The sequence below is a fragment of the Nocardia sp. NPDC058633 genome (genome assembly GCF_042717045.1).
GTDB lineage: Bacteria > Actinomycetota > Actinomycetes > Mycobacteriales > Mycobacteriaceae > Nocardia.
This window is the reverse complement of the sequence record NZ_JBHXRA010000010.1, coordinates 113,129-167,828: the sequence shown is the minus strand read 5'-3', so window position 1 is coordinate 167,828 and position 54,700 is coordinate 113,129. Positions and strand designations below refer to the sequence as shown.

57 protein-coding genes and 1 tRNA gene (2 of these 58 cut by a window edge) are annotated in these 54,700 nt (G+C 67.5%); 27 read left to right on the top strand and 31 right to left on the bottom strand.

Annotated elements, in window-relative coordinates; all coding sequences use genetic code 11:
• The 3 genes in view from ACFWUR_RS15525 to ACFWUR_RS15515 are tightly spaced (each overlapping or abutting the next) and all read left to right on the top strand, a layout consistent with a single transcriptional unit that may run on beyond the window.
• Positions 1–150: the 3' portion of a hypothetical protein gene (locus tag ACFWUR_RS15525; protein WP_378907485.1), read on the top strand. Its footprint begins 33 nt before the window's first position; 150 of the gene's 183 nt are visible here — the last part of the coding sequence; the start codon falls outside the window, past its left edge; the stop codon is at positions 148–150.
• Entirely contained in the window at positions 147–536 is a 390-nt protein-coding gene (locus ACFWUR_RS15520) for a hypothetical protein (protein ID WP_378907221.1), read from the top strand. The genes ACFWUR_RS15525 and ACFWUR_RS15520 overlap by 4 nt, the downstream gene beginning before the upstream one ends.
• Positions 533–1,861: a hypothetical protein gene (locus ACFWUR_RS15515; protein WP_378907218.1), complete on the top strand. Its 1,329-nt coding sequence runs from the start codon at positions 533–535 to the stop codon at positions 1,859–1,861. The genes ACFWUR_RS15520 and ACFWUR_RS15515 overlap by 4 nt, the downstream gene beginning before the upstream one ends.
• Positions 1,862–1,868: 7 nt before the next feature.
• Here the strand turns inward: ACFWUR_RS15515 and ACFWUR_RS15510 are convergent, their stop codons facing one another.
• Together ACFWUR_RS15510 and ACFWUR_RS15505 are read right to left on the bottom strand one after the other, a co-directional pair.
• Complete coding sequence (locus tag ACFWUR_RS15510) at positions 1,869–2,147, bottom strand: hypothetical protein (RefSeq protein WP_378907215.1); 279 nt, start codon at positions 2,145–2,147, stop codon at positions 1,869–1,871.
• Complete coding sequence (locus ACFWUR_RS15505) at positions 2,137–2,703, bottom strand: RNA polymerase sigma factor (protein ID WP_378907213.1); 567 nt, start codon at positions 2,701–2,703, stop codon at positions 2,137–2,139. The genes ACFWUR_RS15510 and ACFWUR_RS15505 overlap by 11 nt, the downstream gene beginning before the upstream one ends.
• A gap of 267 nt (positions 2,704–2,970) precedes the next feature.
• On the opposite strand from ACFWUR_RS15505, the gene ACFWUR_RS15500 reads away from it, so the two are divergent.
• Positions 2,971–3,567 carry an ATP-binding cassette domain-containing protein gene (locus ACFWUR_RS15500; RefSeq protein ID WP_378907210.1) on the top strand — a complete coding sequence of 199 codons (597 nt, stop codon included), beginning with the start codon at positions 2,971–2,973 and terminating at the stop codon, positions 3,565–3,567.
• A gap of 33 nt (positions 3,568–3,600) precedes the next feature.
• On the opposite strand, the gene ACFWUR_RS15495 is transcribed toward ACFWUR_RS15500, so the two are convergent.
• Positions 3,601–4,362 carry a class I SAM-dependent methyltransferase gene (locus tag ACFWUR_RS15495; protein WP_378907208.1) on the bottom strand — a complete coding sequence of 254 codons (762 nt, stop codon included), beginning with the start codon at positions 4,360–4,362 and terminating at the stop codon, positions 3,601–3,603.
• Between the two features lie 121 nt (positions 4,363–4,483).
• Between ACFWUR_RS15495 and ACFWUR_RS15490 the strand changes: the two genes are divergently transcribed.
• Complete coding sequence (locus ACFWUR_RS15490) at positions 4,484–5,374, top strand: ribonuclease Z (protein ID WP_378907206.1); 891 nt, start codon at positions 4,484–4,486, stop codon at positions 5,372–5,374.
• 30 nt (positions 5,375–5,404) lie between these two features.
• Here ACFWUR_RS15490 and ACFWUR_RS15485 read toward each other — a convergent pair whose 3' ends face one another.
• Together ACFWUR_RS15485 and ACFWUR_RS15480 are read right to left on the bottom strand one after the other, a co-directional pair.
• Positions 5,405–5,821 carry a hypothetical protein gene (locus tag ACFWUR_RS15485; protein ID WP_378907204.1) on the bottom strand — a complete coding sequence of 139 codons (417 nt, stop codon included), beginning with the start codon at positions 5,819–5,821 and terminating at the stop codon, positions 5,405–5,407.
• 75 nt (positions 5,822–5,896) lie between these two features.
• Positions 5,897–6,550: a TetR/AcrR family transcriptional regulator gene (locus ACFWUR_RS15480; protein WP_378907202.1), complete on the bottom strand. Its 654-nt coding sequence runs from the start codon at positions 6,548–6,550 to the stop codon at positions 5,897–5,899.
• A gap of 93 nt (positions 6,551–6,643) precedes the next feature.
• Here ACFWUR_RS15480 and ACFWUR_RS15475 point away from each other — a divergent pair, with 93 nt between their 5' ends.
• A complete protein-coding gene (locus ACFWUR_RS15475) occupies positions 6,644–7,015 on the top strand; it encodes a nitroreductase family deazaflavin-dependent oxidoreductase (RefSeq protein WP_378907199.1) in 372 nt (123 codons plus the stop codon).
• Positions 7,016–7,036: 21 nt separating this feature from the next.
• Here the strand turns inward: ACFWUR_RS15475 and ACFWUR_RS15470 are convergent, their stop codons facing one another.
• Both ACFWUR_RS15470 and ACFWUR_RS15465 read right to left on the bottom strand, forming a co-directional pair.
• A complete protein-coding gene (locus ACFWUR_RS15470; protein ID WP_378907197.1) occupies positions 7,037–7,573 on the bottom strand; it encodes a DUF3145 domain-containing protein in 537 nt (178 codons plus the stop codon).
• A gap of 103 nt (positions 7,574–7,676) precedes the next feature.
• Positions 7,677–8,492 carry a serine hydrolase domain-containing protein gene (locus ACFWUR_RS15465; protein ID WP_378907195.1) on the bottom strand — a complete coding sequence of 272 codons (816 nt, stop codon included), beginning with the start codon at positions 8,490–8,492 and terminating at the stop codon, positions 7,677–7,679.
• A gap of 39 nt (positions 8,493–8,531) precedes the next feature.
• On the opposite strand from ACFWUR_RS15465, the gene ACFWUR_RS15460 reads away from it, so the two are divergent.
• Positions 8,532–9,731, top strand: coding sequence for a serine hydrolase domain-containing protein (locus ACFWUR_RS15460; protein ID WP_378907192.1), 1,200 nt, complete (start codon positions 8,532–8,534; stop codon positions 9,729–9,731).
• A 55-nt stretch (positions 9,732–9,786) separates the two neighbouring features.
• On the opposite strand, the gene aztD is transcribed toward ACFWUR_RS15460, so the two are convergent.
• The 3 genes from aztD to aztB all read right to left on the bottom strand — a co-directional run bounded on the left by aztD (position 9,787) and on the right by aztB (position 14,153).
• A complete protein-coding gene (gene aztD / locus ACFWUR_RS15455) occupies positions 9,787–10,947 on the bottom strand; it encodes a zinc metallochaperone AztD (protein ID WP_378907189.1) in 1,161 nt (386 codons plus the stop codon).
• A 27-nt stretch (positions 10,948–10,974) separates the two neighbouring features.
• Positions 10,975–11,877, bottom strand: a complete 903-nt coding sequence (aztC, locus tag ACFWUR_RS15450) for a zinc ABC transporter substrate-binding protein AztC (RefSeq protein WP_378907482.1) — start codon at positions 11,875–11,877, stop codon at positions 10,975–10,977.
• 212 nt (positions 11,878–12,089) lie between these two features.
• Complete coding sequence (aztB, locus tag ACFWUR_RS15445; RefSeq protein WP_378907187.1) at positions 12,090–14,153, bottom strand: zinc ABC transporter permease AztB; 2,064 nt, start codon at positions 14,151–14,153, stop codon at positions 12,090–12,092.
• A gap of 48 nt (positions 14,154–14,201) precedes the next feature.
• Between aztB and aztA the strand changes: the two genes are divergently transcribed.
• Both aztA and ACFWUR_RS15435 read left to right on the top strand, forming a co-directional pair.
• A complete protein-coding gene (gene aztA / locus ACFWUR_RS15440) occupies positions 14,202–14,879 on the top strand; it encodes a zinc ABC transporter ATP-binding protein AztA (protein ID WP_378907184.1) in 678 nt (225 codons plus the stop codon).
• A 10-nt stretch (positions 14,880–14,889) separates the two neighbouring features.
• Positions 14,890–15,246, top strand: coding sequence for an iron chaperone (locus tag ACFWUR_RS15435; RefSeq protein ID WP_378907181.1), 357 nt, complete (start codon positions 14,890–14,892; stop codon positions 15,244–15,246).
• Here the strand turns inward: ACFWUR_RS15435 and ACFWUR_RS15430 are convergent, their stop codons facing one another.
• The 3 genes from ACFWUR_RS15430 to ACFWUR_RS15420 form a co-directional block, all read right to left on the bottom strand.
• On the bottom strand, positions 15,247–16,377 hold the full coding sequence (locus ACFWUR_RS15430; protein ID WP_378907178.1) for an NDMA-dependent alcohol dehydrogenase: 1,131 nt from the start codon (positions 16,375–16,377) through the stop codon (positions 15,247–15,249).
• Positions 16,378–16,481: 104 nt separating this feature from the next.
• Positions 16,482–17,006 (bottom strand): DinB family protein, encoded by a 525-nt coding sequence (locus ACFWUR_RS15425; RefSeq protein WP_378907175.1) that lies wholly within the window; start codon positions 17,004–17,006, stop codon positions 16,482–16,484.
• A 70-nt stretch (positions 17,007–17,076) separates the two neighbouring features.
• Complete coding sequence (locus ACFWUR_RS15420; RefSeq protein ID WP_378907173.1) at positions 17,077–18,132, bottom strand: phosphotransferase family protein; 1,056 nt, start codon at positions 18,130–18,132, stop codon at positions 17,077–17,079.
• Between the two features lie 78 nt (positions 18,133–18,210).
• Here ACFWUR_RS15420 and pabB point away from each other — a divergent pair, with 78 nt between their 5' ends.
• On the top strand, positions 18,211–20,262 hold the full coding sequence (pabB, locus tag ACFWUR_RS15415; protein WP_378907170.1) for an aminodeoxychorismate synthase component I: 2,052 nt from the start codon (positions 18,211–18,213) through the stop codon (positions 20,260–20,262).
• A 3-nt stretch (positions 20,263–20,265) separates the two neighbouring features.
• On the opposite strand, the gene ACFWUR_RS15410 is transcribed toward pabB, so the two are convergent.
• Positions 20,266–20,760 (bottom strand): hypothetical protein, encoded by a 495-nt coding sequence (locus tag ACFWUR_RS15410; protein ID WP_378907167.1) that lies wholly within the window; start codon positions 20,758–20,760, stop codon positions 20,266–20,268.
• Positions 20,761–20,959: 199 nt separating this feature from the next.
• Here ACFWUR_RS15410 and ACFWUR_RS15405 point away from each other — a divergent pair, with 199 nt between their 5' ends.
• Positions 20,960–22,783 carry a TerD family protein gene (locus tag ACFWUR_RS15405; protein ID WP_378907164.1) on the top strand — a complete coding sequence of 608 codons (1,824 nt, stop codon included), beginning with the start codon at positions 20,960–20,962 and terminating at the stop codon, positions 22,781–22,783.
• On the opposite strand, the gene ACFWUR_RS15400 is transcribed toward ACFWUR_RS15405, so the two are convergent.
• Positions 22,780–23,070, bottom strand: a complete 291-nt coding sequence (locus ACFWUR_RS15400; protein WP_378907161.1) for a hypothetical protein — start codon at positions 23,068–23,070, stop codon at positions 22,780–22,782. The two genes, ACFWUR_RS15405 and ACFWUR_RS15400, sit on opposite strands and share 4 nt — an antisense overlap.
• Before the next feature lie 206 nt (positions 23,071–23,276).
• On the opposite strand from ACFWUR_RS15400, the gene ACFWUR_RS15395 reads away from it, so the two are divergent.
• Positions 23,277–23,549 (top strand): hypothetical protein, encoded by a 273-nt coding sequence (locus tag ACFWUR_RS15395; RefSeq protein ID WP_194828569.1) that lies wholly within the window; start codon positions 23,277–23,279, stop codon positions 23,547–23,549.
• A 161-nt stretch (positions 23,550–23,710) separates the two neighbouring features.
• On the opposite strand, the gene ACFWUR_RS15390 is transcribed toward ACFWUR_RS15395, so the two are convergent.
• From ACFWUR_RS15390 to ACFWUR_RS15365, 6 genes are all read right to left on the bottom strand, one after another.
• Positions 23,711–24,199, bottom strand: a complete 489-nt coding sequence (locus tag ACFWUR_RS15390) for an FBP domain-containing protein (RefSeq protein WP_378907156.1) — start codon at positions 24,197–24,199, stop codon at positions 23,711–23,713.
• A gap of 192 nt (positions 24,200–24,391) precedes the next feature.
• On the bottom strand, positions 24,392–25,609 hold the full coding sequence (locus tag ACFWUR_RS15385) for a VWA domain-containing protein (protein ID WP_378907479.1): 1,218 nt from the start codon (positions 25,607–25,609) through the stop codon (positions 24,392–24,394).
• A 77-nt stretch (positions 25,610–25,686) separates the two neighbouring features.
• Positions 25,687–26,307 (bottom strand): response regulator, encoded by a 621-nt coding sequence (locus ACFWUR_RS15380; protein ID WP_378907154.1) that lies wholly within the window; start codon positions 26,305–26,307, stop codon positions 25,687–25,689.
• Positions 26,304–27,443, bottom strand: coding sequence for a sensor histidine kinase (locus ACFWUR_RS15375; RefSeq protein ID WP_378907151.1), 1,140 nt, complete (start codon positions 27,441–27,443; stop codon positions 26,304–26,306). Before ACFWUR_RS15375 ends, ACFWUR_RS15380 begins: the two co-directional genes overlap by 4 nt.
• The gene (locus tag ACFWUR_RS15370; RefSeq protein WP_378907149.1) at positions 27,443–28,255 is read right to left on the bottom strand and encodes an ABC transporter permease; all 813 of its coding nucleotides are present in this window, start codon (positions 28,253–28,255) and stop codon (positions 27,443–27,445) included. The genes ACFWUR_RS15375 and ACFWUR_RS15370 overlap by 1 nt, the downstream gene beginning before the upstream one ends.
• On the bottom strand, positions 28,252–29,178 hold the full coding sequence (locus ACFWUR_RS15365) for an ABC transporter ATP-binding protein (protein ID WP_378907146.1): 927 nt from the start codon (positions 29,176–29,178) through the stop codon (positions 28,252–28,254). The genes ACFWUR_RS15370 and ACFWUR_RS15365 overlap by 4 nt, the downstream gene beginning before the upstream one ends.
• A 187-nt stretch (positions 29,179–29,365) precedes the next feature.
• On the opposite strand from ACFWUR_RS15365, the gene ACFWUR_RS15360 reads away from it, so the two are divergent.
• Positions 29,366–29,893: a nitroreductase family deazaflavin-dependent oxidoreductase gene (locus ACFWUR_RS15360; RefSeq protein WP_378907143.1), complete on the top strand. Its 528-nt coding sequence runs from the start codon at positions 29,366–29,368 to the stop codon at positions 29,891–29,893.
• 60 nt (positions 29,894–29,953) lie between these two features.
• On the opposite strand, the gene ACFWUR_RS15355 is transcribed toward ACFWUR_RS15360, so the two are convergent.
• Positions 29,954–30,973, bottom strand: a complete 1,020-nt coding sequence (locus tag ACFWUR_RS15355) for an aldo/keto reductase (RefSeq protein ID WP_378907140.1) — start codon at positions 30,971–30,973, stop codon at positions 29,954–29,956.
• Positions 30,974–31,099: 126 nt separating this feature from the next.
• Here ACFWUR_RS15355 and ACFWUR_RS15350 point away from each other — a divergent pair, with 126 nt between their 5' ends.
• Both ACFWUR_RS15350 and ACFWUR_RS15345 read left to right on the top strand, forming a co-directional pair.
• A complete protein-coding gene (locus ACFWUR_RS15350) occupies positions 31,100–31,672 on the top strand; it encodes a TetR/AcrR family transcriptional regulator (RefSeq protein ID WP_378907138.1) in 573 nt (190 codons plus the stop codon).
• 155 nt (positions 31,673–31,827) lie between these two features.
• On the top strand, positions 31,828–32,304 hold the full coding sequence (locus tag ACFWUR_RS15345) for a DUF1772 domain-containing protein (RefSeq protein ID WP_378907136.1): 477 nt from the start codon (positions 31,828–31,830) through the stop codon (positions 32,302–32,304).
• Between the two features lie 139 nt (positions 32,305–32,443).
• On the opposite strand, the gene ACFWUR_RS15340 is transcribed toward ACFWUR_RS15345, so the two are convergent.
• Together ACFWUR_RS15340 and ACFWUR_RS15335 are read right to left on the bottom strand one after the other, a co-directional pair.
• Positions 32,444–32,517: transfer RNA gene (locus tag ACFWUR_RS15340), tRNA-Ile, on the bottom strand.
• Between the two features lie 396 nt (positions 32,518–32,913).
• Positions 32,914–33,918, bottom strand: a complete 1,005-nt coding sequence (locus ACFWUR_RS15335) for a zinc-binding dehydrogenase (protein WP_378907134.1) — start codon at positions 33,916–33,918, stop codon at positions 32,914–32,916.
• A 480-nt stretch (positions 33,919–34,398) separates the two neighbouring features.
• On the opposite strand from ACFWUR_RS15335, the gene ACFWUR_RS15330 reads away from it, so the two are divergent.
• Positions 34,399–34,911, top strand: coding sequence for a hypothetical protein (locus ACFWUR_RS15330; RefSeq protein WP_378907132.1), 513 nt, complete (start codon positions 34,399–34,401; stop codon positions 34,909–34,911).
• Here ACFWUR_RS15330 and ACFWUR_RS15325 read toward each other — a convergent pair.
• The 5 genes from ACFWUR_RS15325 to ACFWUR_RS15305 all read right to left on the bottom strand — a co-directional run bounded on the left by ACFWUR_RS15325 (position 34,908) and on the right by ACFWUR_RS15305 (position 40,813).
• The gene (locus ACFWUR_RS15325) at positions 34,908–36,680 is read right to left on the bottom strand and encodes an SDR family oxidoreductase (RefSeq protein ID WP_378907130.1); all 1,773 of its coding nucleotides are present in this window, start codon (positions 36,678–36,680) and stop codon (positions 34,908–34,910) included. The genes ACFWUR_RS15330 and ACFWUR_RS15325 overlap by 4 nt on opposite strands.
• A 31-nt stretch (positions 36,681–36,711) precedes the next feature.
• Complete coding sequence (locus tag ACFWUR_RS15320; protein WP_378907477.1) at positions 36,712–37,749, bottom strand: PDR/VanB family oxidoreductase; 1,038 nt, start codon at positions 37,747–37,749, stop codon at positions 36,712–36,714.
• Positions 37,750–37,802: 53 nt separating this feature from the next.
• The gene (locus tag ACFWUR_RS15315) at positions 37,803–38,705 is read right to left on the bottom strand and encodes a metal-dependent hydrolase (protein WP_378907128.1); all 903 of its coding nucleotides are present in this window, start codon (positions 38,703–38,705) and stop codon (positions 37,803–37,805) included.
• A 115-nt stretch (positions 38,706–38,820) separates the two neighbouring features.
• Entirely contained in the window at positions 38,821–39,825 is a 1,005-nt protein-coding gene (locus ACFWUR_RS15310; protein WP_378907126.1) for a YdcF family protein, read from the bottom strand.
• Between the two features lie 292 nt (positions 39,826–40,117).
• Positions 40,118–40,813: a rhomboid-like protein gene (locus ACFWUR_RS15305; RefSeq protein ID WP_378907124.1), complete on the bottom strand. Its 696-nt coding sequence runs from the start codon at positions 40,811–40,813 to the stop codon at positions 40,118–40,120.
• 117 nt (positions 40,814–40,930) lie between these two features.
• Between ACFWUR_RS15305 and ACFWUR_RS15300 the strand changes: the two genes are divergently transcribed.
• The 3 genes from ACFWUR_RS15300 to ACFWUR_RS15290 are packed head-to-tail and all read left to right on the top strand — an operon-like array spanning position 40,931 to position 43,035.
• Entirely contained in the window at positions 40,931–41,254 is a 324-nt protein-coding gene (locus ACFWUR_RS15300; RefSeq protein WP_378907122.1) for a plasmid stabilization protein, read from the top strand.
• A gap of 21 nt (positions 41,255–41,275) precedes the next feature.
• Entirely contained in the window at positions 41,276–42,235 is a 960-nt protein-coding gene (locus tag ACFWUR_RS15295) for a TIGR03557 family F420-dependent LLM class oxidoreductase (protein ID WP_378907120.1), read from the top strand.
• A 26-nt stretch (positions 42,236–42,261) separates the two neighbouring features.
• Positions 42,262–43,035 carry a DUF72 domain-containing protein gene (locus tag ACFWUR_RS15290; protein ID WP_378907118.1) on the top strand — a complete coding sequence of 258 codons (774 nt, stop codon included), beginning with the start codon at positions 42,262–42,264 and terminating at the stop codon, positions 43,033–43,035.
• Positions 43,036–43,137: 102 nt separating this feature from the next.
• Here the strand turns inward: ACFWUR_RS15290 and ACFWUR_RS15285 are convergent, their stop codons facing one another.
• The gene (locus ACFWUR_RS15285) at positions 43,138–45,171 is read right to left on the bottom strand and encodes a CocE/NonD family hydrolase (RefSeq protein ID WP_378907117.1); all 2,034 of its coding nucleotides are present in this window, start codon (positions 45,169–45,171) and stop codon (positions 43,138–43,140) included.
• A 155-nt stretch (positions 45,172–45,326) separates the two neighbouring features.
• Here ACFWUR_RS15285 and ACFWUR_RS15280 point away from each other — a divergent pair, with 155 nt between their 5' ends.
• The gene (locus tag ACFWUR_RS15280) at positions 45,327–45,977 is read left to right on the top strand and encodes a TetR/AcrR family transcriptional regulator (protein ID WP_378907115.1); all 651 of its coding nucleotides are present in this window, start codon (positions 45,327–45,329) and stop codon (positions 45,975–45,977) included.
• A 93-nt stretch (positions 45,978–46,070) separates the two neighbouring features.
• Here ACFWUR_RS15280 and ACFWUR_RS15275 read toward each other — a convergent pair whose 3' ends face one another.
• Positions 46,071–46,988: an alpha/beta fold hydrolase gene (locus ACFWUR_RS15275; RefSeq protein ID WP_378907113.1), complete on the bottom strand. Its 918-nt coding sequence runs from the start codon at positions 46,986–46,988 to the stop codon at positions 46,071–46,073.
• A 97-nt stretch (positions 46,989–47,085) separates the two neighbouring features.
• On the opposite strand from ACFWUR_RS15275, the gene ACFWUR_RS15270 reads away from it, so the two are divergent.
• From ACFWUR_RS15270 to ACFWUR_RS15240, 7 genes are all read left to right on the top strand, one after another.
• Positions 47,086–47,304 (top strand): three-helix bundle dimerization domain-containing protein, encoded by a 219-nt coding sequence (locus tag ACFWUR_RS15270; protein WP_378907112.1) that lies wholly within the window; start codon positions 47,086–47,088, stop codon positions 47,302–47,304.
• A 58-nt stretch (positions 47,305–47,362) separates the two neighbouring features.
• Positions 47,363–48,448, top strand: coding sequence for an S-(hydroxymethyl)mycothiol dehydrogenase (locus ACFWUR_RS15265; protein ID WP_378907110.1), 1,086 nt, complete (start codon positions 47,363–47,365; stop codon positions 48,446–48,448).
• On the top strand, positions 48,445–49,068 hold the full coding sequence (locus ACFWUR_RS15260) for an MBL fold metallo-hydrolase (RefSeq protein WP_378907108.1): 624 nt from the start codon (positions 48,445–48,447) through the stop codon (positions 49,066–49,068). Before ACFWUR_RS15265 ends, ACFWUR_RS15260 begins: the two co-directional genes overlap by 4 nt.
• Positions 49,069–49,291: 223 nt before the next feature.
• Entirely contained in the window at positions 49,292–50,527 is a 1,236-nt protein-coding gene (locus tag ACFWUR_RS15255; RefSeq protein WP_378907106.1) for an acyl-CoA dehydrogenase family protein, read from the top strand.
• Positions 50,524–51,960 carry an LLM class flavin-dependent oxidoreductase gene (locus ACFWUR_RS15250; protein ID WP_378907104.1) on the top strand — a complete coding sequence of 479 codons (1,437 nt, stop codon included), beginning with the start codon at positions 50,524–50,526 and terminating at the stop codon, positions 51,958–51,960. The genes ACFWUR_RS15255 and ACFWUR_RS15250 overlap by 4 nt, the downstream gene beginning before the upstream one ends.
• 156 nt (positions 51,961–52,116) lie before the next feature.
• Entirely contained in the window at positions 52,117–53,499 is a 1,383-nt protein-coding gene (locus ACFWUR_RS15245; protein WP_378907102.1) for a styrene monooxygenase/indole monooxygenase family protein, read from the top strand.
• A gap of 309 nt (positions 53,500–53,808) precedes the next feature.
• Positions 53,809–54,700, top strand: the 5' portion of a protein-coding gene (locus tag ACFWUR_RS15240; RefSeq protein ID WP_378907100.1) for a fatty acyl-AMP ligase. 779 nt of this gene lie beyond the right edge of the window; 892 of the gene's 1,671 nt are visible here — the first part of the coding sequence; the start codon lies at positions 53,809–53,811; the stop codon falls past the right edge of the window.

The window sequence follows — 54,700 nt, the reverse complement described above, 5'->3', positions numbered from 1 at the left end:
CATTCTCTCCTGTTGGCGATTCCGGCCTTCCTGCCCGCGATCGCCCTGGTCGGTCTGGTGCTGTTCATCGCGCTGCGCGACCGGCGCGCGGAGAAGCGCGAAAACGACGGCACGCGAGCACAATCGGAGCCCACCGAGGAGAATCCGTGAACATTCGTCGGCTCGGGTACGGCGTGGTCACGGTCGTCGCGGGCTCGCTGCTGGTCGGCTGCGCCGCCGGCGACCGCTCCGAGTCGACGGCCACCCCGGCCGCGGGACCACCGAGCGCGGCCCGCATCATCGACATCCGGATCGCGAACGGCGAAGTGTCCCCGGTCAATACGCGCACCGAAGCCGTGGTGGGGCAATCGATCGTGTTGCGGGTCGACAGTGACACCACCGACGAACTGCATGTCCACTCCACCCCCGCGCACACGTTTCCCGTCGCAGCGGCGTCCGGCCAGGAGTTCGGCTTCGCGGTGACGGTGCCGGGTCAGGTGGAGATCGAACTGCACCACACCGGACGGACGGTGACCACGCTGCTGGTGCGGCAGTGAGGGTGCTCGCCCACGGCCTCGGCGGTGCCTCGGACCTGCCGATTCCGCCCACCTACGCGTTGATCGGCGCAGCGTGGGCGCTGACCTTCTCGTTCGCGCTGTTGCTGTTCGCCTGGCGTGAGCCACGCCTGAACCCCGCCTCACCGGGAATCGCGGTGCCCGCGCCGGTCCGTCGGGTCATCGACGCGCGCGCGACCCGCTCGGTCATCTCCGTGGCGAGCGTGGTTGTCACCGCTTGCGTGATCGTCATCGCGGTGTTCGGTTCCCCCGACCCTGCGCTGAATCCCGTGCCCGGCGTGCTGTACATCGGAGTGTGGGTCGGGGTGATGGTGGCGTCGTTGCTGATCGGGCCGGTCTGGAAGGTCGCGTCCCCGGTCAGGGCGATCCATCGGTTCGGCTGCCTGCTGCTGCGACGCCCGCCGGAACAAGGGCTTCTCCGCTATCGCGAGGAATGGGGATACTTTCCGGCGGCCATCGGGCTGTTCTCCTTCGTGTGGCTGGAATTGGCCTGGCGCACACCAGGGTCGGTGAGTTCGGTGCTGACCTGGCTGCTCGGCTACCTGGCGGTGACCTCGATCGGGCTCATCGTGTTCGGCACCGTCTGGGCCGAGCGGGCCGATCCACTCGAGGTGTACAGCACGCTGCTGTCACACCTGAGCGCTTTCGGCCGCGACCGCGCGGGGCAGCCGGTGCTGCGGGCGCCCCTGAACAATCTCGCGGGAACTCCCGCACGCACCGGATCTGTCGCGGTCGCGGCGACACTGCTCGGATCCACCGCCTTCGACAGCTTCTCCGCTTTCCCCCGGTGGCGCGAACTCGTCGACGATCTGGCTCCGGTCGTCGACGCGACGCTGGTGCGCACGGCCGGACTGCTGGTCTTCATCGGGGTGGTCGGCGGGCTGTTCTCCGTCGCCGCGCGTGCCACCGGTGGTGTCTCGCGCGCAGATCGAGCGCTGCTACCGCGGCGGCTGGCCCTGAGCCTCACCCCGATCGTTGCGGGCTATCTCCTCGCCCACTACCTGACGTTTCTGCTCGAGAAGGGGCAGGCGACGGTCCTGTTGTTGGCGGACCCACTCGATCGCGGATGGGACCTCGCGGGCCTCGCCGATCGCGACGTCGCCTACCTGCTGTCGAGCCATCCGGGTGTACTCGCCACCAGCAAAGTGCTCGCCGTCCTGATCGGCCATGTTCTCGGCGTCGCCGCTGCCCACGACCGCTGCCTTGCGCTTCTCCCGCCGCGCCACCGGCTGACCGGCCAGCTGGCGTTGATGCTGACCATGGTCGGCTTCACGTTCACCGGGCTGTATCTGCTGTTCGGAGGTTAGTACCTGCTCAGGGAGCCGCCTGCGGGGTGTCATGGCCGCCGACTGTCAACCGGCACCGGCCGTCGTCACAGCTGCGCTGCAATTTGCCTCGCGACAAGGTCTGCATCAGTCCGATCGTCCAGCACAGGGGACACCCGCGCAGGGCGACCAAGCCCACCGGCAGCAGGAACAGGCTGATCGGTCCGACCGCCGGAATCAGCGCGATCGACCCGATCAGCGCACCGAACCCCGCCCCGCCGCGCAGCAGGTGCTCGACCATGGACGCACTCGCGAAGTCATCGCTCATCGTTTCCTCCTGGGGTTTCGCCCGGCGCGGCCCGCAGCGCGTGGTGAACCGACGCCCGAGCCCGGTGCAGCCGTGATTTCATCGCCGACGTACTCAACCCGAGCGCGTCGGCGACCATCCGCCCGCTGTGGCCCTGGATGTCGCGCAGGATCAGCACACTGCGCTGATCCGCGGGCAACGCGGCGACCGCGGCCGCCACCCTGCCCGCTTCCAGACGTCGCACCACCTCGTCCTCGGCCGAAGCCGCAGCGATGTTGTCCGGCACGAGGACTCGGCCCGACAGACTCGTTCGCGCCCGACGCAGGCACTCGTTGCGAACGATCCGGAACATCCACGACGCCAGCGCACCGGAGGCCCGCAACATCCCGATCTTGCGATACAGGATGATCAGCGCCTCCTGTGCGGCGTCCTCGGCGTCTTCCGGTGTGGCGCACAGGGAATGAGCGAAGCGCTGGATATGCGGATGCGAACCCGACACCAACGCCGCGATCGAAGCTTCGTCACCACCCTGCGCGGCGGCGATCAACCGCTGGTCAGGCCAGCCCGACTCACCCACGCCCAGCTCGTTTGCGCTTCACGACGACCATGCACGTGCAGAGCAACACCACACCGACGACCACACCGATACCGATGACCACAACACACCTCCGTGTCCCGTCCCGACGTTCGTCGCGACACCCATAAGAGGCACCGATGATGTAAAAGGATTCACCCGTCCACCGAATTCCGCCTGCCGTCTTCGCTCGACCCGCCCTGCCCGGCACCATCGAAGCAGGTAAATCTCGTTGGCAACCGACCTCCACGGCGACTACGTTTTCCCGATTTGCGCGCACGCCCCGGCACACCGCTGATCAGCGCGGACGACATCACTGTCACCGGTCGGCTCGACTCCCCCGTCACGCTCTCGCTCGAAGCAGGCCACCGTCTGCTGATCACCGGCCACAACGGTGCGGGCAAGTCCACCCTGCTCGCCGCGCTCGCGGGCACGCACGCAGCGTCCACCGGCACTGTCCGCCATCACGGGTCTGCCCGCATCGGCCTCATCGGCCAGGAGGTCCCCGAGTGGGACCCCGCCCTGACCGCCCAGGACCTCTACGGCCAGCACACCCGAAACACGCACCTGCACAACACCATCGACCCGATTCCGCTCACCGCGACCGGCTTGCTCGAGCGGCGCTCCCGCCACACCCCGGTCGTACGCCTGTCCCAGGGCCAGCAACGCAGACTCCACCTCGCCATCCAACTGGCCGCCCGCCCGCAACTCCTACTCTGCGACGAACCGACCGATCATCTCTCGATCGCCCTGGTCGACGAACTCACCACCGCCCTGTCCGCCACCCCCGCCGCCGTCGTCGTGGCCACCCACGACCGTCGAATGCTCACCGACCTCGCCCACTGGCCCCACCTACTGCTCCCATGACGCCGCCGACACCGAGAGCTGGATCGGTGCTGCTCACCGACGGCGGGCGGTGAGCAGCCAAGCGCGCGAGTCGAAGTACACGCCGTCGTCGGTCTGATGGTCGGCCAGGATCTCGCGCAGCCGCGCACGGGCTCGCTCGGCTCCGGGCGGCGCGAGGTCGGCGAGGAAGGCGGTGAATCCGGTCAGGCGAAGCAGGTTGTCGTAGGCGGCGGCACTGTCGGCGCCGTAGTAGACGGGCTCGTCGATGTCGGTGAAGGTGATCTCGGTGAAACCCGCTGTCGTCAGCATGGATTCGGTGACGACCGGATCGGCGAGCGAGAACGGACCGCGACCGGGCGTGGCGATGGCGGAGGCGAGCACGTCGCTGAACATCGACGCCCATTCGTTGCGGTCATGGCCTTGCCAGACCAGCCACGCCAGACGACCCCCCGGGCGCAGTGCGCGCGCGATATTGCTGAACGCGGCGACCGGATCGGCGAAGAACATCACCCCGAACCGGCTGATGCAGAGGTCGAAAGCGTTCGCCGGAAAGGGGTTCACCTGCGCGTCGGCCAGCTGGAAACCGACATTCGACGGTCCTTCTTCGTCGCTGATCCGACGGGCTTGTTCGAGCATCAGCTCCGAGATATCGACCCCGACCGCGCTTCCGTCCACCGCCGCGCGGCCCGCCTCGCGCGTGGTCTGGCCTGTGCCACAACCGATGTCGAGTACCCGATCACCAGCGCCGACCCGGGCGGCGGCGCGCAAGTGCGCAGTGTGCGGACGCAGTTCGGCGTCGTAGTCGAACAGATCCATGGTCGTCCTCCGACGTGTCTTCGGTGCGAGCCTCGGCGGTCGGCGCGCGCTCGGTCCATCTCACCACCTCCACTGCGTCTATCGACGTGACACCGACGCGGCGACCCACCAGGATGGGGCGATGTCGACACGAGAACTCGTCGTCCTCGGCACAGCAGGCGCTGTGCCCACTCGCCGCCGCAACCACAACGGCTACCTCCTGCGCTGGGACGGGCAGGGCGTGCTGTTCGATCCCGGCGAGGGCACGCAACGCCAGATGGCACACGCGGGCGCATCCGCGACCGAGCTGCACTGGCTGTGCGTCACCCATTTCCACGGTGACCACTCGCTGGGCGTGCCCGGCATCGTGCAGCGGCTGGGCCGCGACGGGGTGCCCCATCCCGTGCACGCCGTCTATCCCGCCGAGGGTGCGCAGTACTGGGATCGACTGAAGAACGCGACGAGCTATTTCGGCTCACCCACTCTCGTCGAGCACCCGGTGAGCGGCCCCGGTGACACGCTGCAGGGCAACGGTTTCACGCTCACCGCGCTGCCCCTGGCCCATAGCATTGCCACCTACGGCTACCGCCTCGCCGAACCGGACAGCCGGACGTTTCTCCCCGAGAAGCTGCGCGAGCACGGTATCTCCGGCGCCGCGATCCGCGAGCTGTCGGGCGCACAGCTGGAGGAATGTTCGGCGCCGAGGCCGGGCCAGAAGGTCGCGTTCGTCATGGATACCCGTCTGTGCGACAACGTGTTCGAGCTGGCCGAGGGGGTCGACATGCTGATCATCGAGTCCACCTTCCTCGACTCCGAGACCGCGCACGCGCACGAACGCGGCCACCTCACGGCACGTCAGGCGGGCGAGGTGGCGCGCTCCTGCGGTGTGAAAACCCTTGTTCTGACGCACTTCTCCGAGCGATACACCGAGAAGGAGGATCACCTGTTCTTGGAACAGGCCGCCTTCGGGGGCGCTGTGCTGGCCCACGATCTCGACCGCATCGCCCTGCCCGTACGACGCACGGGCAGCTGACGACAGCCGCAGCGGCTGTCACCGGAGCTGTCAGAGGCCGAAACTGCCCGTCGACGGCATCGCGGTCGGAACGTCGACCGTCACCAGTTCGGAGAACGCGAACTCGGCGCCGTTGACGCAGCCACCGCGTGCGGTGATCGTGGTGCCCGGCTCGAGGCCGTCGAGCGAGGTCGTGACCGTCTCGCCGGGGTCGGCCAGCGATTCCGGTGCGCTGTCACCGAAGAAGACGTGGTTGTTGTCGGGGCCGACGCCCGCTTCGGCCCAGCACTGCCCTCGGTCGTTCGGGTTGTGCAGGGTGGCGGTGACGGTGCCCGCCGCGGTACCGGCGAACGTGATCTCGGGTGCCACGAACGGCGTTGCCGCGCCTGCGGGCGCGATCGCGACGGGACCGAACGCGACTACGGCGGCGGATGCGGCCAGGAATGCTCCAGTAATTCGTCTGTTCATCACACTTTTGATGCTGCCCGACAACGGATTACGGCACAAGCACTGCCGTGGCCCCAGCAATCGGGGGCTGGCGCCTCAGCACCGACCTCGGCGCGCTTCGAGTGCCTCCAGGATCAGATCCAGCCCGAAACCGAACTCGCTGGCGTAGTCGTAGCCCGGTCGCAGCGCGTGGTCGACGATCATCTCGGTGAGGTAGGGCAACTCCGCTGTCGGCAGGTTCGCGAGAATGCCGCCCGCGACCTGTTCGACATCCTCCGGCCCGGAGAGCGGCAGGTTCGCCTCTTGGAGCACGAACCCGCCGACATAGCTGTCGATCAGCGAGACGGCATGCGCGGCCATCGGCAGTGAGAACCCGGCCCTGCGCAGGACACCCAGGACCGCGTCGTGATGACGTAGCGTGGCCGACCCCGGATTCCGACGCGAATCCATCAATCCGAGCGCCCAACTGTGGCGCGCCAGAACCGAACGCGCCGAGCGAGCCCGTGCCCGGATCGCCTCTCGCCAATCGGCGTCGTTCGCTTCGGGTAACTCGATCGCCGCGAACACCGCGTCGACAACCCCGTCGAGGATCGCGTCCTTGTTCGGCACGTGGTTGTAGAGCGACATCGCCTCCACACCCAACTCCTGCGCCACCCGTCGCATGGTGATCGCCTCGACGCCGCCCCGGTCAGCCACCCGGATCGCGGCATCGAGCACCCGATCGCGGCTGAGCGGACGACGTACGGGCATGGAGCCTCCTCGGTGGCGAAGTGTTGACAAGCTTACAGACGTAAGTCAGCCTTACAAGTGTAAGTCACACCGGTCCGAACAAAGGAGCACCCCATGCCTATGCCGATCTGGTGGGGCCACATCAACAAGCGCTTCTTCAACCCCCGCGCCGTCGCAGGCGGAAAATGGCCGGTCCTCGTCCATACCGGCCGCACCTCGGGAACGACCTATCGCACCCCGCTCGACGCCCACCCCGTCGACGGCGGCTACCTGTTCGTCCTGGTCTACGGATCAGGGGCGGACTGGGTGCGCAACATCCTGGCCGCGGGCAGCGCGCAACTGCACGTCGAGGGCAAGCAGATAGCCCTCACCGCACCGCGCGTAGTCGGCAAGGACGAAGCCTTCCTGGCCCTCCCCGCCGAGATCGCCCGCCCACCCAAACTCCTGCGCATCACCGAATTCCTTCGCATGGACCTCGCCGACTGACCGTCCACGGCGGATCACCCGCTAGCCCACGTCCCGCCGCAGCCAGGTGACTTCCGCCCCGACGCTGTCGGTTCCCTGCCGGAACGCCTCGAGGTCCTCGTCCCACGGCGAACCCAGCGCGCGGTCGAGTTCGGTGGAGAGGTCGAAGGTGCCGTGGACATCGAGTTCCTTGGCGGCTTGGAGCAGGGCGCGTAATCGCATTTCGCCGAGCATCACGTCGCCGTTGGCGCCGGTGGATCCATGCCAGAGGCCGAGGGCGGGGACGAAACTGTAGCGTTCGCCGTCGACGCCTTCGCTCGGATCCTCGGTCACTTCGAAGCGCAGAACGGGCCAGGCACGCAATGATTGGGCTATCCGAGCCGCGGTGCCGACCGGGCCGATCCAGTCACTGCTGGCGCGGAGTTGTCCGTCGGCCGGCTGGGTGTTCCAGCGCAATTTCGCGGGGGACGAGAGCGCGGTGGACAGCGCCCACTCCACGTGGGGGCACAACGCGGCGGGCGATGAGTGGATGTAAACCACACCCGCCGTCGCATCAGCGAACTGACTCGATGCGCGCACTTACCAACACCTCCAGCCTCGACAAGGAACGTCTTCCCCAACGGCCCGTCGCGGTCTGGCGTGGCACGAGTGTACTGAAGTGTGCGGTGTTGCGCGTGTTACTTTACTGCGTGTTCTGTGTCTCTGCGATAACGGAATCGCTGAGTTTCGGCCACGCCGTTCTGGCCCAGTCGCCGAAATTCTCGTCACTCAACGCGATTGTCGCCACGCCGATTTCCGGGTCGACCCACAGGCACGTCCCCGACTGGCCGAAGTGCCCGTAAGTGCGGGCGGAATTGGCTGTGCCCGTCCAGTGCGGGGTTTTACCGTCGCGAATTTCGAATCCCAATCCCCAATCGTTGGGGCGCTGGGAACCGTATCCGGGCAGGACCCCGTCGCGGTCGGGGAATTGCACCGACGTCGCCTCGGCCAGCGTTTGCCGAGATATCAATTGGGGTGCCAGCAACTCGGCGGCGAACAGGGTCAGGTCGGCGAGGGAGGCGCTGCCCGCATGCCCCGCGGAACCGTCGAGGACTGCCGTGGTCATGCCGAGCGGTTCGAAAACCGCCTCGCGCAGATAGTCCGGAAATTCGATGCCGGTCTGGGCGGTGAGAAAATCGGCGAGTAGTTCGAAGCCGGCGCTCGAGTAGATGCGCCGGGCGCCGGGCGCGGCGAGCACTTCGGGGGTGGCGAAGGCGACGCCGGAGGTGTGGGCGAGCAGATGCCGCACGGTCGATTCGGGCGGACCCGCCGGTTGGTCGAGTTCGACCGCCCCTTCCTCGATCGCGACGAGCGTGGCATAGGCGACCAGCGGTTTGGTGACCGAGGCGAGCCGGAACACCCGCTCGGTGTCGCCGACGGTCGACGCACCGCCGGCGGTGACCACGGCGGCGGCGGCGTTTTTGACGGGCCAGTCCAGTACCTGCTGCAACGATCGCATATCGGCAGCGTACGAGACGCGGCTACGATCGAGGACACCATGAGTCCCGCACCATCGATCCACGGCGACGTGGCGGCCGGTTTCGGCCCCGTCGCCGACGCCTTCCGCCGCAACTTCACCCACCACGGCGAGATCGGCGCCGCTGTCGCCGTCTACGCCGGTGACCAGCCATTGGTCGATCTGTGGGCAGGCCATCGCGACCGCGATCGCGCGGTGGCGTGGGAGCGCGACACGATCGTGCCGGTGTTCTCCTCGTCGAAGGGGATGTCGGCGTTCACCATCGCGACGGCGGTCTCGCGTGGGCTGCTCGACTACGAGGCGCCGGTGGCGAAGTACTGGCCGGAGTTCGGTGCGCACGGCAAAGAACGGATCACCGTGCGTCAGCTGATCGACCATCAGGCCGGGCTGTCGGGGCTGGACCGGATCGTCCGGCTCGGCGAGTTGATCGACCGTGATGTCCTCGGCGAACTGCTCGCCGCGCAGAAACCGGCGTGGGAGCCGGGCACCCGGCACGGATATCACGCGCTGACGCTGGGGCTGTATCAGAGCGAATTGCTGCGGCGGGTGGATCCGGCGGGCCGTAGCCTCGGGCGGTTCTTCGCTGAGGAGATCGCGGCCGCGGTCGGCGCCGATCTGTTCATCGGACTGCCCGAGACCGAGCCGATGGAACGGGTCGCCCAGTTGTCGGCGACCAAGGGCTGGGACATCTGGCGCTACGAACGCCGTGATCTGCCGTTGCGCATCGGCGGCGAGGTCTACGCCAAGCGCGGGCATTCCTATGCGGCCCTGACCAATCCGCGCCCGGGTGCGCCCGCGCGGGCCGCGCGACGGGAGTTCCTCGGCATCGAATGGCCCGGTATGAACGGTGTCGGCAACGCCCGCGCGCTGGCCAAGGTCTACGGCGCCGCGGCGGGCCGCACCGGCGAACTGCCCATCAGCGACGAAGTTCTCGACTTGCTCGCCGCCGCCGACACCGCCGACGATGTGCCCGCCGACGACCTGGTGCTGCACACCAAGAGCCGCTATCACCTCGGTTTCCGCAAGTCGCGCGGCACTTTCCGCTTCGGCTCGGACAAGCGGGCCTATGGCACAACCGGTTTGGGCGGCTCGTTCGGATTCGCCGATCCCACAACCGGATTGGGATTCGGCTACAGCATGAACCGTCTCGGCATGGCGATTCTCGACGATGTGCGCAGCCGCAACCTGCGTGAGGTCGTCGTGCGGTGCGCGGGGCAATAACCGAAACCCTCGCGCCCACGAAAAGCGGGCGCGAGGGCGGGGTGTCACAGCGAGGTCAGTGCGCGGAAACGCCGGTGATCTCGTTCGGGGCGGCAGCGAGTGTGGCTGTGGCCGTGATCTTTCCGTCGGACAGGTCGACGCGGTGCACCTGCTTGGAAGCCGGATCGCTCACGTAGGCGACACCGCCGCGCACGAACAGCGCCGGGCGAGCGTCCTGCCAGTCCAGCGGCTCCTGCCAGGTGCCGATCACCGGGATGGTGCGCACCTCCTTGCCCGCGACGGGGTCGATCACATGGATCTTGCCGTCGGTACCGAGCACCAGGGCTTCGCCCTGCGGGCCGCGACCGAGCGAGCGGAAGGTGTAGCTGGTGCCGATGTCGACCAGGCGCAGGGTGCCGTCGGCGGTGTTCACCAGCGAGATCTGCTGCGGGCGTTCGAGTTCGGCTTCCTTGTCCTGCTTGTAGTCGCCGAGCACGATCGGGGAGGCCTCGCTGCCGGACATGTTGCCGATCCGGCCGTAGGGCGTCGGGCTGGTCACCTTGGTGATCTTGCCGTCGCGGTAGACGACGGCGCCGGTCTGGCAGCCGACAACCACCGCTTCGCCCTGGGCGGCGGCTTCGCCGTGCACGCCGGGGCAGTCCTCGTTGCGGGCGAGCTCCTTGCGGTCCTTGTCGAGGGCCATCAGCCCCACTCGCGCGTCCTCGGTGCCGAGGGTGACCAGCAGGTTTCCGTTGCTCAGTTCCAGCGCGACACCGTGGTGCGCGGTGGCGGCCTTGTAGACCTCGGTCGAGGTGCCGCTGTCGATCTTGTCGGTGTCGATGACGGTGACCTCGCCGGTGCCGTCGGCGAAGAGCACGGTCTTGCCCGCGTGCCGCACCACGTGGCCGGGTTTCACCGCGGGGTAGTCGGTTCCGGTGAATTCGGCGGCGTAGGCGTCGAACACGCGGAAGCCGTCCTTGGTCGACACCATCAGGTGGTCGTCGTCGCCGGCCGGGTTGAGACGGTTGTATCCCTCGAGTTTCACGTCACCCTGCTGGGTGAGCGAGGCCCCGTCGAGGACGTAGATGCCGCCGTCATAGGTGAGGGCGATCGGTTCGGCGCCCGGGGTGTGCTCGTGGTCGTGGGCGGTGTCGTCCGCACCGCAGCCACTGAGCGCTACCACCGAGGCGAGTACTCCCGACATCGCCACCATCGTGCTGGTCCGCGACCTGTTCATGCGTTGCTCCATCTCTTCGTGCGTGAATTACGGTGTGGGCCCGGATAAACCACGGGCGATGGCCTCGGTGTTGGTACGCGCCATCTCCAGATAGGTGGCCGCACCCCCACCGGGCGCGGTGAGTGATTCGGTGTGCAGCGCGATCACCTGCACCTGCAATCCGGTGTGTTCGGCGAGGACGCGCGAAAGCCGGTCGGGCTGTCCGGAATCGGCGAAGATCGCGCGGACACCGGCGGTTCTGATCGCGGTGGCGAGACCGTCGAGATCGGACGCGCTCGGTGAGGCCAGGGTGGTGCCGCTCGGGATCACCGCACCGATCACCTGGAATCCGAATCGCTGTGCGAGATAACCGAACACGTGATGATCGGTGACCAGCTGCCTGCGCTCGGCCGGGATGGCGGCGAATCGCTCGGTCATCCACCGGTCCAGCTCGTCCAGTTCACCGAGATAGCGCTGCGTATTCGCCTCTACCGCACCGGCATCGACGCCCTCGACCTGGGCCAGCACCTCGGCGCTGATCGCTTCGACGGCCATGCGCACCCGGCGTGGGTCGGTCCAGAAATGTGGATCGGGCTGTCCCGCCGACTCATCGGAGGTGTAGCGGATCGGATCGGCCCGCTCGGCCACGGCCAACGTCGGCACCCCGGCCGCGACCGCCGCCTGCACATGCCGGACCACACCCTCCTCGAGTCCGAGTCCGTTGTGCACCACCAGTGCGGAACGTTCGATATCGGCAGCCTGACGTGCGGAGATCGCGAACGAATGCGGATCGGCCCCCGCCTGCATCAACACCGTCACCGGCACCGCGTCGCCGACGACGGCGCGGGTCAGATCGCCGAGGATGTTCGTGGTCACCACGATCCCGGATCGCTCGGCTCCGCTGGTGCACGCGCTCACCAACGGCACGAGCAGCGCGGCCGCGGCGAACAACCCGATCAGCCGGCGGATCGGCGCGAGACGCGGTCGACCCGAGTGGGCCGGCCGGAATCCGCACGCCGACAGCAAGCTCCGCACAAGGGCGGGGCCGCGATTTGGCGCGACCCCGTCACGAGCGTGGGCCTCGGCGAGGCCGGTGCCGGCCGAGGTGCTCGGTCGATCACACCGCCGCGCGGCCGGGTAGCGGTTCTCGGAGAATGCGTGCTTCACAGACCTGTCTCCACCATCAGCGAGGGCGCGATGTCCAGTGCGAACGTGCGCGCGAGGCGAAGGTTGTCGTTGTAGGCGATCTCGTAGACCTTGCGCCCACGAATGTCGTTGACGTAGGCACGATCCGGATCGACACGAATCACCGGCTGACCTTCGACGGGGCCGTCGGACACGGCGGTGCGCGCTGTCTCCGCGCCGGACACCGGGTCGATGCTGCGCAGGTTGCCGTCACGGGTGAGCACCAGCAGCGGTGACCCCTCACCCGCGGTGTTCACCGCGACCACATCGCCTACCGCGGTGCGTGTCCAGGTCTTCTTCCTGATGTCGAGGGTCCACACGCCGTCGCGCCCCGCCTGCGCGGTCAGCGTGGTGCTGCCGGGGCGGTGGGTGAATGCGCTCGCCCGGTCCGAGGTCGGCGCCGGGTAGGGGATCTTCTCGGCGACGAAAGCGCCGTCTCGCTGCGCCACCACCAGTGCGCCGTCGGCACAACCGAAGACGACTCCGCGCCTGGTGACGGCCTGTCCCCGCGGCTGCGGACAGGTGGCGGCCTGCTCTTGTCCCGCCGCGCCGTCACGCCCGCGCACCTCGACTCGACCCGAGCCCTCGGCGACCACGATCCGCTCGGCATAGGGCACCGCGATGCCCTCGACCCGGCGTTGCGCCTGGGCGACACCACTGTCCAGCGTCGGACGGTCGAACAAGATCGTCGCACCGGAGTCGAGCACCACCGAGGCGACGGCGGGGTCGCTGTAGGCACCGACAACCCCGGAACCACCCGCACCGGCGTCGGCCGCGGCGATTACACCGATGTCACGGATGGGCGCCTGGTAGTAGTGCCGGTGGTCGTCGTGGTCGACCGTCCACCCGCCGCTGTCCACGATCCGCACCGACGCACCCGCGCTCAGATACGCGAAGCGCCCGTCGCCGACCGCCGCGACGGCCGGAACCCGCTGGTCACCGGTGCTGGGCGGCGGCGATCCCGCGGTGCCCGGTTGGGCCTGCGGCCGAGCGCTTTCCGGTGCCCCGGTGTCGATCGAGGTGACCGTCTCGGTCAGCAGATCGATCACCCGAACAGCGCCGGTCGCATCGGCGAGAACCAGGCGCGTCTGCGCCTCACTCATCTCCTCGGCACCGGCGACGAACCCGTGCGGAGTCTCCTCGACCACCGCGGGTTCCTCCGCCGGGGCGCACCCCACCAACGGCAGCGCGGCGAGCGCGGCCACCGACGCGGCCCCGACCTTGCCGAACCGGTCCCGCACCGCCGAGCAGATCGCCGACACGAAGAACGACCCCACCGCCACGGCCGCGATGGTCGCGCCTGCCGCCGTACCCGCATGCCACGAAACGACCAGCCCCGCCACGGTGGAGAACCCGCCGATCAGCGCGGCGATCACCATCACCATCGGAATCCGGTCCGACCAGAACACCGCGGCCGCGGGCGGGGCGATGAGCAACCCGAACACCAACAGCGTCCCGACGACGTGGAACGAGGCCACGATCGCCAGGGTCAGCAGCCCGACGAGGGCCACTTGCGCCGCTTTCGGATGCAACCCCAGCGTGTGCGCTTTCCGTGGATCGAAGCTCAGCGCGACGAACGCCCGATGCCCGAGCACGGCGATCACCAGGGCAACCGCCAGCGCCGCAACGAGATACCACAGGTCGACGGTCCGCACGGCGAGCACATCACCGAACAGGAACCCGGTCAGATCCACCGCGAAGGACTGCGACCGCGACACCAGGATCACACCGGCCGCGAGCATCCCCACGAACAGCAACCCGATGGCGGTATCGGCCGCGAACCGCTTACTGCGCGAGAGCAGCGACACCCCGGCGGCCATGGCCGCGCAGCTGATCGCGGCGCCGATCATCAGATTCCCGCCGAGCAATGCCGCGACCGCGACGCCGGGCAGCATCCCGTGTGCCATCGCGTCGCCGAGGAATGCCATGCCGCGCACCACCACCCAGGTCCCGGCGAGGGCGCACACGCACGACACGAGCAGCCCACCCCACAGCGCGCGTTGCACGAAAGCCACCTCGAACGGGGCGAACAGCCACTCCATAGCGCGAGACGATATACTGAAAACGATTATCGTTTCAATTGAGGTGAGATGCAGCACACAGACGACGCAGCAATCCGGATCGAGCATCTGAGCGCCGGCTACCCAGGTCGGCCCGTGCTCTGCGAGGTGTCGGCCACGATCCCGCGCGGGCAGGTGACAGCGATCGTCGGGCCCAACGGCTCGGGGAAATCGACCCTGCTCGGCGTCCTCGCGGGCACCGTGACGGCACAGGCGGGCACGGTGCACCGCGGCACCGCTCGGCGTCCCGCTTTCGTGTTGCAGCACACGGCGATTCCGCCGACCCTGCCGATCACCGTGCGGGAGGTGGTCGCGATGGGGCGCTGGGCGCACCGCGGACCGTGGCGGCGCCTGACCCGCGCGGATCGCGAGATCGCGCGAGCCTGCCTGGAGAGAATGGAGCTCACCGCGTTGGCGACTCGGCGGCTCGACACCCTGTCGGGCGGGCAACGCCAACGCACCCTGCTCGCGCAGGCGCTGGCGCAGGAATCCGATCTACTGCTGCTCGACGAGCCGGCGGCCGGCTTGGACGAGGCCTCGCAGGCCGAGATCTCGCGCGCCCTGGCACAGATCAGCGCGGCGGGTGTGACCGTGGTGCAGGCCACCCACGACCTGGACGAGGCGAGTAGGGCCGACCACTGCCTGCTGCTGCGCGAGGGTCGGCTGAAGGCCGCGGGTCACCCGGAGAAAGTGCTGGTCAAAGCCTAGAGTCGAGAGCATGACCGAGAAATTCGACTCCGTCGAGGCCTATCTGGCGGCCCAGCCGTCGGCCCAACGCGCCGTCCTGCAGCAGATTCGTGACACGATCCACCGCGCGGTGCCGGACACGGGCGAGAAGATCAGCTACGCCATGCCGGCCGCCACCGTCGACGGTCGGGTGTTCATCTTCTTCGCGGGCTGGAAAGCCCATGTGAGCGTGTACCCCGCCCCCGACGGGGACGAGGCGCTCGCGACTGCCATCGAGCCCTATGACTCGGGTCGTGGCACCTTGAAATTCCCACTCGGCGAACCGATCCCGTACGACCTGATCGCCCAGGTGGCGGTTCACCTCGCCGAGCGGGTGGGCAAGAGCTGACTACCAGTCGGCTTCGGTGTAGCGGATGATCCCGCGAATGTTCTTGCCGTCCAGCATGTCCTGGTAGCCCTGGTTGATCTCTTCGAGCGAGTAGCTGCGCGTGACCATGTCGTCCAGATTGAGCTGGCCCGCCTTGTAGAGCGAGAGCAGTTGCGGCGCGTCCTGGCGGGCGTTGCCGCCGCCGAAGATGCAGCCCTTCACCGTCTTCTGCAGCATCGACAGCAAGAAGGTGTTCATCTTGACGTCGCCCGCGTCCATGCGACCCATCGAGGTGACGACGAGGGTGCCCGCCTTGCCGGTGAGGATCAGACCCTCTTCGACGTAGTCGCCGTGCATCTCGCCCATGGTGAGGATGACCTTCTCGGCCATCCGCCCCTCGGTGGCCTCGATCATCGGCATGATCGCGGCGGCCATGCTCTCGTAGGTATGGGTGGCGCCGAACTTCTGCGCCTGTTCCAGCTTCCACGGATTCGGGTCGATGGCGATGACCTTCGAGGCACCGGAGAGCACAGCGCCCTGCAGCGCGCTCATACCGACGCCGCCGATGCCCGCGATCACCACGGTCTCCCCCGGCTGCACCTGCGCGACATGGGTCGAGGAACCGAAACCGGTCGGCACACCGCAGCCCACGAGGCAGGCCACCTCGAACGGGATGGTGGGGTCGATCTTCACCACGGAGGTGTGGTGCACCGTCATGTACGGGGCGAACGTGCCGAGCAGGCACATCGGGATGACGTTCTCGCCACGCGCCTGGATGCGGTAGGTGCCGTCCGAAATCGCCTGTCCCATCAGCAGTCCGGCGCCCAGGTCGCACAGCGCCATGTTCCCGGCGACGCACGCGGGACAGCGTCCACACGCGGGGATGAACGACAGGATGACGTGGTCGCCCACCGCCAGGTCGGCCGGACAGTTCGGGCCGAGCTTGGTGATGACACCCGCGCCCTCGTGTCCGCCCATCACCGGATAGGCCGGCATCGGCGTCGCGCCGGTGACGATGTGATGGTCGGAGTGGCACATGCCCGCCGTTTCCATCCGGATCTGCACTTCACCGGCGACGGGGTCGCCGACCTCGATCTCCTCGACCGACCATTCCTGATCGGTGCCCCACAGGATCGCGCCCTTCGTCTTCATGCCGGTAGACCTCTCGCCAAGCTCGTGCCTCGTTGTGACTGCACTCACCCTAACGACAAAACGTCAGTTTCTGAAACACGTTCTAGAAATTTATCGAGAAATTTCTATCCGCGCACGTCGTGGACGTGGTGCACGAGGTCGTGCAGGAAGTACCGCCCCAGCGAGGTGACCGTGAACAGCGAGCCGTCGCTGCGCGCACCCCGCAGGTCGAGCCGATCCGAAGGCACCGAGGCGAACGCGGCGGCCACCCGATCGGCGGCCACCGCCAATTCCCGCGCGACGACGGCGGGGTCCTGCTCGCCGTAGCGCTCGGCCACCGCGGTCGCGTCCTGATCCCAGTTCTCGAACCGCGGCGCCTCGACGCCGTCACCGGCCAGCATCAGGGCCAGCCTGGAGTCGAAGATCCGGCACACATCGCGCACGTGCGCGCCGTATTCGAGAACCGACCAGGTCAGCTCGTCCGGGCGGGCCCGCGCGTCGTCGCGTTCGAGTGCCGAGCCGATCCGGGCGGCGCTGTCGAGAGTGTGCTCGGGCACGGCCGCGTACGCGATGGTCTCGGCGTCGAATCCACACTCGGAGCAGGCACGTTCGAGGACCCAGGTCCAGTTCTTCGTGTCGGGAACGATCATGAAATCAGCCTAGATTGTCCGCTTCTTGCGCTCCATCAATATCGAGCCAATCTCCGGCGATATCCGGGCATCATTCGGCGAGCTGATTCGCTTGCTCGAACATCTCCAGCGTGACCGCGTGCAAGAAGTCGCCGACAGGTTTGGGCGCCTTGCCCGCGAACGCCCGCGCGTAGGTGCCCTCGAGCACGATGCCCAGCTTGAAGCAGGCCAGCACGGTGTACCAGGTGACCGCGCCGAGGTCGCGGTCGGAGAACTTGCCGTAGTGCTCGATCATCTCGGCCTCGCTCGGCAGGCCACCGACGGTGCCGAGCGTGCCCATCAGACCCGCGCCGACGGTGCCGGGTTCGGGCCGGGTCGCCAGCTGCCAGCCGAGGTCGAGCAAGGGGTCGCCGATCGTCGACATCTCCCAGTCGACCATCGCCGCCACCTCGGGGCCGTCGTAGTCGAACATCATGTTCGCCAGGTGACAGTCGCCGTGCATGATGCCGGGCATCCAGTCCGTCGGCCGGTGCCGTTCGAGCCAGTCACCGATGCGATCGACACCGGGAATCTGCGGGCCGGGGTAGCCCTCGTTGCTGTTGTAGGAGTCGAGCTCGCGCAGCCAGCGCGGGACCTGACGTTCGAGGAAGCCCGCGGGGCGGCCGTAGTCGTCGAGGCCGAGCGCCTGGTAGTCCAGGGAGCCCAGGCGGGCGATGGCCTCGACGGCGGACAGACCCATCTGGCGCCGGATCTCGGGGTCACCGGCGTGCAGGTCGGGCAGTTCGGTCTGTGGGTTGAAACCGCGAATGGGCTCCATCAGATAGAACACCGCGCCGATCACCGACTCGTCGTCGCAGGCGGCGATCACCCGGGGCGAGCGCACCTCGGTGTCGGCGATCGCGGCGAGCAGTCGCGATTCCCGGCCGATCACCTCATTGCTCTTGGCGCGCAGGTGCTTGGGCCCGCGCCGCAACACATACTCGCGTCCGCCTCGCGTGAAGCGCAGCATCACGTTCTGCGTGCCACCCCCGAGAGCGGTCACCGCGTCGAATTCTGTCCCGGGCAAGCCCTGTTCGTCCATCCACCGCCCGATCGCCGCGAAATCGACGATCGCCGGATCAACATCGACAGGTTGAGAAACAGCCATGGCGCATATTCTTCCCGACATCGCTGGGGACTGCGCGGGAATGCGCACGCGCACGCCCGGCGTAATGTCTCTGCCACGATGCGCACGCTCTTGATCGACAACTACGACTCGTTCACCTACAACCTCTATCAGCTGATCAGCGAGGTCAACGGGAGCGAGCCGACCGTCGTGCGCAACGACGAGGGGCCGGTGGATCTCGAGCACTTCGACAACGTGGTGATCTCGCCCGGCCCCGGCCGTCCGGACCGCGACCGCGACATGGGAATCTCGACCGCGCTGATCGCGCGGGCCGACCTGCCGCTGCTCGGCGTATGCCTCGGCCATCAGGGGATCGTGCTCGGCGCGGGCGGAACCGTGGAGCGCGCACCGCAGGCCAGGCATGGATTTCTCGATCAGGTGAGCCACGACGACCGCGACCTGTTCGCCGGTCTGCCGCAGGGTTTCACCGTCGTGCGCTATCACTCGCTCGCCGCCCGGCAACCGCTGCCCGCGACGCTCGAGGTGACCGCGTCGACGAGCGACGGGGTGATCATGGGGGTGCGCCATCGTCAACGGCCGCAGTGGGGAGTGCAGTTCCATCCCGAGTCGGTGTCGAGTGAATTCGGAGCCGCGCTGCTGCGAAACTTCGCCGATCTCACCAAGGCCCGTGTGCGGGTTTCCGCGCCCGTGGTCGTGCGCGGACCCTCGACAACGCCCGTCGCACCCGAGCGCTCGTTTCGCTTGCGGCACAAGGTGATCGAGCGCGCCATCGATACCGAGGCGATTTTCCTGCGCCGCTGCGACTCGGCCGCGCCCGCGTTCTGGCTCGACAGCGAGCACGTCGAGCCCGGTCTGGACCGGTTCTCCTTCCTCGGTGATGCGAGCGGCCCGCACGCCGAAATCGTCGGCTACCGGGTCGGCGACGGCTCCGTCACCGTGACGGACGCGGCGGGCACTCGCACCGTCGCGGGAACGGTCCTGGACTATCTCGATCGCGAGCTCCGGGGCAGGCACTGCGAAACCCCGCCGCTGCCCTTCGATTTCGCGGGTGGCTACGTCGGCTATCTCGGCTACGAGGTGAAGGCGGACTGTGGTGGTCGCGATGCCCACCGCTCCCCCACCCCCGATGCCCAGTGGATTTTCGCCGACCGCTTGATCGTGGTCGACCACGAAGCCGGACAGACCCACCTGCTGGCCCTGACCGAACCCGCCACCGAGCGCGACGCCGAGCAGTGGCTACGCGAGACCGCCGCCGACCTCGACGATCTGCCGACCTGGGTCAACCCGGCCGACCTGCCCGTGCCCGCCGATCCCGACGCCGTGCAGGCACATCTGCTGCGCGGACGCGAGCGCTATCTGGCCGACATCGCGGTGTGCCAGGACCGGCTGCACGCTGGTGAGTCCTACGAGATCTGCCTGACCGACGCGGTCGCGGTCGCCGCCGCCCCCGACGACGGGCTCGCCCTGTACCGGCGACTGCGCCGGTACAATCCCGCGCCGTACGCTGCCTACCTGCGCTTCGACGGTCTGGACGTGGCCTGCTCCTCGCCGGAACGATTCATCAAGATCGACCGGGACCGGGTTGTCGAGAGCAAGCCGATCAAAGGCACCGCCCCCCGCGGACGAACCGCCGACGAGGACGAGAGCCTGCGCCGCGCACTGGCCGACGACCCGAAAACCCGCGCCGAGAACCTGATGATCGTCGACCTGCTGCGCAACGACCTCGGCCGCGTCTGTGAAGTCGGTTCGGTACACGTCCCGAAGCTGATGGGCACCGAAACCTATTCCACCCTGCACCAATTGGTGTCCACCGTGCGCGGGACCCTGCGCCCGGACACCGGTGTGATCGATTGCCTGCGCGCCTGCTTCCCCGGCGGCTCGATGACCGGCGCACCGAAGCTGCGGACCATGGAAATACTCGACGAAACCGAAACCGAAGCGCGCGGCGTCTATTCGGGCACCATCGGGTTCCTCGGCCTCGACGGCACCGCCGATCTCAATATCGTCATCCGCACCGCGGTCCGCTACGACGACGAGTGGCGGATCGGCGCGGGCGGCGCGATCGTCCTCGATTCCGATCCCGAGGCCGAGTACGCGGAGATGGTGCTCAAAGCGGCGGCGACCTTCCGCGCGCTCACGCCCGGAACCTGAGTTTCACCGCCGACGGCGCCCGCGCTTGTCCGGCTCCGGCTCCGGCGCGGGCTCCTCGCCCCCACGCCCGGCGATCCGGCCGAGCAGCCCGACTCCGGGCAGTTTCGCGACCGCGCCGAACACGTCTTCGCCCAGGGAGATCATCGCCTCGAGCCGCGGCAACAGGCGATCGTAGGTGGCGAACACCGGATCGGCCAGCGCCAACGTGCGATCGAGCCGATCGATGGTGCTGTTGAGCCGATCCACCGCGATCGACAAGTTCTCCACCAGATCCGGCAATTGCGCCGCCAGCTGCGCCGAGGCCGGTGGCAGTCGAACCGCCGCGTCGAAGGCGTATCCCGCGGTCTGCTGCGCGGCGTCGATCGCTTGCCCCGCCGCGGTCTGGGCGGCGCCCACCGCGGCCTGAGCGGCCGACAACAACTCGGCGCCCGGCACCTTCCGCGCCTGCGCCGACGGAGCGGGCTCCGGCGCGCGCCCCCGCTTCCTCGGGTTCGTCATGACACCACTGTGCCGCAAGGATGCCGCCGACGCAGGGAAGCACACCCCCACACCACCCCGTGTCACCCCGAGCCCTGCCCCCACTCGCCCGACGACACCGGACACCACCTGAGACCGCAGCCCCGGCCCCACTCCCCCGCACCGCTCGGACCCAGCGCCGCAAAACTGTGTCAGACCGGCATGACATCATGCGAACACCATGGAACTACGCAAGGGTGCGCACGCACCGGTCCCGACATCGCTTCTCGCCGTGGTCGTTTCATGGCGGTCTGCGCATTCCGTAGACGCGCATGCCTTGCTGGTCACCGAGTCGGGCCTCGTGCGCGGCGACCGGGATTTCGTCTTCTTCAACGCGCCTCGCCATGTCTCCCAGGCGGTGACCCTGGACCAGGAGCCCGCCCCCGGCACCGCGCGGCTGAGCATTTCGCTGCCCCGCACCGAGGCCGACGTGGCGCGCATCGTCATCAGCGCGTCCCTCGACGACGCCACCTTCGACCAACTCCCCGACCTCACCTTGACCGTGCACGCCGCCGACGGCCCGATCGCCCGGTTCACCATCGACGGCATCGAAGACGTCCAGGCGATGATGTTCGGTGAGTTCTACCGCCGCGACGGCCACTGGCGTTTTCGGGCGATCGGCCAGGGCTGGTCCGGCGGGTTGGCCGGGCTGGCCGGTGAATTCGGGGTCACGGTGGACGAACCCGCCGCCGGGGGCCCCAACGCCGCGTCCGCCGATCGGACGAGGGTGCCCGCGCGACCGGTTCGGGCGCCATCGCCGGACATCGCGCGCCCCGCCGAGCACGCCCGCGTCGCGAGTGGGCCCTCTCGACACGACGCCTCGACCTACCTCGACGACTCGGCCGACACCGATCCGATCGCATCACCGCCCATCGGACCGACATCGCCACGCCCACCGGCCCTGGCCCGCCGCGTCATCGACGTCCCGCCCCCGCCACCCCAGGATCCGGACATCGCCGACTGGCACCCCGACCCGGACTCACCCGATCAGCTCCGCTGGTGGGACGGCACCGAATGGACCGCCGGTGTTCGCCCGTACGTCCACGATCAGCGATCTCGCTGCGCACGCTGCGGCAACACGCTGCGGCGCAAGCTGTTCGGTGGTCATGTGCAATGCAAGAGCTGTGCCGGCGACATCGAGGAATTCCTCACCCACTGGCGCAACCGAGCCAGGCGCGTACTCGCCGGACCCGGCACCATGTCGCAGGAATGGACCGAGGTGTGGGCAGCCCTGCGCTTCCAGCGCATCGACGAGGAGCGCGGCCGCACCCTCCTGCGCGAGGCGGGCCTGACCCAGATCGAGCGAATGGTCGCCTTCGCCTTCGCCGACGGTGAGGTTTTCGCCGACGAACTGGACGCTTTCGAACACGTCGTCAGCGAGTTGGCGCTGTCGGGCGGCATCGTCGACGATCTGCGCCGCCGAATGCACCGCGGCCGCACCCTGTCCCGCTTGCGCGCCGGCGAACTGCCCACCGTCAACACTCCCGGCCTGCACCTGGACCCCGAGGAGCGCGTCCACCTCGACCTACCCGCCGTCCACATCCGCATGCTCGCCCGCGGCCCACGCAACACCGAGGGCCGCCTCATCGGCAGCTCCAAGAAACTGCGCTTCGTCGGCGACGGCACCGGCATCGAACTGCCGTGGAACCGGGTGGTGTCGGTGCATCCCGAGCACGGCACCGTTGTGCTCGCGGCCACCTCCGCCCGCGGCGGCGCGACCTTCGGCGTAACCGACCCCGACTACGTGGCGGCGGCACTGGAAGGCGCGCTGCGCGTAGCGAAACGCCTGGTCCTGACACCGGGGCAGCTCGACAGCCGCAGCATCCCGCAGGATGTCAAAGCCCAGGTGTGGCAGCGCGACGGCGGCGCGTGCGTCGAGTGCGGCGACGGCCACTACCTGGAGTTCGACCACATCATCCCGCTCAGCCGTGGTGGTGCGACGAGCGTGACGAATCTGCAGATCCTGTGCCGGGGCTGCAATCGCGCCAAAGGCGCTCGGATCTAGCTGAGAATGGCGTTCATGATGGTGCCACCGCTGGTGGCGACCACACCGCCGATCATCGCGCCCGCGATCATCTTCGGCGACTCCATGGCGCTACCGTTCCACTTCTCCCAGGCGAACTTTCCGCCCGCGACGGTGATGGCGAGCACACCCGACAGGATCATGAACCAGGTCAAGTACTGAACCATTTGCATGATCTTGTCCGACAGCGGAGGCGCTTCCGGGGTCGGATTGCCGATCTGCGCATACGTGGTGATGGTGTCGGCCATCGACGTCAGAATGATGCTCATAGCCTGCTCCCCTATCGCGTGACGCGAACTGCGTTCCAGCCCTGCCGTATTGGATCGTGGTCCAGGATACGGGCGCGAACCCCCCGCACACCAACAAAACCGATCGGTTCGCTCGACCTGGGCACCGACATCGTCGCACATGACCGGATACCATCGGTGCAGAGTTCATCGTCGTTCCGTTCCTCCGAGATACCGAGTGAGACCCCATGTTTCTGGCCGCCGTCACCGATACCTTGGCCCAGATCGGCAATCCGACCCCCGAAGCGCCACCCCTGGCGAACAAGATCATGCAGATGGTCAGCTACCTGACCTGGTTCATCCTGTTGTCCGGCATCGTCGCCATCACTGTCGCGGGCGGAAAGTTCGCCTGGGAGAAGTGGACCGGCGGTGCGATGCAGTCGCCGAAGATGGTCGCGGGCGCGATGATCGGCGGCGTCGTCGCCACCAGCGCGGGCACCATCATGAACGCGATGCTCTAGGTTCCTGCTCCACTCGGGACGGTCCGGGATACCCGGGCCGCCTCGACCGGCCAGGAACGAGTCGACCCGAGTTCTGTCGGGATCAACAGAACTCGGGCCACCGGGGTTGTCGAGTGTCGGCGCACAGCATCTACCTCCTGTCGTTCAGCGGGTCGGTTCGGCTAGGTGTAGAGCCGGTCCACGAAGGCGTTCAGGTTCTCCACCACCCGCCGCGCCTTCTCCTCCGGCGTCAGATCCTCGCGATACCGGCTGCCCATCGAGGGCCGCTTCTTGTTGCGCGCGTACAGCGAGCAGGCCAGATCGGTGCACATATAGCTGCCGACCGTGTTCCCCTTACGCCCCGACTCGCCCGCTTTGCTCGCGGTCATCAGCGAAACACCACCACCGGAGTGCGTGGTGAGACAGATCGTGCACATCTGCGTCTTGCCGGACCCTCCGGTCTCGTGCCGCAACGCGACACTGACCAGCCCGTCCTCCCGAGGCACCGAGATATAACAGCGCCCCGCGTACGACGGGTCGGTCCAGCCGAGGAAGTCGAGATCCTCCCAGGGCCGTTCACCCAGGTCACGCGGCACATTCAACCGCTTGGCGTCACCTTTCGAACAGTTGACGAACGACGACCTGATGTCGCGTTCGGTAATGGGTTCCATGCGTCGATCCTTTCCGTCTGCGAACAGCAAACGGTAGACACGCTAACGATCCCCACCTGCGCTGACAAGCGGATTTCCGAGCACGGGCGAGGAGAACTCACCGCGCCTCGAACGCGAGCAGGGTAGCCGACCTGCTGCGATCGCGCGGAACCCTCGACGAGGTGATCGACCGAGCCGGTGAGGGGCTGGCTGTCAGCGGATGATTCCCGCCGCACGCGCGGCGCGCAGCCAGTCCGGGAATTCGGCGAGCAGGCGGCGGTAGAGCTCGGCGTCGTCGACCCGGTCGATGTCGTCGAGGGCGAAGAACCCCGCGTTGTCGACCACGCGGCCATCGAGTTCGTCGAGGGTGCGCAGGACACCGAAGTTGGCGGTGCCGAGGCCGATGAACTGCCAGAAGGCGGGCAGCTGGGCGGCCTCGCGCATCAGGGCGGCGATCTCGCGCTTCTTCGCGAAGCCCCCGTCGGTGAAGAACAGCACCAGGGTGGGCTCGGTCGTCAAGGTGTCGATGACCGCGCGCATGATCGGCAGTTCGTCGTTGCGGCCGCCGATCGCGTCGTAGTCGATGCCCTGGTGGGTGCCCTTGAGGTGCAGGTAGGTCTTGGCCCACTGCTCACCGCCCGCGACGGTGATGTCGGGCAGCTTCGTGTAGCTCAGCGCGTAGAGGTAGGCCTCGAGCGTGCCGTCGTCGTCGAGTTGGGTGGCGACCGGGATCATCCGTTCGACGACCCGGTGCACGGTCGCGCCGCTGTACATCTTCTGCATGCTGCCCGTTTTGTCGATCACCAGCACCACCCTGGCCCTGGCTCCGAGAGCGCTCTTGTCGATCAGGACCTTCGCGACTTCCCGCTTGCGCATGTCCAGCTTCTGCCGCTTCTCGAAAGACAGCGCCGCCTCCCCCGGCACGGTCCGCACTTCGGGCACCGCGACAACATCCGGCTCGTCGTCGACGCTCACCCCGTGATCGGTGACCAGGTCGGCGAAACCGCCCGCGTATCCCTGCCCCACAGCGCGGACCTTCCACTGCTCGCCCCGGCGATACAGTTCGAGCGCGATGACCACAGATTCCCGATCGAGCCCGTCGATCACATACTCGTGCAACACATTTCCCGCGCGATCAGTGACCGTCGCCACCGGAGAGTCGGCGCTGGCGAACGTCTCGCCGGCTGCCGCAGCAGTGATCACCGCGCGAATCTGCGCGATCTCGCCCGGCACGGCTGCCAGCGACACCTCGAGTCCGGCACCGGTGAGCCGAACACCCGGCGCCTGCGGCTGATTGAAGAAGACGAAGTCCGCGTCCGAGCGAACCTTTCCCGCGTCGGTCACCAGCAGTGCCGAGAGATCGGCAGCGACGCCACCGCGAACCGACAGCACCACCTCGGCCGACGCCAGTCCGGCGTTCTGCCCCTTCATCAGCGCAGCAGCCACTGCGGCCCCCTCATCTCGCTCCGTGCTCGGCCGTAATGCCCCACACCCTAGGCGAGAACCGATCAGATCCAGCCCTTCTCGCGCGCTTTGAGGGCCGCTTCGTAGCGATTGGACACTCCGAGCTTGGTCATGGCCGAGGACAGGTAGTTGCGGGTGGTGCCCGGCGAGAGGTGTGCGCGTTTGGCGATGTCGTCCACGGAGGCACCGTCGGCGGCGAATTCGAGAACGTCGGCCTCGCGGGCGGTGAGGACGGTGTCCCCGGCGCTGATGGCTTCGGCCGCGAGTTCGGGATCGACGTATCGGCCACCGTTGTGCACCGACCGGATCACCTCGGCCAGCGTCGCCGCCGAGGTCGTCTTGGGCAGGAACCCGCGCACGCCCGCGGCGAGCGCGCGTTTCAGATAGCCGGGTCTGCCGTGACTCGTGACGATCACCGTGCCCGCGCCGGGGGTCGTGCGCAGCAGTTCGATCGCTGTGTCGATGCCGTCGATGCCCGGCATCTGCAGATCGATGACTGCGACCGCGACGGGCTCGCCCGCCTCGGCCCTGCGCCGCCACGCGGCGACGAGTTCCGCGCCGGAGCCGACATGGGCGACGACCTCTAGATCGGGTTCCAGGCCGAGCATCGTCGCCATCGCGGCGCGGATGAGGGTTTCGTCGTCGGCGAGGAATACCGGAATCACTGATTCTCCCAATGGATTTCGAGGATGAACTCGTCGTCGGACATGGCGATGTCGAGAGTCGCGCCGACGGCGGCGAGTCGTTCGCCGAGCCCGCGCAGCCCGGATCGTTCACCGATCGAGCCTTGTGGGCGGTCGTTGCGCAGCGACATCCCCGCCCCGCCGAGGGTGAGGGTCGCGGTCGTCGCCGCGGAGTGTTCGACGATGTTGGTCGTCCCCTCGCGCACCACCCAGGCCGCGACCTCATGGAACGCGGTGGGAATCTTGGCCGCATCGCCTTCGACGACGAGTCGGCACCCCGCCGCGGACAGCAGCGAACGCGCCCCGGCCACCTCGCCGCGCAGGTCGATGTTGCGGTACCCGCGCACCAGCGTGCGCATCTGCCCCATCGATTCGACCGCCAGCGTTCTGACCTCTTCCATCTCCGAGACCGCGCGATCGGCATCACCTGCGCGCAACAGCGCCATCGCCAGTTCGCTTTTCACCGCGACGGCCGAGAATCCACGGCCGACGACGTCGTGGAGGTCGCGCGAGAAGCGCAGCCGCTCCTCGGCGACCCGCAGTTGCGCCTCGACCTCTTTGGTCCGTTCCAACTCGTCGATGATTCCCAGCGCCCACACGGTGAGCAGCGTCAACGCGATCGCGAACACCCCCGCGAGCAGCAACGTCGCGGTGCCCTTCAGTCCCGCTTCCAGCGGTGCCGCCAGCACCGGCGGGGTGGCCACGCTCAGGCCGATCAGAATCCACCACTTGTGCCGGGTGAACGCGATCACGGAGAAGATCGTCAGCAGGGCCGCGGACACACCGACCACGCGCGCGCTGACAACAGTCGACTCGTCGGCGGCGACATGGGCGACGATTCCGCCGGCCACCCAGATCACGACCAGTGTCGCGGTGGCGAGCGGCAGCATCCGCGGCCGTGCCACCACACCGGGCACGGTGGCGAAGTCGGGTTGCGCCTCCACCGCGAGCATCGCCGCGATACCGGCGACGATGATCACGACCACCGCCAACATCGAGTCGTCGGACATCGCCAACGCGACGACCAGACCGGCGATGGCCGCCTGGAACGTGAGCCGTGAGTAGAGCCGGAACTTGGCCGACCCCGACAGCTCGTGCCACCAGGCGGTCGCGCGCATCACCCGCGGTCGTCCCAGCGGAAGCTCTTGCGGGTCAGCACGAGCGCCACCACGGTCCATAGCGCCAGTGTCGCAAACGGCCGGACGGATTCGGTGACCGTGTCCACGAAGCTGAGGGTGATGTCGGATTCGGTGACCGTCGACAGCTTGCCCGCCGCGCCGAGGGAGATGAGATCGGAGACAGCCGCGAAAGGAGTCCACTCGGCCACCTGCGCCAGCCGGTCGGGCAGCACATTGCGGATGGAGCCCATGCCCAGCATCGCGACGATCATCACCGGCAGCGAGGTGATCTGCGCGGCCTCGGCGTTCTTGGTGTACGCGCTGGTCGCCAGGGCGAGCAGCGAGAACAGCGCCGTTCCGCCGACGAGTGCCACCGCGATCGCCAGGAAGTTGACGGGGCCGGGCGTGCCGGCGCCGTAGACCGCCACGGTGACCACCACGGTGCACGCGAGCGTCATGATGGCGCCGGGTACGGCCGGGGCGAGTTGGATCTGCCAGTCGGCGGCCTCACCGGTGCGCAGCCGTTTCAGCACGCCTTCGCTGCGACGGGTGGTCACCATCGAGAGCACCGAGTAGTACTGCACGAACAGCAGGGCGAGCATCGCGAGCAATTCGAAGGTCACTGCCGCCACGGCGGCAGTCGGCTCGGTGTCTTTGCGGGCGATGAGGAAGGTGGCCAACGGAATTCCGATCGGGAACACCGTCGCCATGTAGACGAGAGTCTTGTTGCGCCGGAACTGCAACCACTCCGCCCTGGCGAGAGCGGTGAGTGGTCGACGGCGAAATCCGTTGGCGGGCAAGGTGGTGGTCATCGTGCTCCGATCAAGGTGGGAGTGTTGGATTCGGCGACATCCAGAAAGACCGATTCCAGGGAGGCCGCGCGCGCCTCGAGCCCGGTCAAGCGCACGCCCGCTTCGCGTGCCCAGCCGAGCAGTTCGAACAGGTGGCCCTGTAAATCGTTGGTACTGACGGTGACTCGGGCCTGTGCGTCGATGTCTGCACCGCGCAACTGCGGCACCGGCAGGCCCGGGTGGTCGAAGACGATCCGCGCCGGGTGGTCGTCGACGATGTCACGCAGCGTGCCCCTGCGGGCGACCGCGCCCTTGTGCATGATCGCGATCTGATCGGCGAGCGCTTCGGCCTCGTCCAGATAGTGGGTGGTGAGGACCATCGTCACCCCCGACGCTTTGAGGTCGGCGAGCAATTGCCATGTCCCACGACGACTTTCCGGATCGAGCCCGGTGGTCGGTTCGTCCAGGAACAGCAGACGCGGTTGCCCGAGTAGGGCACAGGCCAGATCGACGCGCCGCTGCTCACCCCCCGACAACGAGCCGACTCGCACGCCCGCGCGATCGGTCAGGCCGACCTGCGCCAGCACGGCGTCGACTGTCGTCGGATCGGTGCAGGTTCCGCGCCACATCTCCAGCGTCTCGGCGACGGTGAGCTCGGCGGGCAGCCCACCGGACTGCAGCATGATGCCGACCCGGGGGCGCACCTGGTCGCGGTGGCGGAGCGGGTCGAGGCCGAACACTTCGACCTCGCCCGCCGACGGGGCGATCAGTCCCTCCAGCATGTCGAGCGTCGAGGTCTTGCCCGCGCCGTTCGTCCCGAGCAGCGCGAACACCTCCCCCTCGTGCACCTCGAGGTCCACACCTCTGACGGCCTCGAAGGCGTCGTCGCCGCGCCCGTACGTTCGGCGCAGCCCGCGTGCGGTGATGACGTCTGTGTTTCTCATGCCTTCTACGGTGCTCGACACGGCGCGTCACCAGTAGTAAGCGCAGTCACCGATCTCCGATGGAATTCACATGGGTCGGCCATGACATAAGTCATCGGTCGCCGATTGTTCGGAGTCCGACATTCACCGACCGCCCACCGGCGATCGGTCTACTATTGGTCGTAGTAGACCGATCATCGGAGGGGCAATGAGCGATCCGAACGAAGCCGATCCCGGGCGCGAGACCACAAGGCCGTTGGCTGCTCGACTGGTTCGATCGTGCTCCCGGTTCACGAGCAGGCACGGGATCTACCTGGGCCGCCGATCCACGAAAATCCATGTGGCCCTCTACCGCCGGACCAACGGCCGAATCGGCGGCCGCTTCCCCGCCTACCCGGATGCCCGAATCCTGCTCCTGGATCACGTCGGCGCCAAGACCGGCACCCACCGAACCTCACCCGTCATGTACCACGCGGACGCAGACATCATCGCCATCGCCGGATCCAAGGCAGGCCAGCCGACCCACCCGGCCTGGTTTCACAATCTGAAAGCCAACCCGGACACCACGATCCGCATCGACGCGGACCTGCACCCGGTCCGAGCCCGCGTGGCGACCGAGGCCGAACGAAACCGGCTGTGGCCGAAATTCGTCGAGGCCTTCCCGACCTACGAGTTCTTCCAGAGCCACGCGGGCAACCGCACGATCCCGATCGTCATCCTCACCCCACGCGGCTGATTCACCTCGGCATTCCACCTTCTCGATGCCCCCGGTTGCGTGGCACCGGCCTGCCTCTCGTCATCGACGACGCAGGGACGGATCGAGCAGAGACGGCGGGGTGTCGTGCTTTTCGTGTGGGGCGAGGTCTACGCCGGGGGCGACGATCTCATCGATGGCGTCGAGGACATCGGCCGACAATACGATGTCGGCGGCGGCCAGTTGGCTGTGCAAGTGGCTCATCGTTCGGGGGCCGATGATGGCAGCGGTGACGGCGGGGTGGGCGGTGACGAACCCCAGGGCCAGTTGGATCAGGGTCAGGCCCGCTCGATCGGCTACCGTCGCCAATTGTTCGACGGCGACCATCTTGGCGCGGTTGGTCGGGGTGGCCTTGTCGTAGCGGTCGGGCATGAATGTTGAACGACTGGTGGTTATTTCGCGGTCGGCGCGAATGGCGCCCGAGAGCCAACCCGAGGCCAGCGGGCTCCACGCGAGGACGCCGAGCCCGTATTCCCCGGCCACCGGCAGGACATGAGCTTCGATGCCGCGTTGCAGGATCGAGTAATTGGGCTGTTCGGTGACATAGCGGCTCAGGCGGCGCTCTCCGGCTGCCCATTGCGCCTGCACGATGCGGTAGGCGGGGAAGGTCGAGGATCCGAAGTAGCGAATCTTGCCCGCGCGCTGCAGATCGGTCAGCGCCGAGAGGGTCTCCTCGTCGCTGGTTCGAGGATCCCAGCGGTGGATCTGATAGAGGTCGACGTGATCGACACCGAGTCGGCGCAGGCTGGCATCGAGCGCGGTGGTCAGCCAGCGGCGCGAACCACCGCGATGATTGCGTTCCTCGCCCATCGGCATGCTCGCCTTCGTGGCCAGCACGATGTCGTCGCGGCGGCCCGCGATGGCCTTGCCGACCAGTTCCTCCGATTCACCCTGCCCGTACATGTCGGCGGTATCGATGAGGTTGATGCCGCCCTCGACAGCGACATCGATCATCGCGGTGACCTCGTCCTGCGTGGACTTTCCCAGCGTGCCGAAGTTCATCGCGCCGAGCACGAGCGTGCTGACCTGAACGCCGGTCCGACCCAGAGTGCGGTACTGCATGGCGGTTCCTCTCAGAAGACCTTGGTTCGGCTCGCCGGTTCTGGCATCCTTACCCAAGCGGAACGGTGTTCCGCTAACCAACATACGGAACACTGTTCCGTTTGCCAAGAGGGAGGTTTCGCGACCGTGGTCGACAACCCGACCGAGGCCCCGCGCAAACGCGCCGACGCCCGGCGCAACCAGCAAGCACTCCTCGACGCCGCCGCGGCCGCCTTCATCGCCTCGGGAGTCGATGTACCCGTCCGCGAGATCGCCGCCCGCGCGGGCGTCGGCGTCGGCACCATCTACCGCCACTTCCCCACCCGCGCCGACCTCATCGTCGCCGTCTACCGACACCAGGTCGAAGCGTGCGCCGAAGCCGGCCCCGCCCTCCTCGCCGCCCACAGCTCCGCGCACGCGGCGCTCGATGAGTGGATCACCCTCTTCGCCGACTTTCTCACCACCAAACACGGCCTGGCAGAAGCACTCCAATCCGACGCCGCCGCCTTCGAAACGCTCCACACCTACTTCCTGGACCGCCTGGTCCCCACCTGCGAGGCCCTGCTCACCGCCGCCACCGCCACCGGCGAAATCCACCCCGACACCGATCCCTACGAACTCCTGCGCGCTGTCGGCAACCTCTGCATCGGCGGTAGCACACCCCGCTACAACCCACGACGAATGGTCACCCTCCTCATCGCGGGCCTGGGTACGAAATAGACGCGCTGGAGCACACAACCGACCCCGATGAGTCGGCGATGTTCGGCGAACCCGCCTCCGCCCACCAAAATCTAGCAACGCTAGACAGGCTAGCGCGATGAATGCTACCTTCGCTCAATCTTCTAGCGACGCTAGAATTCAGGAGGGAAGCCGAAATGCTCATTGTCACCGGCCAGATCATCGCCACCATCGCCGTTCTCACCAATGCCATCGCCTACGGCACCGACGTCTGCGGGGCCGTGATCACCCGATCCGTGTACCGCAGGCTCGACGACGCGACCGTGACCATCAGTGCGGGATGGGGTCACTACTACGGCGACAAGCGCATGCCGATCATCGGAGTGAGCGGCGTGATCACCGCGGTGCTCACACTGCTGATCGCGCTGTCAGCCGCCCGGATAGGCGCCGCCGTCGCGGCAGCGATCACAGTGACAGCACTGCTCACCTGGCTCACCTTCTACGTCCGCATCGCCAAGCCGATCAACACCCAGCAGACCGCCGCCGCCCAGAGCGGCATCATTCCGGCCGATGCCCGTGCGCTGCAAGACAAATGGGACAGCATCCTGAAATACCGCGTCACCCTGCAGTTCATCGCCATAGCCGGACTGTGCGTCGCGCTGATCCTGTTCTGACACGGGGTCATCCGCGTTCACCCGAACCGACCATCCCCTGGGCATCGACGGCAAATCCTTCGACTTCACCAGTCGACGCGCGAAATAGTCGGCCATCGCGGGTGCTCAGTGACGGCGCCGACGGTGGGTGGAGGGAAAGTGGGGCGGGTGGGGCTCGAACCCACGACCAGCGGATTATGAGTCCGCGGCTCTAACCGACTGAGCTACCGCCCCTCGCCGCGGGGGTCTCCGCGGGCGAGTCGCATGGTACCCGGCCGAGCGTGGGGTTGACCACTTGACGCGGTGGTCGTGTCGAGCGGGCCGGGTGATGCGGATCGAACGAAGGTGGGTGGGTACAGGAACGGCGATCGGGGTCGCGGCTTCGAGGGGAAGACGCGGCGACCGATCGCCGTTGTGGTGCTACACCCAGGGTAGGGGTTACGAGCGCTCGGCTCGCTGGCCAACCCGTGCTCGAATCTCGCGATCGCGACGTTCGATACTGCCCCCTGGGTTGCTGGCCAACTTGATCACTCCTATTACCAACAACAGAACCGCAGCTATCACTGCGACGATAATCAGTCCCTGCACAGAACATAACTTAACGTGTATTCCGTTGCGGCGCACAATAAGTTACAATGACGCGCCGATCGTCAACACGGTACGTCCGAGGGCAGAACGGCTTTCGATCGCGGCATGAGCGCGGCGCACCTCATCGATCGGGAAGATTTGCCCGATCACGACTTCCAGCGATCCCGCGACTACTGCTGCATGAGCGCGAGAAGTGAGACCGGCCCAGTCGACGTCCTCGTCGGCGATATCGAACAGGCCGAGCACCGCCACACCCCGGGCGGCGGCCGCATCGTCGTCACCATTCGCGAAATCACCTGCAGCAGAGCCATATCCGAGAAACTGCCCCTTGTCGGCCACGGCGGTCAGCGCCGCGCCACCGAGGGCGCCGCCCGCTCCGTCGAACACGACTGCTGCTCCCCCGCCGGTGATCTCGCGAACTCGGGCCGCCCAATCGTCGACCGAGTAGTCGATCACCGCGGTGGCACCCAATCGCGTTGCGAGCGCGAGCTTTTCCGGTCCACGGGCTGCGGCGACAACCCGTGCGCCCGCTGCGAGAGACAGTTGGATGAGCAGGGTGCCGAGACCGCCTGCGGCGGCGGTGATCAACACCCACGAATTCGGTTGCACCGCGGCCTTGTCGAAGGCAGCGAGGGCGGTGCGGCCGTCGTGGGCCAGGCCCACGGCCTGCTCGGTGGTCAGTCCGTCGGGGATCTCGGTCAGGGTGGCGGCCTTGGCCAAGGATTTCTCGGCGTAGCCACCGATGGGCAGTCCCCCGCCGATGCCGCTGGCGGCGGTCTGGGTGACGACACGCTTGCCGAGCCAGCGGGGATCGACTCCGGTGCCGACCGCGCTGACCACGCCACCGACCGCGCCACCGGGGATGTAAGGCAGGCTCAGCGAAAAGTAGTCCCGACCCCACCCGCCGCGCAGCCGGGCGTCGAGGAACATCACGTCGGCAACCTCGACGTCGACGACCACTTCGGCCGAATCCGGTTGCGGTGCGGCGAGTTCCAGCACCTCCAGCACGTCTGGCCCACCGAATTCCCTGACCTGCACTGCACGCATGGTGACTCCTTCGTAGCGTTGACCGAACGAGTCAATGATGAAACCTCGAGTGAAGTTCAGGTCAAGAGCAGTGGGACCTGGGTCACTCGATCAGGACCCGCCACCACAGCTGCTACTGCTGCCGCCTCCACAGCTGCTGCTACTCCCACCAGAACAACCGCTACTGCCGCTCCCGCCGCCGCAGCCACTGTTCGAGCCCCCACCGCAACTGCCGCCAGGACTGCCCGGGTCCCAGGGCTGACCCGAAGTGCCGTCGACGTAGCCGGTCATCCCAGCCGAGCCCGCCACCCATCGTCGATCCAGCGGCCGCGCACCCCGCGGCTGACTCGACTTCGAGATCAACAGCGCCGTCACCGTCACCACCACGCCGATACCGGCAGCCGCGAAGAAGAGCACGATCACGAGCGTCATCACCATGCCCGCAGGCTAACGCCCGAACCGACCTACGGCACCCCTCCTCCAGTGGCCTTACAGTGAATTGTGGCGTTCTCTTTTCCCCGGCCGGGCAGACGGCAGGTCGACCTCCCCACCGTCGACCGCGCGGTCGCCGCCCTGCACCTGCCCGAAGCGATCTTCAAGACCTCGCCTTGGCAGCCTCGTGATCGCGTGGAAACCGGTCTGCGCCAATGGTTACGGTGCTGCGGTGCGGCCATCCGCGACGACCAGGTGATCGGCATGCCCTCGCACGCGGTCGACGAGGCGTGGCACGGCTTCATCCTCTGCACCCAGATCTACGCGAAATTCTGCGAGCAGGCCTACGGACGGTTCCTGCACCATTTCCCCGAGGGCGTCGGGGACAGCACGCAGAACCACGGCACCATGGTCGAACAACTGGGCCGCACCGTGGTCGCCTGGTCGTTGGTGGCGCGACCGGACGAAGAGTGCGTGCTGTGGGACCTGGACCGCACGGTGGGCGTCGAGGATCCGTGGGGCGTGGACGCCCGGCACGTCGCCGCCGTGGAGGAGCGACTGCGCCGGGCGGAGCCGAGCTAGACCAGCTTCATCCGGCGTGCGGCGAACCGCACCGCGCCGGGCGCGATCCGGTTGAGCCGGTACTGCACCCACGATTCCGGCGTCACCGGCACGATGTCGCGCCCGGTCCGCACCGCCTTCACGATCTGCGCCGCCACCCGGTCGGGGGTGTAACCGCGCCGCTCGTAGAGCTTGTCGAACTTCTGCTGCGCGGCCGCTTCCTCTTCGACCGAAACGCCCGAGATACGTGTGGTGGCAACAATATTCGTGTGCACGATGCCCGGGCACACGGTCGACACCGAGATGCCACGGTCGGCCAGTTCGGCACGCAGGCAATCGGAGAACATGAACACCGCCGACTTGCTGGTGGCGTAGGCCGCCATGTCGCGCTGCGGGCTGTAGGCGGCCATGCTGGACAGGTTCACGATGTGCCCGCCGAGCCCGCGGTCGGCCATCGCCGCACCGAACGCCCGGCAGCCGTTGACGACACCGCCGAGGTTGATCCGCAGCACGCGGTCGAACTCCTCCGACGGTGTGTCGAGGAATCCGCCCGCCTGGCCGACACCGGCATTGTTGACCAGCACATCGGGGACACCGTGCGCGGCGATCACCGTGTCGGCGTGCGCGCGCACCGCGTCCTCGTTGGACACATCGAGCGCATAGGAATGCGCCACACCGCCTTCGGTAGCGACGAGTTCCGCGGTGGCCTTGGCGGCGAGCTCGTTGACATCGGAGATCACCACTTCGGCGCCGAGGCGCGCGAACGCGAGCGCGGTCTCGCGGCCGATGCCGCTACCCGCACCGGTGACGACCACCAGCTTGTGTTCGAATTCCCTTCGCGCGGAACCCACTTCGGCCCTCGCCAGTCCGCGCGGGACGCTGCTCCCGTCGAGCGCGTCGATCAGCTCGGTGGTCGCGGTCGCGAGGAGTTCCGGATGCGAGAACGGCATCCAGTGCCCGGCGGGCACATCGCGACGCCACAGCCGGTCGGTCCATCTGTCCGAGTCGTCGTATCCCGCGGGCCGCACGGCGACGTCGCGTTGCGCCACGATCAACTGCACCGGCACCTCGGTGCGGCGCTCCCGCGGAGCGAGCATGCGCTGCACGATGTTGGCGCGATAGATGAGCAGCCCGTCGACCATGTCGCGACGGAATGTCGGACCGAGCTTCACATTGGCGGCGGGGGTGTCGTTCATGATGGAAACCGCGCGCTGCCAGAGCTTTTCGGTGCCGATGGCGTTGAACGTCGCGCGCGGCAGCCCGGGTGTCATGAAGAAGAAGGTGTAGGCCGAGGACGCCAGCTGGGTCATCGGCTGCCACACATTGCGCAGGGTGGGGCGGGAGAGCCGGTCGCGCACCCAGCTGGACAGGTGGTCGAGGTTGGGCCCCGAGACCGAGGTGAACGAGGCGACGCGCTCGCCTGCCCGCGGTTCGCACACCGCCTCCCACACCTGCACCGAACCCCAGTCGTGGGCGAGCACATGCACCGGGCGGTCGGGACTCACCGCGTCGAGCACGGCGTAGAAGTCGCGCGCGAGTTCGTCGAGGCGGAAGTCCTCGGTGCGCTGGGTGCGAGTGGACGCGCCGTGCCCGCGGGTGTCGTAGGCGACTACATGGAAGCGCTCGGTGAGCAGCGGAATCACCCTGTCCCACAGGTGATGCGTGTCCGGCCAACCGTGCACGAGCACGACGGTGTCGGCGGCCGGGTCGCCGTATTCGAACACGGCGATGTCGAAGTCACCGCTGCGGACGGTGCGCTGATTCGCGGGTTGCGGGCTGTCGTTCGTCATGATCTTTCGGACTCCTTGTCCAGCAGGGAAATCACAGGTCGAGCACCAATCGCGCACCGCGGGAACGGGATACACAGGCCAGCATGGCACCCTCGGCACGGTCGGCATCGGAGAGCGCGGTCTCGCGATGGTCCGGCTCGCCCGACCGGACCCGCACCACACAGGTGCCACAGAAGCCCTGCCTGCACGAGTAGGGCTGGTCGGGACGGGAATCGAGGATCGTGTCGAGCACCGTGCGGTCGGCATCGACCGTCACCACCGCGCCGGTGGAGGCGAACTCGATCTCGAACGGCGTTCCGTCGACGATCGGCGGCGGGGAGAACCGCTCGAAATGCAGTTCCACATCGGGCATCTCGCGCACCGCGGCGACGACCGCCGAGGTCATCGGAGTCGGGCCGCACGCGTAGACCGCGGTGCCGGGACCGACTCCGGCCAGCAGATCCGCGGCAACGGGCAGGCCGTGTTCGTCATCGGTGCGCACGACGACCCGCGCGCCGAAGCCTTCGAGCTCGGTCAGAAACGGGATGGTGTCGCGACTGCGCCCGCTGTAGATCAGCGTCCACGGCACGTCGAGCCGGTGTGCGAGCCGAGCCATCGGCAGAATCGGGGTGATGCCGATCCCGCCTGCCACGAAATGCAGTCGTCGCGACGGTGATCCGTGTCCCGGCACGGCGAACGGGAAGGCGTTGCGCGGCCCCCGCACCACCAGGCGAGTGCCGACCGCCAGATTGTCGTGCACCTCGAGCGAGCCGCCACCGCCGCCGGGGATGCGGCGCACCGCGATGCGATACGCGCGCTCGTCGGCGGGATCGCCGCACAGCGAATACTGCCGCAGTCGACCCGACGGCAATTCCAGGTCCAGGTGCGCCCCGGGCCGCCAACGCGGCAGCACGCGGCCGTCGGGGGCTTCGAGGCGAAGACTCACCACGTCCTGATCGTGCGCCTCGATCCGGCGTTCGGTCACGACTACGGACAGGCGGCGGTCGTCGACGCGCGATCGCAGATCACCGCGATTGACCAGCGCGCTCCAGCGCAATCGGGTGGCCGCGATGGCGTCGATGACCTTCATCGCCGGATCGTGGCGGTACTTGCCGTAGAGGTCGGCGGGGATGTCGCGGGTGATCACGACGCTGCCGCGCGAGCGCCGGGCGAGGCGGCCAGATACGCGATGGCCTGTGCCGTGGAGCCGACGGTTTGTGGGTTGTAGCCGGGCTGGAAGGTCGACAGCGCACTGGCCAGCAACGACGGAACGCCGGGCAGCGCACCTCGCCACATCGCGCCGAACACCCCGGCGAGCAACCGGGTGTAGCCCTGATCGGGCAACTGCGGATCCTGCTGCACGAGGAACCGCGCGCCGCGGACCAGCACGACGAGAAAGATCGGGAACACCAGCGTCATCGACGCGCAGCGACGGACGTAGCCGACTCCGAAGTACTCCGCGACATCGTGGGCGACATTGCGGTGTTCGACCTCCTCGGCACCGTGCCAGCGGAACAGATCGACCATCCGCGGGTCGGCGCCGAACTTCTCCAGGTCGGCGTTGAGAATCCAATCGCCGAGCCAGGCGAAGAAATGCTCCAGGCAGGCGATGAAGGCGAGGCGTTCGACCAGCATCTGCCGGCCGGCGCGATCGTCGTCGCCGCGCGGTCCGAGCGAGATACGGAACAGGTATTCCATCTGCCGCAGATAGGGATCGGCGTCGACGCCGTGCGCGGTGAAGACCTCCTCCAGCACCTTGCCGTGGGTTTGCGCGTGCATCGCCTCCTGCCCGATGAAACCGAGCATGTCCTCGCGCAGCTTCTCGTCTTTGACGTAGGGCAATGCCTCGCGATAGGTCTCGATGAACATGCGCTCGCCCTCGGGCAGCAGCATGTTCAGCGCGCTGATCAGGTGACCGGCGATCGGTTCGGCGGACATCCACTGCAGGTCTACGCCCGACCAATCGAAGGCGACATTGCGCGCGTGCAGCGCGACCGTGCCCGGATCGATCTCCGGATGGTGGGTTTTCCAGCGAAGTAACTTCATCGATACTCCTCGATCAACCGCGCACGTGCCTGTCGTGCCCGAGGATGCGACGTTGCGTCCTCTCGGTAGTTCCGAGGATACAACTATCCATTACGAGAAGTAACACCTAACTGCGTCAGATCGCCTCGCCGAAGATCGCCAGCGCGATCGGCGCCGCCACCAGCAATCCGCACATCACGGCATTGACCACCTTGTACTCGACCAGAATCCCGACGTACTCACGCAGCACGGCGCTGGGCAGGTAGTAGCGCGCGGTCGGCGCGCCCACGGCCTGGGCGTCGATACCGACCGAGCGGGCGAGCAGAGCGGTACGGAGCACGTGGAAATTGCTGGTGACCAGCAGGATGCGGCTCTCGATCCCCTGCCTGGCGAGCAGTTCCCGACTGAACAGGAGGTTCTCGCGGGTGGTCGTCGAGCGGTCCTCGCGCAGGATCTCGTCGTCGCGCACACCGTGTTCGACGAGGTAGGCGGCCATGGCCGTGCTCTCGGCGACCTTCTCGTCGGAGCCCTTCCCGCCGCTGGTCACCAACAGCGGCGCGGGACCGCGCGCACCGGCGGTGCGCCAGATTTCCAGCGCGCGGTCGAGTCGGTTCGCCAGCAGCGGCGGGACCCGGTCACCGAGCAGGCCGGAGCCGTGCACCACGATCGCGACGGCGTCGTCGGTGCGGGTCACCCGGCCGTAGACGACCGAATAGAGCAGGAACGCGACGAGCACGAAACCGAGGTACGCGGCGACGAGCACCACGGCCAGCAGCAACACCCCGATCACCGCCCACTCGGCCATCACGGCCACCACCAGCAGGACGTACGGAATCAGCAGCGCGACCCCGAGCCCGAACGAGAGCAGGTTCGCAAGGCGCACGCCCTCGCGACGCAACATCACCACACCGTTGAGCATCAGCAGTCCGGCCAACACCAACACGAGCAGCGGAGAAAGCGCCAGTGCGAAGAAGACCAGCATTTCGGGCCCGGCCCCCTCGGCGCCCGAGCCGATCAGCGCGGCGCCCACACACAGCATTCCGAGCAGCAGCAGCACTCCGTTGCCGAATCGGCGCCGCTCCTGACGGAAACGTAGCGCGAAGACACCGAGCAGAACCACACCTATCGCCAGCAAGATCACCGGTTCACCCTAGCCGCACCCTCGGCGATTTCGATTCGCCACGTTATTGCTGATCCACATGTGGGTATCCTCGGTATATACGGCCAGCAGTTCGCCTACCAGCAATAATGATGACGTAGCAACGCCACCGTCCGCGACCGCTGACCGGTAACCAACCGGGTACAGAGCTAAGGAGGTGAGTGATCATGGTCATCGACTTCTTCCAGTGGTTGGCTACTATGATCTTCGAATTCTTCGTCTGATCCAGAGAGACGATGGCGCCCTCCGTTGCCGGCTGGACGCCATCGTTGTGTCAGTCGCGGTGCCTGTGGCGGCCCCGACGGCGTGCCACGAACGCTCGCCACCGCGTGCTCGGATTCCAACGGCTGTCTCGCCCTCGCGTCAGCGGATAGCACGCGAAGCCGATCAAGGCCGCCCCCGCATGGCCCACATCGGTGAACGTCCGGCCCACGAAGACCGGTGGTACGCAGATCATGAGCACGCCGAGCACGTACGGCACCCGCCACGGAAGAACCATCCGATAGGCCAGTACGGCCGCGACGCCCGCCAACCCGTAACTGACGCCCACGTCGAGCACGAACGCCGCCCGCTCCGGGGCTCTGTCCTGACGGATCGCCAAGAGCAACAATCCCTGGCTGAGATAAGTGGCGCCGACATGCGCGACTACGACCACGGCCAGCCACCGCACGGTGCCGAGCCATCGTTCGGCATTGGCGTGCACAAGACTGAACAGCACCGCGTAGACCAGCCATCCGCCACCATCGATCCAGAACGCGCTGCCGATCAACACGCGGATCGGGTCCTCGCCGAGGCGATCGAGGTTGGTGGAGCGGTGCCCGAGCCAGATTCTGGCTTCCTCGGGCGAGAGCCGATTCTCGATCGCTGTGGTCACGCTCAACGCTGCCAGCCACAAATATGTCCCCGGGGCGCTGCGGATCCACCCCCACACCGCAGCCGCGGCCGACCGCACGCTACCCGAGGCGCTCACGACGCCAGTTTGCCAGTCCTCGAGCACGGTTCCGGTCATCCTCGCCCAGCAGTTGTTTCCTCGACCGGTCCCCGGGTAGGCGGCACACAAAGCCCTCTACCGGAACAGGAGCAGGCTATGCCCCAGCAAGCGTGGAGTGACAAACGCGAACGCCAGTACAAGGACATCAAGAAGTCCGAACGCGATCGTGGCCGCAGCGAGGAGCGGGCCGAGGAGATCGCCGCCCGAACGGTCAACAAGACCCGCGCGCAGCACGGCGAGACGAAGGGGTCGGGTAAGTCGTCGCGCTCCGGCGGTTCCTCGCAGCAACGGGGCGGTCAACGCACACAGGGTGGCGGCAAGACCCGCGACCAGCTCTACGAGGAAGCCCGTCGCCGCAATATCGACGGCCGATCCAAGATGAACAAGCAGGAACTCGCCCACGCCCTCGGCCGCGGCTGACCCTACTGCGAAAGGTTCGCCATGCAGCTCGGATTCAAATTGGCGGCCGAGGCTTTCGGCCCGAAAGAGCTTGTTCGACAGGCTGTTCGGGCCGAGGAGGTCGGCTTCGATTTCGTCGAGATGAGCGACCACTTCCATCCATGGCTCGAGGATCAAGGCCACTCACCGTTCGCCTGGACGGTCCTCGGCACGATCGCGGCCCGCACGCAGGAGATCGGGCTGGCCACCGGCGTCACCTGCCCGATCATTCGCTATCACCCGGCGATCATCGCCCAGGCCGCCGCCACCACGGCGCTGGTTTCCGACGGGCGGTTCACCCTGGGTATCGGTTCGGGCGAGCGGCTCAACGAACACATTGTCGGCCACGAATTCCCGCCGGTGCTGATCCGTCAGCGGATGTTGCGTGAGGCGCTCGAGATCATCCGGCTGCTGTGGCGCGGCGGTTACCGCAATTACTACGGCGAGTTCCTGGAGCTCTCGGATGCGCGGGTGTTCGATCTGCCGGAGAAGCTGCCGGTGATCGCGGTGGCCGCGGGCGGGCCGAGCGCGGCGAAGATCGCCGCCGAACTCGGTGACGGGCTGTTCGCCACCGAACCGAACCCTGAACTCGTGCAGACCTTTCAGCAGGAAGGCGGCTCGGGTCCACGCTATGTGGAAGTCGGTGTCGCCTTCGCCGACACCGATCGCGAGGGCGCCGAAGCCGCGCTCTCGACGAACCGGTGGTCGACCGGCGGCTGGAAGGTGATGAGCGAGTTGCCCAATCCGGCGAACTTCGCTGCCGCGTCGAGCACCGTTCGAGTCGACGACATGCTCGAATCCTTTGTCTGCGGCAATGATCCGAAACGCTACGTCGAGGCGGTCCGTAAGGCCGTCGACGCGGGCTTCGATCACGTGGTGCTGATGAACGCGGGCCCGGACATGGACGCCTTCCTCGATTTCTACAGCAGCGAACTCCAGCCACTGTTGCGCTCGGAGATCTGAGCAACGCGGGGCGGACGGGAGGCCGGATGACCATGCACGTCGGCACTTCCGGCTGGCAGTACCGCGACTGGCGTGGCGTGCTGTATCCACCCGGGTTGCCGACCGGGCGGTGGCTCGAGCAGTACGCACAGGGGTTCGCGACCGTCGAATCGAACAGCGCGTTCTATCGATTGCCGAGTCGGGAGAACTTCGCGCACTGGCGCGACCGCACACCAGGCCGCTTCGTGATGGCGGTGAAGGCGAGCCGCTATCTCACCCACATCAAGCGGTTACGTGACCCGGCCGAACCCGTGCAGCGGTTGCTCGATCATGCCGCGGGACTGGGCGATCGGCTCGGTCCGATCCTGCTCCAGTTGCCGCCGACCCTGCGGGCCGATCCCGAACTCCTCGACGACTGCCTCGGCTGTTTTCCCGCTTCCGTGCGGGTGACGGTGGAGCCGCGCCACGATTCGTGGTGGACCGAGGAGGTCCGCGCCGTGCTGGAATCCCACCGTGCGGCGCTGACCTGGGCTGATCGCGGTTCCCGGCCGATCACGCCCCGCTGGCGGACCACCGACTGGGCGTATCTGCGTCTGCACGCCGGCCGCGCCACTCCCCCGCCGTCCTACGGCAAGCAGGCATTGAGCGGCTGGGCGCATCGGCTGCTCGACACCTGGTCCGCCGACGACGACAGCTACGTCTACTTCAACAACGACCACGGCGGTGCGGCGGTGCGTGATGCCGTCACCTTCGCCCACCTCGCCGCGGCCGCGGGCGCCGATGTGACGCGCGTACCCGATGTGGGCACCGCCGCAGCCTGATCGGCGGGCCGGGGCGCTGACTATCGCTCGGCCCCGGCAACGACGAACCCCGCCTCGAAAGCGTCGCGATCGACGCGACGTTCGGGGCGGGGTCGGCCTGGCTCACCAGCCGGGATCGGTGTCCAAGGGGACGTTGACCCAGCTCGGGCGGGACGGGTCGAGCTCGAGGTGCTGAGTGCGCAGGCCGCTCTCGTTCAGCAACGGCCGCAACGGGAGCCCGCTGGGGAAGTTGCCCGCGAAGACGTCGACCCGCAGGCGGTGGCCCGGCAGCAGGACACCGTCGGTGGCGCGGATGCCGATGTCGATCGTCGTCGGCTCACCGGGCACGATCGGCTGACGGGTATCCAAGGTGAGGTACGGATACGGGTCGGTGTAGTCGCCGTTGGGTGAGCGGGTCGATTTGGGTTCGTCGACCGTGCGCAGCGACGCCATCAGCTGACCCTGCGACCAGACCGTCGACGTCCCGTCGGGCGCGACATCGTTGACCGTCACCGTCCAATAGCCGTCGGTGGCATCGAGCACGGTGTTCAGATGTGCGGCGATCGGGCCGGAGATCCGTGTCGGCTCGGTCACCGGCGCCGTGGTGAAGGTGAGCGCCGCGCCTTCGCTGATCCGAGCGTCCTTCGCGCAGATGTCGGGCAGCGGAACCAGCCCGGCCGTGCCCTGTGCGGCATCTCGTGAGCAGAGGGTGGTCAGACTCGGATCCACCGAAACACGCTGTGCGGCGCCGGGAGTGCTTCGCAGACTGCCGTCGTGGCGGGCGCCCGGCGCGGTGCCGGAGGAGGCAGCGTCGAGATACATCCGCCGGTACTGCATGCCCGGCCGCGGGAAGGCCACGTCGGTGGTCCACTGCTCGCTTCCCTGCTGCCACAGGGTGACCGGGTCGTAGCGGTCGATGCCGTTGTCGATTCCCTTGAGCCACTTGTCGAACCACGCGCGCTGCAACGAATCCAGCGGTGCGGGCGCGTCCGGCTGTCCGAGGCCCGAACTCACGGTGACGTGGTAGACGTTGCCCATCACGAGCTTCTTCTGCTCGGCGGGCGCGTTCACCGCGTTGTAGATGCGCGGGGTGGAGTAGGTGAAGATGTCGTGCCAGCCGCCGTAGAGGAAGGTCGGCACCTCGACCTGTTCGGGCGAGCCGACCCACGCGGTCCGCAGTGGGCTCTCGTCGTCGAGGATCGAGGCCATCTCCGGCGGGATCTGCTCGATGTTCGGGGTGGTCAGCGCGGCGATGAGCACGTTGAAGAAGGTGAACGGGTCACGCACCCGGTCGCGCAGCCAGACCCAGTCGAATTTGCCGGTCAGCATCGACATCATGTCGGGCAGCAGCTTGGCGCCGTCGACGGCGAGCAGCCAGGCCGGGATGAACCCGATCCCGAGCGCGCCGCCGGGGGCGGCGACGTCGCGGATCAGGTCGCTACCGGGCACGATCGGAAAAATCGCCTCGAGCGCCTCGGGATGACGCTGCGCGGTCTGGAGCTGGTTGATCCCCGAGTAGGAGATGCCGCTCATCCCGATCTTGCCGTTGGACCAGCCCTGTTTCGCCGCCCAGTCGACCACTTCCACACCGTCGAGTTGCTCGCGTTCACCGAACACCTGCCAAACGCCCTGCGAGAAACCGGTGCCGCGCACATCGACGACCACCTGGGTGTAGCCGCCGCGAATCAGGTTGCGGTCGACGCCGAAGGTCCGGGCCGCGCCGCCGGGCAGCGCGTTCATCATGTCGCTGAGACTGCTGAAACCGAACGGCGTGAAGTCCAGGTTCTGCAACACCGGCATCAGCAGGTCCGACAGGCCTGGCACCGCGAGCGCCGAGTCGGCGACGTTGGTGACCAGCTTGGTGTAGGGCGTCATGTTGACGATGGTGGGTGTCGGTTCGGCGATCGGCTGACCGTCCGCTCCGGCCGGGTGATAGACGTTGGCTTTGAGTACGGTGCCGTCACTCATCGTGATCGGCACATCCCACTCGATGAAGACGTTGGGATATTGCTGTGGCCCGTTATGGGTGGCCACGAACTGCGCGTCGAGACCCTCGACGCCCGGCGATGCTTGTCCGACCGGCGCGGATGCGACGGCGCCTGCCAATACGACGACGGATGCGACCAGCGCAGCCAGCCGCCCACGTTGTTTGATCATGCTTCGGTTCAGCCCTCCACCATCGGGAACCACAACGTTCCCGTACCGGGAAGTAACGTAGCGTGGGTCACGTTCGATCGCAAGAACATGTTCTGGGCAATCCACGATCAGCGCCCGCGCGCACCCCGCCGCGGCCACCTGACAGAATCGGCACTGTGACAGTGCCCGAACTCGACGACGGTCGCCGCTACCGCGGCGCCGCACCGGGGCAACGTCAGCAGGAACGTCGCACCCGACTGATCGAAGCGGCCACCGACGCGTTCGGCATCGACGGCTACCGCAACACCACGGTCACCACGATCTGCGCGGCGGCCGGTGTCGGCAAACGCTACTTCTACGAATCCTTCACCGACAGTGAGGATCTGCTGCTCGAGGTGTATCGCGAGACGGCCGCCAGAATGATCGAGGCGATCCATGTCGGCGTTCGCGACGCCGACGCCGATGTCGACACCCAGGTGCGCGTCGCGCTGACCGCGTACTTCCAGCTCATCCTCGACGACCCCCGGGTTCCCCGGATCGCGTTCTTCGAGATCCTCGGCGTGAGCCCCGCCGTCGACCGGGCCTACTACGACGTTCTCGATGCCTTGGTCGATATCTGCCTGGTCCTGGTCACCCCGCACGTCGACCTGGAAACCCACCCCGCCGCCAGCCTGCGCACGGTGCTGTTCGGCCTGGTCGGGGCGATCGTGATCATCGCCCAGAAATGGGTGCTCGACGAATACCGCCAACCCCTGACCGATGTGGTGGACAGTGGGTGCCTGGTGGTCAACGCGGTGCTCGCGCGGATCGGACCGGACGGCGACTGAGTCGGCGCCACCGCGAGCCTGCCACGATCGCCCGGAACTCGGTTTCGTTCAGGAAGTCGTCGGGTGCGCCCTGGCGCGATCGACCGGCGACGGTCAGACGCCTACGGTGAATTCGGCGAACCGCCGGGCGATCCGCTCGGGGTGTTCCCCGTTGATCGCGTGCGACGCGTCCGGCCAGATCTCCACCTGCGCGCCGGGAATCAGGCGTGCGGTGGCGGCCGCCTTCGCCGAGTCGTGGACGATGCTGCGGCCCGCGAACAGCGCGAGGGTCGGCACCGTCATGGCACGCAACTGATCCTCGGTCGGGCGCGGCAACAGCGGCTGCGCGCCCCGGTAGTCCTTCATCCCGGACGCGATCAGCCGACCTTCCGGCACCGACTCGTCGACCGGAACACCACCGGAGATCCAGCTCAGCAGCTTGTTGCGCAGGCTCGCGGGCATCATCGGGATCGCGCTGCCGAGCGAGACGACGATCATCTTCCAGCTCAACGGCGCGAAGGTGTTGGCCGGATCGAGCAGCGTGATCGAGGCCGCACACTCGGGCCGGTGCAGCGCGGTCTGCACGGCCAGATTCGCGCCGATGCTCACGCCGAGCAGGTGCGCCTTCGTAACGCCCAGTCCCGCAACGGCTTCCGCCACCCAGCTCGCCTGGCCGACACCGTCTGTGAGCTCTCGCCGCTGGGTGCTCGCGCCCGGCTCACCGATGCTGTCGACAGACCACACGGTGCGGTGCGCCATCAGGCCGGGCAGGTTCGACCTCCACATCGGTGTCGAGGCCTGGCGCCCCGACAGGAGCACGACGGGTGTGTCGCCGCCCGGTCCGAATCGGTACGCGCGGACCGGACCGAAGGAGGTCGATATCGCGATCGTCGCCTCGGGCTCGGGCAACAGTGCCATGCCGTCCACGTAGGCGGCGGCGAACCGGTCGAAGCCCGGCCGATCGGCAAAATAGCCGATTCTGCCCGCAGAACGACCGATGACGGGATCCAGGAACAACGACTCCTCGGTCATGAGGCGAGGGTATCTCGCCGCGCCGAACACCCGGGTTCTCGGCGAAAATGTGGGCGCCTGCCCGTTGCTCGACGCCGTCGCCGGGTAACCCCGGAATATGACTACTCACGAGAACCGACAACTCGACGAGGTCATCGAGCGGTTGATCATCCGGTACCCGACCATCGCACCCGCTGAGCTCGCCGACATCGTGCACAGCGTCTACGACGCGTTCGGAAAGGTGCACATCCGCAACTATGTTCCGTTGCTCGTCGAGCACCATGTGCGCGAGGAACTCGGCACTCCGACCGGAGAAATCCCACCCATCCCGGACTGATCGGGCGGGCCGGACCGCTAGCGTTGGCGTCGACTACGTCAATCATAAGGAGGTCCGCATGCCCGACACCGTTCGCGGAGTCATCGCCCGCGCGAAAGAAGCGCCGGTCGAAACCGTCGACATCGTCATTCCCGATCCGGGGCCGCACGATGTGGTCGTCCGTGTCCAGGCTTGCGGGGTGTGCCACACCGACCTGCACTATCGCGAGGGTGGAATCAACGACGAGTTCCCGTTCCTGCTCGGCCACGAGGCCGCCGGTGTGGTCGAAACCGTCGGCGCCGCCGTGACCCATGTGGCCGAGGGCGATTTCGTCGTCCTGAACTGGCGTGCGGTCTGCGGTGAATGCCGAGCGTGTCGGCGCGGGCGCCCCTGGTACTGCTTCGACACCCACAACGCCAGCGTCCCGATGACGCTCACCGATGGCACCCCGCTCACCCCCGCGCTCGGGGTAGGCGCCTTCGCCGACAAGACCCTGGTGCACGAAAAGCAGTGCACCAGAGTAGATTCCGAGACCGACCCCGCCGTCGCGGGCCTGCTCGGCTGTGGCGTGATGGCCGGCATCGGCGCCGCCATGAACACCGGAAACGTCTCGCGCGGTGACAGTGTCGCGGTGATCGGCTGCGGTGGCGTGGGCGACGCGGCCATCGCCGGTGCGCGCCTGGCCGGGGCCGCCACGATCATCGCTATCGACCGGGATCAGCGCAAGCTGGACTGGGCCAAGGACTTCGGCGCCACCCACACGATCGATGCGACCAGTGAGGACGTGGTCGAGCGGATCAAGGACCTCACCGACGGCTTCGGTGCCGACGTGGTGATCGACGCGGTCGGCCGTCCGGAGACCTGGCAGCAGGCGTTCTACGGCCGCGACCTGGCAGGCACGGTGGTGCTGGTCGGTGTCCCGACACCCGAGATGAGCTTGCAGATGCCGCTCATCGACTTGTTCTCGCACGGCGGCGCGCTCAAGTCGTCCTGGTACGGCGACTGCCTGCCCGAACGCGACTTCCCGATGCTCATCGATCTCTACCGTCAGGACCGGCTGCCGCTGGACCGATTCGTCACCGAGCGGATCGGCATCGACGATGTCGAGCAGGCGTTCGCCTCGATGGCCGACGGCCAGGTGCTGCGTTCGGTGGTGGTCTGGTGACCTGCATCGAAAGAGTCGTCACCTCCGGTACTTTCGCGCTCGACGGCGGTACCTGGGATGTCGACAACAATGTGTGGCTCATCGGTGACGACACCGAGGTTCTCGTCATCGACGCCGCCCACAACGCCGATGCCATCGCCGAGGCGGTCGGCGATCGTCAGGTCACCGCGATCCTGTGCACCCACGGCCACAACGACCACGTGACCGTCGCCCCGGAACTCGCGCAACGCCTCGACGCTCCCGTCCTGCTCCATCCTGCCGATGAGCCCCTCTGGCGCATGACCCATCCGAACGCCGACTACCACTCCCTGGCGGACATGCCGCGAATCACGGTGGCGGGCGCCGACATCGACATCCTGCACACCCCCGGCCATTCCCCCGGCTCGGTCTCGCTGCACCTGCCCGACCTCGCGGCCCTGTTCACCGGCGACACCCTCTTCGCGGGTGGCCCCGGCGCCACCGGCCGCTCGTTCTCCGACTTCGACACGATCATCGATTCGATCCGAGACCGCCTGCTCACCCTTCCCGAGCAGACAACAGTCCACACCGGTCACGGTGACACCACCACCATCGGCACCGAGCGACCCGCACTCGCGGACTGGATCGCCCGCGGACACTGACCCTCGCCCGAAACCGGGCTCCCCGACTTGTCACCGGACTCTCCTGTACGTTTCGCCCGCGATCCGACACGAGAGTCTGGTGATCTCGTTCCGGTGGGAGTGACTTCGTGGCGTCGATCGGCCGGTTCGGTGACGACCACACCGAAATCGTGAGCGCGGAAACGTTGCGATCGCGCTGCGCGCAACCCGTGAAACGGGCACCCGCCTGCGCAATCGTGGGTGCATGACTTCCACCGCCGCGCCATCGACCACCGATTCCGAACTGGACGCCGTCTTCGCCCCGATCTTCGACCGGATCGCCCTGGGCGCGGTCGAGCGGGAAATCGACCGGAGGTTGCCGTTCGACGAGGTGGGCTGGCTGAAGCAGGCCAAATTCGGAGCGTTGCGGGTACCGGTCGAGTTCGGCGGGTACGGCGCGAGCGTGCGGCAGCTGTTCCGGCTGCTCGTCGACCTGGCCGCGGCCGAGTCGAATCTGCCGCAGGCACTGCGGGTGCACTGGTCGTTCGTCGAAGATCAACTGCTGGCGGCGACCGGCCCGGAGCGGGAGCGGTGGTTGCGGGCGGTGGCGGCGGGCACCCTCGTCGGCAACGCGATCACCGAACCGGGGGTCGGTGCCCTCGACCGGTATCGCACTCGGCTGACCCGCGACGGTGACCGACTGCTGCTCAACGGCGTGAAGTACTACAGCACCGGATCGCTGTTCGCCGACCACATCCTCGTCGCCGCCGACAGTGACGGCGAGCGGCTCGGTGTGCTGGTCGACACCGACGCCGACGGAGTTGTGCAACACGATGACTGGGACGGTTTCGGGCAGCGGCTCACCGCGAGCGGCACCACCGAGTTCACCGACGTCGTCGTCGCCCGCGACCGCGTCCTGGGCCCCGGTTACGGTGTCGCGGGCGCCACCTACGGCACCGCCTACCTCCAGCTGGTGCAGCTCGCGGTGCTCGCGGGGATCGCCGCACGCGCCGAACGCGATGCCAGGGAGTGGGTCGGCGCGCGCACCCGCACCTACACCCACGCCGCCGCTGATCTGCCGCGCGAAGATCCCCTCGTCCAGCAGGTGATCGGCAAGCTGTCGGCGGCGGCGTTCACCGCGCGAGCGGCGGTACTCGCGGTGGCGGATGTACTCGACCGGGTGTTGGACGCCGGGGCGAAGGACGAGAACGATCTCGTGGCAGCCGAATTGGCCGCCGCACAAGCACAACTCGGGGTGATCGACATCGTGCTCGCCGCCACCACCCAATTGTTCGAGCTGGGAGGCGCCTCGATCGTGTCCGAACAGCTGCGCCTGGATCGCCATTGGCGCAACGCCCGCACCGTCTCCGTGCACAATCCCGCTATCTTCAAAGCTCGTGCGGTCGGCGACTACCTGCTCAACGGCACCGACCTGCCGTTCGGCTGGAGCGCGGGCGAAAGGCACACGGGCGCATCGGTTTCCGCGGAGGTGTCGCGATGAGCAGGCCGATCAGGTTCAATGCCTTCGACATGAACTGCGTCGCCCACCAGTCGCCGGGGCTGTGGCGTCATCCCGAGGATCAGTCGCACCGCTACACCGACATCGGCTACTGGACCGAGCTGGCGAAACTCCTCGAGCGCGGGCGGTTCGACGGGATCTTCATCGCCGATGTGCTCGGCACCTACGACGTGTACGGCGGCAACGACATCGCCGCACTGCGCCAGGGCGCGCAGACACCGGTCGCCGATCCGCTGCTGCTCGTGTCGGCGATGGCCGCGGTGACCGAGCACCTCGGGTTCGGCATCACCACCGGCACCGGTTTCGAACATCCGTTTCCGTTCGCTCGCCGTCTGTCCACCCTCGACCACCTCACCGACGGCAGGCTCGGCTGGAATGTGGTGACCGGGTACTTGCCCTCCGCGGCGAGGAATTTCGGCGCCGACGATCAGCTCGACCACGACGAACGCTACGACCGGGCCGACGAATACCTCGAGGTGCTCTACAAGCTCTGGGAGGGTTCGTGGGAGGACGACGCGGTGGTGCGCGACAGCGAACGCGGCATCTACACCGATCCGTCGAAGGTGCACCACATCGGCCACTACGGCAAGCACTACACCGTGCCGGGGATCCATGTATCCGAACCGTCACCGCAACGCACACCGGTGATCTATCAGGCGGGCGCCTCCGCGCGCGGTATACGGTTCGCGGCCGAGAACGCCGAGGCGATCTTCATCGCCGGCCCGTCGAAACGAGTGTTGACACAGACAATTTCGCGTATTCGCGACGCACTCGAAGCCGCGGGACGCGACCGCCACGCCGCCAGGATCTACGCATTGGCCACCATCATCACCGACGAGACGGACGCCGCGGCGCGGGCCAAACGCGAGGAATACCTGTCCTACGCGAGCATCGAAGGCGGGCTCGTTTTCATGTCCGGCTGGCTGGGCGTCGACCTGTCGCAGTACGACCTCGACGACCCGATCGGTGACGTGCAGAGCAACGCCATCCAGTCGGCGGTCGCGGCTTTCCAGGAATTCGACGATGACGGCCGCGCGTGGACGGTGCGCGATATCGGACGCTGGGCTGGTATCGGTGGCATGGGTCCGGTGTTCACCGGTTCCGGTGACACGGTCGCCGACCTGCTGCAGGAATGGGCTGCCGACACCGATCTAGACGGGTTCAACCTCGCCTACGCGATCACGCCAGGAACGTTCGAAGACATTGTGCGCCATGTTGTTCCGGTATTGACCGAACGCGGCGTCTACCGCACCGAATACGAGCCGGGCACGTTGCGCAACGCCCTGTTCGGGGCCGGTGATCGACTCCCGCCGCACCATCGCGGCACCGGGTATCGCCTCGGCGGACCCGGTTCCACCGCGCTGCCGCATTCGCGGTCGCGTCCCGAGGCGGTGGAGACACCCGCCGGTCCATAGCGTGCACGGTTCGTCGATGATCAGCGCCGAGAACGTTCGCCTCGGCGCGATCAGCCGTCGACTGGTGCTGATATGTGTTGTGGTGCAACGTGTTCGAATCAACTCTCGCTGATCCCAACACTCATCATCGCGCGAACCCGAGAGCACCATTCCGGTATGACATCGCAGACTCCCGTTTCCCGTACCACTCGTTCGGCCGCGGTGATCGGCGCAGGCCAAACCGGCGTCACCGCGGCGCTGGGACTTCTCGACGCCGGCTTCACCGTGACCCTCTACAGCGACCGAGATCAACGTTCCCTGCGTGAGGACGTACCCGCCACCGGCACCGCCCTCGAGTTCGGCGAAACCCAGCAGGCCGAGGCCGCGCTCGGGCTCGACAGCTACACCGGCCGCGCACCCCGCCACACCGGTCTCAGTGTGCGCATCGCCGGACCGGGCAACGCCGAACTGATCGCCTTCGACGGCACTTTCGACGGGTATGTCGGCGTCGCCGTCGACACCCGTCTCAAGGCCGACGAACGCCTCACGGCCTTCGTCGAACGCGGCGGCGATTTCGTCGTCGACTCGGTCACTGTCGAATCCCTCGACGCCATCGCCGCCGCCACCGACCTCACCCTGGTCGCCACCGGCCGCGGCGGCCTGGCCGACCTGTTCCCGATCGACGAAGAGCGCACCGTCTACGACAAGCCGCAGCGATCGCTGCTCACGGTCACCGTGTCCGGCCTCGGCTACGACTCCGGTGTGTTCGCGCACCGCGGTCCCGCGGGCGGCGCGCACAGCCTGTTCTCCATTCTCGCCGACCAGGGCGAGGCCTGGTGGGGCCCGTACCTGCACAAGGACGCGGGCCCGAGCTGGGCGTTCCTCGGTTGGGCCCGGCCCGGCAGCGATTGGGAAACCCGTTTCGCCGCAGCGGATTCCGCCGAGTCGGCACTCCAGATCGTGAAGGACCTCTACCGCGACTACATCGACTGGGACCTGCCGGAAGTGCAGGCCACCCAGGTGATCCCCGAAGACCCGCACTCCTGGCTCACCGGCGCGGTCCGACCGGTCGTGCGTGCCGGTGTGGGACGCACCGCGGGCGGGCATCCGGTCGCCGCCCTCGGCGACACCGCCCTCGCCTACGACCCGGTCGCGGGCCAGGGCGCGCAGAGCGGGCTGATCCAAGCCCAACGCCTGGTCGCGGCCGCCGCGGTGCACGACGGACCGTTCGACGAGCGGTGGATCACCGACCAGTACGTCGCGTTCCTGGCCCACCGGGGCGACGCCGCCGCCAAGGTGACCCGCCTGTTCCTCAGCGATCCTGAATTCGCTGACATCGGCGGCCAGTTCTTCGCCACCGCCGCCGTGGACGCGAAGTTCGCCTCCGCCCTGGTCGGCCTGCTGCACCGTCCACAGCCGTTGCTGCCCATCGACTCCCCCGCCGACGCTGCCGCCTACATCACCGAGGTCACCGGGGCGGACGCGGGCGAATTGCTGGCGAAGTTCACCCCGGCGGGTCGCTTCGCCCGCTCCACGTTCGCCCCGGTCGCCGTCGGGTAACAGCCACCCTCGACCCGGTCGGGCACGCATACGGTCGAACGGCCGCTCCTCGAAACGCTGAGCCCTGCGACCTGTCCGGCGAGATTCGCCGGACAGGTCGCCGCGGCGCACGTCGGCGGCGCGGCCGGTCGTTCACGCAGGCGCCGGATCGTCGTCGTGTGAGTCGCAATCGGCCTGCCCACCCAGGGGTGTACAGCGGCCACCCCCGGGTTAGCTGGGTGATACCTGCGGGCACTATCCCCACCGACGCGGAGAGCGGATAGTCATAGTCAACCCCTATGGCATTCTCTACGGCGAAGGATCCGCGACATGCAGCCCAGCTACGTGCACCACGTCAGGGAGCAGGTGCGCGCCTACGGAGAGACCCGCTCCTACACCTATCTCCGTGAGGCAGGGCGCGAGCTCACCGAGGAGATCGCCACCTACCGCGATCTCGACCGTGATGCCAGGGCGGTCGCCGCGTGGCTGGCCGACCGCCCGGAATCGACGGAGCCCGTTGTCCTGCTCTACCTCGACGGCATGGCCTTCCTGCGGGCTTTCCTCGGCTGCCTCTACGCGGGCGTGGTCGCGGTTCCCGCGCCGCTGCCACACGATGAGCGCAGCACCCGACGAGTAGCGGCCGTCATCGCCGACTCCGGTGCCCGCCTGGTTCTCACCACCGCCAATTTTCAGCCGATGGTCGCCGCGGCGACGACCGCGGCCGTGGTGGCCACCGACGACCAGCTCGGCGACCCCGACGCCTGGCAGATGCCCGGCATCGACCAGGGCACCATCGCGTTCCTGCAGTACACCTCGGGCTCGACCGGCACGCCGAAAGGCGTTGTCGTCACCCACGCCAACCTCCTGCACAACGAAGCCGCGATCACCGCGATCGGCTTCAACGACGCCGCGACCGGCGTGAGCTGGATTCCGCAATTCCACGACATGGGCTTGATCGGCTCGCTGCTCGGTTCGATCTACGCCGGCGCGAACCTGGTGTTCATGTCACCGACGACGTTCCTCAAGCGCCCGGTGCGGTGGCTACAGACCATCGACAAGTACCGCGCGACCTTCACCGCCGCCCCGAACTTCGCCTATGAGCTGATCGCGAAGCGCGTCACCGACGAGCAACTGGCCGCCCTCGACCTGACCACCCTCGAGGTGGCGCTGTGCGGCGCCGAACCGGTCCGCGAACGAACCATCACGGCCGTGCGCGAGCGAT

What these genes read in the sequence shown, in the direction of transcription:
- ACFWUR_RS15405 (WP_378907164.1), top strand. Translation starts at nt 20,960, where the DNA reads ATGGAACTACGCAAGGGTGCGCACGCACCGGTCCCGACATCGCTTCTC.
- ACFWUR_RS15285 (WP_378907117.1), bottom strand. Translation starts at nt 45,171, where the DNA reads ATGATCAAACAACGTGGGCGGCTGGCTGCGCTGGTCGCATCCGTCGTC.
- ACFWUR_RS15320 (WP_378907477.1), bottom strand. Translation starts at nt 37,749, where the DNA reads ATGAAGGTCATCGACGCCATCGCGGCCACCCGATTGCGCTGGAGCGCG.
- ACFWUR_RS15265 (WP_378907110.1), top strand. Translation starts at nt 47,363, where the DNA reads ATGCCCGACACCGTTCGCGGAGTCATCGCCCGCGCGAAAGAAGCGCCG.
- ACFWUR_RS15480 (WP_378907202.1), bottom strand. Translation starts at nt 6,550, where the DNA reads ATGCCCGTACGTCGTCCGCTCAGCCGCGATCGGGTGCTCGATGCCGCG.
- ACFWUR_RS15360 (WP_378907143.1), top strand. Translation starts at nt 29,366, where the DNA reads ATGAGCGATCCGAACGAAGCCGATCCCGGGCGCGAGACCACAAGGCCG.
- ACFWUR_RS15465 (WP_378907195.1), bottom strand. Translation starts at nt 8,492, where the DNA reads ATGCGATCGTTGCAGCAGGTACTGGACTGGCCCGTCAAAAACGCCGCC.
- ACFWUR_RS15255 (WP_378907106.1), top strand. Translation starts at nt 49,292, where the DNA reads ATGACTTCCACCGCCGCGCCATCGACCACCGATTCCGAACTGGACGCC.
- ACFWUR_RS15420 (WP_378907173.1), bottom strand. Translation starts at nt 18,132, where the DNA reads ATGGCTGTTTCTCAACCTGTCGATGTTGATCCGGCGATCGTCGATTTC.
- ACFWUR_RS15510 (WP_378907215.1), bottom strand. Translation starts at nt 2,147, where the DNA reads ATGAGCGATGACTTCGCGAGTGCGTCCATGGTCGAGCACCTGCTGCGC.
- ACFWUR_RS15250 (WP_378907104.1), top strand. Translation starts at nt 50,524, where the DNA reads ATGAGCAGGCCGATCAGGTTCAATGCCTTCGACATGAACTGCGTCGCC.
- ACFWUR_RS15370 (WP_378907149.1), bottom strand. Translation starts at nt 28,255, where the DNA reads ATGACCACCACCTTGCCCGCCAACGGATTTCGCCGTCGACCACTCACC.
- ACFWUR_RS15245 (WP_378907102.1), top strand. Translation starts at nt 52,117, where the DNA reads ATGACATCGCAGACTCCCGTTTCCCGTACCACTCGTTCGGCCGCGGTG.
- ACFWUR_RS15335 (WP_378907134.1), bottom strand. Translation starts at nt 33,918, where the DNA reads ATGCGTGCAGTGCAGGTCAGGGAATTCGGTGGGCCAGACGTGCTGGAG.
- ACFWUR_RS15325 (WP_378907130.1), bottom strand. Translation starts at nt 36,680, where the DNA reads ATGACGAACGACAGCCCGCAACCCGCGAATCAGCGCACCGTCCGCAGC.
- ACFWUR_RS15290 (WP_378907118.1), top strand. Translation starts at nt 42,262, where the DNA reads ATGACCATGCACGTCGGCACTTCCGGCTGGCAGTACCGCGACTGGCGT.
- aztB (WP_378907187.1), bottom strand. Translation starts at nt 14,153, where the DNA reads ATGGAGTGGCTGTTCGCCCCGTTCGAGGTGGCTTTCGTGCAACGCGCG.
- ACFWUR_RS15345 (WP_378907136.1), top strand. Translation starts at nt 31,828, where the DNA reads ATGCTCATTGTCACCGGCCAGATCATCGCCACCATCGCCGTTCTCACC.
- ACFWUR_RS15410 (WP_378907167.1), bottom strand. Translation starts at nt 20,760, where the DNA reads ATGACGAACCCGAGGAAGCGGGGGCGCGCGCCGGAGCCCGCTCCGTCG.
- ACFWUR_RS15490 (WP_378907206.1), top strand. Translation starts at nt 4,484, where the DNA reads ATGTCGACACGAGAACTCGTCGTCCTCGGCACAGCAGGCGCTGTGCCC.
- ACFWUR_RS15425 (WP_378907175.1), bottom strand. Translation starts at nt 17,006, where the DNA reads ATGATCGTTCCCGACACGAAGAACTGGACCTGGGTCCTCGAACGTGCC.
- ACFWUR_RS15385 (WP_378907479.1), bottom strand. Translation starts at nt 25,609, where the DNA reads ATGAAGGGGCAGAACGCCGGACTGGCGTCGGCCGAGGTGGTGCTGTCG.
- ACFWUR_RS15430 (WP_378907178.1), bottom strand. Translation starts at nt 16,377, where the DNA reads ATGAAGACGAAGGGCGCGATCCTGTGGGGCACCGATCAGGAATGGTCG.
- pabB (WP_378907170.1), top strand. Translation starts at nt 18,211, where the DNA reads ATGCGCACGCTCTTGATCGACAACTACGACTCGTTCACCTACAACCTC.
- ACFWUR_RS15395 (WP_194828569.1), top strand. Translation starts at nt 23,277, where the DNA reads ATGTTTCTGGCCGCCGTCACCGATACCTTGGCCCAGATCGGCAATCCG.
- aztA (WP_378907184.1), top strand. Translation starts at nt 14,202, where the DNA reads ATGCAGCACACAGACGACGCAGCAATCCGGATCGAGCATCTGAGCGCC.
- ACFWUR_RS15435 (WP_378907181.1), top strand. Translation starts at nt 14,890, where the DNA reads ATGACCGAGAAATTCGACTCCGTCGAGGCCTATCTGGCGGCCCAGCCG.
- ACFWUR_RS15295 (WP_378907120.1), top strand. Translation starts at nt 41,276, where the DNA reads ATGCAGCTCGGATTCAAATTGGCGGCCGAGGCTTTCGGCCCGAAAGAG.
- ACFWUR_RS15485 (WP_378907204.1), bottom strand. Translation starts at nt 5,821, where the DNA reads ATGAACAGACGAATTACTGGAGCATTCCTGGCCGCATCCGCCGCCGTA.
- ACFWUR_RS15300 (WP_378907122.1), top strand. Translation starts at nt 40,931, where the DNA reads ATGCCCCAGCAAGCGTGGAGTGACAAACGCGAACGCCAGTACAAGGAC.
- ACFWUR_RS15270 (WP_378907112.1), top strand. Translation starts at nt 47,086, where the DNA reads ATGACTACTCACGAGAACCGACAACTCGACGAGGTCATCGAGCGGTTG.
- ACFWUR_RS15375 (WP_378907151.1), bottom strand. Translation starts at nt 27,443, where the DNA reads ATGCGCGCGACCGCCTGGTGGCACGAGCTGTCGGGGTCGGCCAAGTTC.
- ACFWUR_RS15495 (WP_378907208.1), bottom strand. Translation starts at nt 4,362, where the DNA reads ATGGATCTGTTCGACTACGACGCCGAACTGCGTCCGCACACTGCGCAC.
- ACFWUR_RS15400 (WP_378907161.1), bottom strand. Translation starts at nt 23,070, where the DNA reads ATGAGCATCATTCTGACGTCGATGGCCGACACCATCACCACGTATGCG.
- ACFWUR_RS15460 (WP_378907192.1), top strand. Translation starts at nt 8,532, where the DNA reads ATGAGTCCCGCACCATCGATCCACGGCGACGTGGCGGCCGGTTTCGGC.
- aztD (WP_378907189.1), bottom strand. Translation starts at nt 10,947, where the DNA reads ATGAACAGGTCGCGGACCAGCACGATGGTGGCGATGTCGGGAGTACTC.
- ACFWUR_RS15355 (WP_378907140.1), bottom strand. Translation starts at nt 30,973, where the DNA reads ATGCAGTACCGCACTCTGGGTCGGACCGGCGTTCAGGTCAGCACGCTC.
- ACFWUR_RS15365 (WP_378907146.1), bottom strand. Translation starts at nt 29,178, where the DNA reads ATGAGAAACACAGACGTCATCACCGCACGCGGGCTGCGCCGAACGTAC.
- ACFWUR_RS15275 (WP_378907113.1), bottom strand. Translation starts at nt 46,988, where the DNA reads ATGACCGAGGAGTCGTTGTTCCTGGATCCCGTCATCGGTCGTTCTGCG.
- ACFWUR_RS15315 (WP_378907128.1), bottom strand. Translation starts at nt 38,705, where the DNA reads ATGAAGTTACTTCGCTGGAAAACCCACCATCCGGAGATCGATCCGGGC.
- ACFWUR_RS15390 (WP_378907156.1), bottom strand. Translation starts at nt 24,199, where the DNA reads ATGGAACCCATTACCGAACGCGACATCAGGTCGTCGTTCGTCAACTGT.
- ACFWUR_RS15475 (WP_378907199.1), top strand. Translation starts at nt 6,644, where the DNA reads ATGCCTATGCCGATCTGGTGGGGCCACATCAACAAGCGCTTCTTCAAC.